The sequence below is a fragment of the Sphingomonas molluscorum genome (genome assembly GCF_039522995.1).
Taxonomy (GTDB): domain Bacteria; phylum Pseudomonadota; class Alphaproteobacteria; order Sphingomonadales; family Sphingomonadaceae; genus Sphingomonas; species Sphingomonas molluscorum.
In genome coordinates this window covers 337,932-389,470 of record NZ_BAAAEL010000010.1, presented here as the reverse complement: position 1 = coordinate 389,470, position 51,539 = coordinate 337,932, and the positions used below count along the sequence as shown (strand labels likewise).

44 protein-coding genes and 3 tRNA genes are annotated in these 51,539 nt (G+C 67.5%); 30 read left to right on the top strand and 17 right to left on the bottom strand.

What is annotated here, in order from left to right; translation table 11 throughout:
- The first annotated feature begins 241 nt into the window (after nt 1–241).
- A complete protein-coding gene (locus tag ABDZ92_RS12195; RefSeq protein ID WP_125959282.1) occupies nt 242–1,717 on the top strand; it encodes a lipopolysaccharide biosynthesis protein in 1,476 nt (491 codons plus the stop codon).
- A 9-nt stretch (nt 1,718–1,726) separates the two neighbouring features.
- Here ABDZ92_RS12195 and ABDZ92_RS12190 read toward each other — a convergent pair whose 3' ends face one another.
- Nucleotides 1,727–2,152, bottom strand: a complete 426-nt coding sequence (locus ABDZ92_RS12190; RefSeq protein ID WP_125959284.1) for a CBS domain-containing protein — start codon at nt 2,150–2,152, stop codon at nt 1,727–1,729.
- Nucleotides 2,153–2,223: 71 nt separating this feature from the next.
- On the opposite strand from ABDZ92_RS12190, the gene ABDZ92_RS12185 reads away from it, so the two are divergent.
- Complete coding sequence (locus ABDZ92_RS12185; RefSeq protein WP_125959488.1) at nt 2,224–2,544, top strand: hypothetical protein; 321 nt, start codon at nt 2,224–2,226, stop codon at nt 2,542–2,544.
- A gap of 61 nt (nt 2,545–2,605) precedes the next feature.
- On the opposite strand, the gene ABDZ92_RS12180 is transcribed toward ABDZ92_RS12185, so the two are convergent.
- From ABDZ92_RS12180 to ABDZ92_RS12150, 7 genes are all read right to left on the bottom strand, one after another.
- Nucleotides 2,606–3,397: a DUF4167 domain-containing protein gene (locus ABDZ92_RS12180; RefSeq protein WP_125959286.1), complete on the bottom strand. Its 792-nt coding sequence runs from the start codon at nt 3,395–3,397 to the stop codon at nt 2,606–2,608.
- Between the two features lie 244 nt (nt 3,398–3,641).
- Complete coding sequence (prmC, locus tag ABDZ92_RS12175; protein WP_125959287.1) at nt 3,642–4,463, bottom strand: peptide chain release factor N(5)-glutamine methyltransferase; 822 nt, start codon at nt 4,461–4,463, stop codon at nt 3,642–3,644.
- A complete protein-coding gene (prfA, locus tag ABDZ92_RS12170; RefSeq protein ID WP_125959289.1) occupies nt 4,460–5,536 on the bottom strand; it encodes a peptide chain release factor 1 in 1,077 nt (358 codons plus the stop codon). The genes prmC and prfA overlap by 4 nt, the downstream gene beginning before the upstream one ends.
- Nucleotides 5,533–6,909, bottom strand: coding sequence for a histidine--tRNA ligase (gene hisS, locus ABDZ92_RS12165; protein ID WP_241211713.1), 1,377 nt, complete (start codon nt 6,907–6,909; stop codon nt 5,533–5,535). Before hisS ends, prfA begins: the two co-directional genes overlap by 4 nt.
- An 80-nt stretch (nt 6,910–6,989) precedes the next feature.
- Nucleotides 6,990–7,063: transfer RNA gene (locus ABDZ92_RS12160), tRNA-Gly, on the bottom strand.
- A 217-nt stretch (nt 7,064–7,280) separates the two neighbouring features.
- Entirely contained in the window at nt 7,281–7,601 is a 321-nt protein-coding gene (locus tag ABDZ92_RS12155; protein ID WP_125959489.1) for a YnfA family protein, read from the bottom strand.
- A gap of 49 nt (nt 7,602–7,650) precedes the next feature.
- Nucleotides 7,651–7,736: transfer RNA gene (locus ABDZ92_RS12150), tRNA-Tyr, on the bottom strand.
- Nucleotides 7,737–7,870: 134 nt separating this feature from the next.
- Here ABDZ92_RS12150 and ABDZ92_RS12145 point away from each other — a divergent pair.
- The 4 genes from ABDZ92_RS12145 to ABDZ92_RS12130 all read left to right on the top strand — a co-directional run bounded on the left by ABDZ92_RS12145 (nt 7,871) and on the right by ABDZ92_RS12130 (nt 13,895).
- A complete protein-coding gene (locus ABDZ92_RS12145) occupies nt 7,871–9,478 on the top strand; it encodes a M20/M25/M40 family metallo-hydrolase (RefSeq protein ID WP_125959291.1) in 1,608 nt (535 codons plus the stop codon).
- A gap of 2 nt (nt 9,479–9,480) precedes the next feature.
- Nucleotides 9,481–10,230: a 23S rRNA (guanosine(2251)-2'-O)-methyltransferase RlmB gene (gene rlmB / locus ABDZ92_RS12140; RefSeq protein ID WP_125959292.1), complete on the top strand. Its 750-nt coding sequence runs from the start codon at nt 9,481–9,483 to the stop codon at nt 10,228–10,230.
- 74 nt (nt 10,231–10,304) lie between these two features.
- Complete coding sequence (ggt, locus tag ABDZ92_RS12135) at nt 10,305–12,056, top strand: gamma-glutamyltransferase (RefSeq protein WP_125959294.1); 1,752 nt, start codon at nt 10,305–10,307, stop codon at nt 12,054–12,056.
- 48 nt (nt 12,057–12,104) lie between these two features.
- Nucleotides 12,105–13,895 (top strand): AMP-dependent synthetase/ligase, encoded by a 1,791-nt coding sequence (locus tag ABDZ92_RS12130; RefSeq protein ID WP_125959295.1) that lies wholly within the window; start codon nt 12,105–12,107, stop codon nt 13,893–13,895.
- A gap of 219 nt (nt 13,896–14,114) precedes the next feature.
- On the opposite strand, the gene ABDZ92_RS12125 is transcribed toward ABDZ92_RS12130, so the two are convergent.
- Complete coding sequence (locus ABDZ92_RS12125) at nt 14,115–17,021, bottom strand: M16 family metallopeptidase (RefSeq protein ID WP_343763058.1); 2,907 nt, start codon at nt 17,019–17,021, stop codon at nt 14,115–14,117.
- Nucleotides 17,022–17,171: 150 nt separating this feature from the next.
- Here ABDZ92_RS12125 and ABDZ92_RS12120 point away from each other — a divergent pair, with 150 nt between their 5' ends.
- The 14 genes from ABDZ92_RS12120 to ABDZ92_RS12055 all read left to right on the top strand — a co-directional run bounded on the left by ABDZ92_RS12120 (nt 17,172) and on the right by ABDZ92_RS12055 (nt 29,444).
- A complete protein-coding gene (locus ABDZ92_RS12120) occupies nt 17,172–17,990 on the top strand; it encodes an aspartyl/asparaginyl beta-hydroxylase domain-containing protein (RefSeq protein ID WP_125959296.1) in 819 nt (272 codons plus the stop codon).
- A gap of 31 nt (nt 17,991–18,021) precedes the next feature.
- Nucleotides 18,022–18,594: a NifU family protein gene (locus ABDZ92_RS12115; protein WP_125959491.1), complete on the top strand. Its 573-nt coding sequence runs from the start codon at nt 18,022–18,024 to the stop codon at nt 18,592–18,594.
- Complete coding sequence (locus ABDZ92_RS12110) at nt 18,594–19,184, top strand: malonic semialdehyde reductase (RefSeq protein WP_206432126.1); 591 nt, start codon at nt 18,594–18,596, stop codon at nt 19,182–19,184. Before ABDZ92_RS12115 ends, ABDZ92_RS12110 begins: the two co-directional genes overlap by 1 nt.
- Nucleotides 19,135–19,809, top strand: a complete 675-nt coding sequence (gene tsaB, locus ABDZ92_RS12105) for a tRNA (adenosine(37)-N6)-threonylcarbamoyltransferase complex dimerization subunit type 1 TsaB (protein ID WP_206432127.1) — start codon at nt 19,135–19,137, stop codon at nt 19,807–19,809. Before ABDZ92_RS12110 ends, tsaB begins: the two co-directional genes overlap by 50 nt.
- Nucleotides 19,806–20,282, top strand: coding sequence for a ribosomal protein S18-alanine N-acetyltransferase (rimI, locus tag ABDZ92_RS12100; RefSeq protein ID WP_125959298.1), 477 nt, complete (start codon nt 19,806–19,808; stop codon nt 20,280–20,282). The genes tsaB and rimI overlap by 4 nt, the downstream gene beginning before the upstream one ends.
- Before the next feature lie 124 nt (nt 20,283–20,406).
- Nucleotides 20,407–20,817: a Ros/MucR family transcriptional regulator gene (locus tag ABDZ92_RS12095; protein WP_125959299.1), complete on the top strand. Its 411-nt coding sequence runs from the start codon at nt 20,407–20,409 to the stop codon at nt 20,815–20,817.
- 120 nt (nt 20,818–20,937) lie between these two features.
- Nucleotides 20,938–21,360: a Fur family transcriptional regulator gene (locus ABDZ92_RS12090; protein WP_125959300.1), complete on the top strand. Its 423-nt coding sequence runs from the start codon at nt 20,938–20,940 to the stop codon at nt 21,358–21,360.
- The gene (locus tag ABDZ92_RS12085; RefSeq protein ID WP_241211715.1) at nt 21,332–22,114 is read left to right on the top strand and encodes a lysophospholipid acyltransferase family protein; all 783 of its coding nucleotides are present in this window, start codon (nt 21,332–21,334) and stop codon (nt 22,112–22,114) included. The genes ABDZ92_RS12090 and ABDZ92_RS12085 overlap by 29 nt, the downstream gene beginning before the upstream one ends.
- Nucleotides 22,115–22,124: 10 nt before the next feature.
- Nucleotides 22,125–23,450: a tRNA (N6-isopentenyl adenosine(37)-C2)-methylthiotransferase MiaB gene (gene miaB, locus ABDZ92_RS12080; RefSeq protein WP_125959301.1), complete on the top strand. Its 1,326-nt coding sequence runs from the start codon at nt 22,125–22,127 to the stop codon at nt 23,448–23,450.
- A gap of 251 nt (nt 23,451–23,701) precedes the next feature.
- Complete coding sequence (locus ABDZ92_RS12075; RefSeq protein ID WP_125959302.1) at nt 23,702–24,703, top strand: PhoH family protein; 1,002 nt, start codon at nt 23,702–23,704, stop codon at nt 24,701–24,703.
- Nucleotides 24,704–24,757: 54 nt separating this feature from the next.
- Nucleotides 24,758–25,270 carry an rRNA maturation RNase YbeY gene (gene ybeY, locus ABDZ92_RS12070; RefSeq protein WP_125959303.1) on the top strand — a complete coding sequence of 171 codons (513 nt, stop codon included), beginning with the start codon at nt 24,758–24,760 and terminating at the stop codon, nt 25,268–25,270.
- Between the two features lie 10 nt (nt 25,271–25,280).
- Complete coding sequence (locus tag ABDZ92_RS12065) at nt 25,281–26,204, top strand: hemolysin family protein (protein ID WP_125959304.1); 924 nt, start codon at nt 25,281–25,283, stop codon at nt 26,202–26,204.
- 202 nt (nt 26,205–26,406) lie between these two features.
- Nucleotides 26,407–27,939 (top strand): catalase, encoded by a 1,533-nt coding sequence (locus ABDZ92_RS12060; RefSeq protein WP_125959305.1) that lies wholly within the window; start codon nt 26,407–26,409, stop codon nt 27,937–27,939.
- Between the two features lie 170 nt (nt 27,940–28,109).
- Nucleotides 28,110–29,444, top strand: coding sequence for a PQQ-dependent sugar dehydrogenase (locus tag ABDZ92_RS12055; RefSeq protein WP_125959306.1), 1,335 nt, complete (start codon nt 28,110–28,112; stop codon nt 29,442–29,444).
- 31 nt (nt 29,445–29,475) lie between these two features.
- Here ABDZ92_RS12055 and ABDZ92_RS12050 read toward each other — a convergent pair whose 3' ends face one another.
- The 3 genes from ABDZ92_RS12050 to ABDZ92_RS12040 all read right to left on the bottom strand — a co-directional run bounded on the left by ABDZ92_RS12050 (nt 29,476) and on the right by ABDZ92_RS12040 (nt 30,732).
- On the bottom strand, nt 29,476–29,931 hold the full coding sequence (locus ABDZ92_RS12050; RefSeq protein ID WP_125959307.1) for a hypothetical protein: 456 nt from the start codon (nt 29,929–29,931) through the stop codon (nt 29,476–29,478).
- Nucleotides 29,932–29,995: 64 nt separating this feature from the next.
- A complete protein-coding gene (locus tag ABDZ92_RS12045; RefSeq protein ID WP_125959308.1) occupies nt 29,996–30,298 on the bottom strand; it encodes a polyhydroxyalkanoic acid system family protein in 303 nt (100 codons plus the stop codon).
- A gap of 11 nt (nt 30,299–30,309) precedes the next feature.
- Entirely contained in the window at nt 30,310–30,732 is a 423-nt protein-coding gene (locus tag ABDZ92_RS12040) for a VOC family protein (RefSeq protein ID WP_125959309.1), read from the bottom strand.
- An 81-nt stretch (nt 30,733–30,813) separates the two neighbouring features.
- Between ABDZ92_RS12040 and lnt the strand changes: the two genes are divergently transcribed.
- From lnt to ABDZ92_RS12020, 4 genes are all read left to right on the top strand, one after another.
- Complete coding sequence (gene lnt, locus ABDZ92_RS12035) at nt 30,814–32,352, top strand: apolipoprotein N-acyltransferase (RefSeq protein WP_125959310.1); 1,539 nt, start codon at nt 30,814–30,816, stop codon at nt 32,350–32,352.
- Nucleotides 32,353–32,423: 71 nt separating this feature from the next.
- A complete protein-coding gene (metK, locus tag ABDZ92_RS12030; RefSeq protein ID WP_125959311.1) occupies nt 32,424–33,608 on the top strand; it encodes a methionine adenosyltransferase in 1,185 nt (394 codons plus the stop codon).
- 98 nt (nt 33,609–33,706) lie between these two features.
- Nucleotides 33,707–34,801: a hypothetical protein gene (locus ABDZ92_RS12025; protein ID WP_125959312.1), complete on the top strand. Its 1,095-nt coding sequence runs from the start codon at nt 33,707–33,709 to the stop codon at nt 34,799–34,801.
- Between the two features lie 234 nt (nt 34,802–35,035).
- Nucleotides 35,036–35,112 (top strand) — tRNA-Arg (locus ABDZ92_RS12020).
- A 582-nt stretch (nt 35,113–35,694) separates the two neighbouring features.
- Here ABDZ92_RS12020 and ABDZ92_RS12015 read toward each other — a convergent pair.
- Entirely contained in the window at nt 35,695–36,711 is a 1,017-nt protein-coding gene (locus ABDZ92_RS12015; RefSeq protein WP_343763043.1) for a toll/interleukin-1 receptor domain-containing protein, read from the bottom strand.
- A 96-nt stretch (nt 36,712–36,807) separates the two neighbouring features.
- Between ABDZ92_RS12015 and ABDZ92_RS12010 the strand changes: the two genes are divergently transcribed.
- The gene (locus ABDZ92_RS12010; RefSeq protein WP_343763041.1) at nt 36,808–42,423 is read left to right on the top strand and encodes a DUF3320 domain-containing protein; all 5,616 of its coding nucleotides are present in this window, start codon (nt 36,808–36,810) and stop codon (nt 42,421–42,423) included.
- A 165-nt stretch (nt 42,424–42,588) separates the two neighbouring features.
- Here ABDZ92_RS12010 and ABDZ92_RS12005 read toward each other — a convergent pair whose 3' ends face one another.
- The 4 genes from ABDZ92_RS12005 to ABDZ92_RS11990 all read right to left on the bottom strand — a co-directional run bounded on the left by ABDZ92_RS12005 (nt 42,589) and on the right by ABDZ92_RS11990 (nt 46,494).
- Nucleotides 42,589–43,053 carry a hypothetical protein gene (locus tag ABDZ92_RS12005; RefSeq protein ID WP_343763038.1) on the bottom strand — a complete coding sequence of 155 codons (465 nt, stop codon included), beginning with the start codon at nt 43,051–43,053 and terminating at the stop codon, nt 42,589–42,591.
- Nucleotides 43,054–43,170: 117 nt separating this feature from the next.
- The gene (locus ABDZ92_RS12000) at nt 43,171–44,064 is read right to left on the bottom strand and encodes a plasmid partitioning protein RepB C-terminal domain-containing protein (RefSeq protein ID WP_343763036.1); all 894 of its coding nucleotides are present in this window, start codon (nt 44,062–44,064) and stop codon (nt 43,171–43,173) included.
- A complete protein-coding gene (locus ABDZ92_RS11995) occupies nt 44,057–44,950 on the bottom strand; it encodes a plasmid partitioning protein RepB C-terminal domain-containing protein (RefSeq protein WP_343763034.1) in 894 nt (297 codons plus the stop codon). The genes ABDZ92_RS12000 and ABDZ92_RS11995 overlap by 8 nt, the downstream gene beginning before the upstream one ends.
- Complete coding sequence (locus ABDZ92_RS11990) at nt 44,947–46,494, bottom strand: recombinase family protein (protein WP_343763032.1); 1,548 nt, start codon at nt 46,492–46,494, stop codon at nt 44,947–44,949. Before ABDZ92_RS11990 ends, ABDZ92_RS11995 begins: the two co-directional genes overlap by 4 nt.
- Before the next feature lie 74 nt (nt 46,495–46,568).
- On the opposite strand from ABDZ92_RS11990, the gene ABDZ92_RS11985 reads away from it, so the two are divergent.
- From ABDZ92_RS11985 to ABDZ92_RS11965, 5 genes are all read left to right on the top strand, one after another.
- Complete coding sequence (locus ABDZ92_RS11985; protein ID WP_343763031.1) at nt 46,569–46,955, top strand: hypothetical protein; 387 nt, start codon at nt 46,569–46,571, stop codon at nt 46,953–46,955.
- 392 nt (nt 46,956–47,347) lie between these two features.
- Nucleotides 47,348–49,591: a S8 family serine peptidase gene (locus tag ABDZ92_RS11980; protein ID WP_343763028.1), complete on the top strand. Its 2,244-nt coding sequence runs from the start codon at nt 47,348–47,350 to the stop codon at nt 49,589–49,591.
- 38 nt (nt 49,592–49,629) lie between these two features.
- Complete coding sequence (locus tag ABDZ92_RS11975; RefSeq protein ID WP_343763026.1) at nt 49,630–50,277, top strand: hypothetical protein; 648 nt, start codon at nt 49,630–49,632, stop codon at nt 50,275–50,277.
- Nucleotides 50,278–50,291: 14 nt separating this feature from the next.
- Nucleotides 50,292–50,741: a hypothetical protein gene (locus ABDZ92_RS11970; protein WP_343763024.1), complete on the top strand. Its 450-nt coding sequence runs from the start codon at nt 50,292–50,294 to the stop codon at nt 50,739–50,741.
- A gap of 1 nt (nt 50,742) precedes the next feature.
- Nucleotides 50,743–51,180 carry a hypothetical protein gene (locus ABDZ92_RS11965; protein WP_343763021.1) on the top strand — a complete coding sequence of 146 codons (438 nt, stop codon included), beginning with the start codon at nt 50,743–50,745 and terminating at the stop codon, nt 51,178–51,180.
- Nucleotides 51,181–51,539 lie beyond the last annotated feature (359 nt).

Below are 51,539 nucleotides of genomic sequence, written 5' to 3'. Positions count from 1 at the left end.
ATGTCAAAGAACAAAACGCCGGCGCTCCAGCAAACCCCTCTTTCAAGAGGCGCTCAGCACCAGGTTTTTTGCGACCTCAGCAAGCGCTCCAGTTCGGTGCGCCGCTGCGGTGAACGGGTCTCTAGAGGCATCACCCAAACCCGTCAAACCCATTTTTCAAAAATGTGACGGAAGAGTTGAAAAGTCCCGGATTTCTGCGGTTTTTGTGGCGCACGGCGCCGGCTCGGCATAGGCCGGAACCATGGATGCGCCCCTTCAGGAGACGAATCGCCCCGCCGAATCGCTGCGGCAACAGGTCCGCTCTGCGATTCTGTGGCGCTCAGGCACGCAGATCGTCGGCCAGCTGATCGCATGGGCGTCCACCTTCCTGGTAATCCGGATCCTGAGCCCGCAGGATTACGGCCTGTTCGCCATGACCCAGGTCGTGCTGGTCGTGCTCAACATGCTGAACGGCTACGGCCTTGCGAGCGCACTGATCCAGAAGCCGGAGGTCGACGATCGCGCGATCCGGCAGCTGTTCGGGATGCTGCTGGTGCTGAACGGGGCACTCGCGATCCTCCAGATCGCGGCGGCACCGCTGGCGGCCACCTATTTCCGGCACCCCCAGGTCGCCGAACTGCTGCGCGTGCAGGCGCTGCTGTATCTCGCCACCCCCTTCATCGCCTTTCCCTATGCGCTGCTGAGCCGCGCGATGGATTTCCGACGCCAGGCGGCGGTGAACCTGCTCTCGGCCGTGCTGGGAGCCCTCGCGGCTCTTGGCGGCGCACTCGGGGGGCTGGGTGTCTGGACCCTGGTGCTGGCGCCGATGGTGCTGTTCGGGACGCGCGCCATCGGCATGATGGTGGCGGCGCGTGCATGGGTACGCCCGAGCTTCGACTTTCGAGGCGCCGGGGGGATCGCCCGCTATGGCGTCCTGATGGCGACGAGCCAGCTGTTCTGGGTCATCCAGAGCCAGGCCGACGTCTTCGTTGCCGGGCGGCACCTGGATGCCCATGCGCTCGGCATCTACACGACGAGCCTGTTCCTGGCGCAGATCCTGGTCGCGAAGTTCGTGCCGCCGATCAACGACGTCGCCTTTTCCGCCTATGCCCGGATCCAGCATGACCGCAGCTCGGTCGCCGCCGCGTTCCTGATGGGCGTTCGCATGGTGCTGCTGGTGGCGATGCCCTTCTACCTCGGCCTCGCGGTGGTGGCCGAGCCGCTGGTGTCGGTGGTTCTAGGCGAGAAGTGGCTGGAGACCGGCCCCGTCGTGGGGCTGCTCGCGCTCGCCATGCCGTTCCTGACCCTGCAGATCCTGTTCGCCCCGGCGTGCGATGCGTGTGGGCGGCCTGGCATCAGCGCGGGCAATGGTGCGATCGGGGCGATCCTGCTGCCGATCGCCTTTCTTGTCGGCGTGCGCCATGGCGTCCTGGGTCTCGCCACCGCCTGGCTCATTACCGCGCCCCTGTACCTCGCGCTTTGTGCGTGGCGGACGCTGCCGGTGATCGGGGTGCGCGCAGGGGCGCTCGCCGTGGCCGTCTGCCAGCCCTTGCTGGGGAGCGTCGGCATGGCGCTCGCCGTGCTGCTGGTCGACCAGCTGTTGCCGCCGCTCGCGCCCTTGCCGCGAGTGGCCATCCTGGTTCCGGCCGGAGCGCTGGTCTACGCGGGCTGGATGCTGACCTTCGGACGCGGGCTGCTGGCCGAGGCGCTGGCGCTGGTCCGGTCGCGACGGGCCTGAGGCCGTCGGTCAGCTGCCGATATAGGCGCGCATCGCCTGCGCCTCGGCCTCGATGCGTTCGATCCGGTGCTTCACTAGGTCGCCGATCGAGACGATGCCGACGAGACGGCCCGATTCGACCACGGGAAGATGGCGGATGCGCCGGTGCGTCATCAACGACAGGGCCGCGAGCACGGGCTCCTGCGGGGAGACGGTGACGGCGGGCGCGGTCATGGCCGCGGTCACCGGACGATCGAGCGTGGCCGCCCCGCCGTGATGCAGGCAGCCGATCACGTCGCGTTCCGAAAAGACGCCCAGGATCGAGTCTCCCTCGATCACCGGCACCGCGCCGATCCGTCGCTCGGCGAGGAGGTGGACGGCGTCGCCCACCGTCCTCCCGGCGTCGATGGAGACCACGTCATGGCCCTTGCCGCTCAGGATCACCGCGATGGTCATCGCACCCTCCTCTGCCGCCGCGTGCATCGACGAGGGTTGAGCATCCCATGTTTCGATGGGATTGCAAGACGATGCTGCACGATGAGCCTGATCCGCTGGACGATCCGACCTATGCGCGCTTCGCCTGGGGCCGGTTCCGGCGGCTGCTGAAGTGGATGGCCGCCGTCGCGGCGCTCGCCGCGGGCGTCGCGGTGGCGTTGCTGTGGCACCTGGTCGGTCCGCTGCCGATCCACATGGCGATCGCGACCGCGCTCGGTGTCGGCTTGTCGGTGTTGATGGCGGCGGTGCTGATGGGGCTGATCTTCCTGAGCTCGGGCACGGGCCACGATGCTGCAGTCGACCGGTTCGCACGCAAGGACCGCCCCGAGGCCGACTCTCCCGACACGGAATAACAAAAGGGCCGGCACCGCTGGTTGCGGTACCGGCCCCTTGTTTTCAGGCGTGCGCTCGACCTCAGGCGGCCGGCGGCATCACCTCGTCGTCGGCGCGGACGCGGCGGCGGCGGCGGGGACGCTCCTCACCCTCGCCTTCCACAGCACCGAGCGCCGGCGGCAGCCGGTCCGCATCGATCCCATGAGCCTCGGCCGCAGCCTCTGCCGGCTGCTCGGCGTCACGACGACGGGCGCGCGGGCGAGCGCGGGGCGTGCGCGCCTCTGCCTCCACCGGCTGCACGTCCGCATCGTTGGCGGCTTCGGCAGGAACCAGCTGCAACTGGTCCACGGGAGCGCCATCCACCTCGGTCTGAGTCACGGGCGGGCGTTCGCCGCGCGGCGCGCGCTCGGTCCGCGGACGTGCGTCCCGCTGAGGGCGATCCTCGCGCTGCGGACGATCCTCACGCTGGGACCGGTCTTCGCGGCGGGGGCGGTCCTCGCGCTGGCCCCGCTCCTCGCGCTGCGGGCGGTCGTTGCCGCCGTTCTCGCCCTCGAACTCGAACTCCTCGCCGTCGTCATCGGAGGCGAAGTCACCGCGCTGGCGCTGGTTCTCTTCGACGCGCGCGCGATTGTCGTTGAGCACGCGGAAATAGTGATCGGCGAACTGGAAGTAATATTCCGAGTTGACCCGATCGCCCTGCATCTGCGCGTCGCGAGCCAGGTTCTTGTACTTTTCCAGCAGCTGCGCGGCATTGCCGCGTGCACGACTGTCGATACGATTGCCGTTATCGGAACGGCCGGGGCTGCCGCCCCCGCCTTGAGGACGCTGCCCACCACGGCCGCGACGGCGGCCGGCTTGCCGGTTGTTTATCAACGTGTGTGTGTCCCGTTCAAAACTGTCCGTCGATCCTGTCGATCCCGGATGCTGCCTGTCGCGGAGACGCGCTCTTGCGCGACCCCGTCTGCCATGGCCACCGGACCGCAGTGGCGCGCATGACGCTGGAGGGGGCAGTGCCCCGAACTCACCTGTGACTGGTCGAAGGTGGCTTGCCCCGCCCCGGTCTTAGCGGCTGCACGGGCGATCTCCAAGGGGAAATATGGGGGTGCCGACGCCGGATTCAACGGGCAACGAGCGCGCGAGGGCGCCCGCCCAGATCCGGTGCGACGCGGGTTGAAAGCCCCTGGGCATGGAGCAGCGCGGACACCGCCTCCGCCTGGGTGAAGCCGATCTCCACCACCGCGATCCCGCCGGGCGCGAGCAGCCGCGCGAGTTGGGGTGCTAGCAGGCGATAGGCGTCCAGTCCGTCCGCCCCGGCGAACAAGGCCCCGGCGGGCTCATGCCCGACCACTTCCTGCGGCAGGCGCTCGTCCGTGCCGATATAGGGGGGGTTGGTGAGAACCAGGTCGAAGCGTGCGTCCAACGCCGCCGCCCAGTTGCCCAGCATGAAGCTCGCCCGCCCGCCCATGCCGAGCCGCTCGGCATTGCGGCGTGCATAGTCCAGGGCGTCGGTTGACCGGTCGACCCCGAGACCCTGCGCATCCGGCCATTGGTCCAGCGCAGCGAGCAGCAGCGTGCCGGGTCCGGTACCCAGGTCGAGCACGGTCGCCGGGGCGCGATCGGCGAAGTGCGCCACCGCCGCCTCGATCAGCGTCTCGCTGTCGGCGCGCGGGACCAACGCGCCCGGCCCCACCTCCAGATCGATCGTCCAGAAGGCGCGGCTGCCGGTCAGATAGGCGACCGGGGTATGCGCCAACCGCGCCTCGACGAGCGCGGAAAAGCCAGCCGGCACCGGATCGGCGAGGCGCCCGAGCAGCAGCGCATTGCGCTCGACTCCCATCGCGTGGGCCATCAGCAGTTCGGCATCGAGCCGCGGCGTGTCCGAGACGGTGGCGATCCGCTGTGCCGCCTCCCGCACCGCCTCGGCGGCGGTGGGCGTCACGCGGCGTCGAGCGTCGCCAGCCGCTCCGCCTCGTCCTCGGCGATCAGCGCGCCGATCAGCTCGTCCATCTCGCCCTCCAGGATTTCGGGCAGGCGGTGGAGCGTCAGGTTGATGCGGTGGTCGGTCACCCGCCCCTGCGGAAAATTGTAGGTGCGGATCCGCTCCGAGCGGTCGCCCGAGCCGACCATCGCCTTGCGCGTACCCGAGCGCTCGGACGCGAGCCGCTCGCGCTCGGCTTCGTACAGGCGGGTGCGCAGGACCTTGAGCGCCTTGGCCTTGTTCTTGTGCTGCGACTTCTCGTCCTGCTGGATCACCACCAGCCCGGTCGGCAGGTGGGTGATGCGGACGGCGGAGTCGGTGGTGTTGACCGACTGGCCGCCCGGACCCGACGAGCGATAGACGTCGATGCGCAGATCCTTGTCGTCGATCTGGACGTCGACTTCCTCGGCCTCGGGCAGCACCGCGACGGTCGCGGCGGAGGTGTGGATGCGCCCGCCGCTCTCGGTCACCGGCACGCGCTGGACGCGGTGGACGCCGCTTTCGAACTTCAGCCGCGCGAACACGCCCTGCCCCGTCACCGAGGCGACGACCTCCTTGAACCCGCCCGCGTCGGACACGCTGGCCGAGATCATCTCCACCCGCCAGCCGCGGCTGTCGGCATAGCGCTGGTACATGCGGAACAGGTCGCCCGCGAACAGCGCCGCCTCGTCGCCGCCGGTGCCGGCGCGGATTTCGAGCATCGCCGGGCGCTCGTCGGCCGCGTCGCGCGGCAGCAGCGCCAGCGCCAGCGCGTGCTCGGCCGCCGCCAGCCGCTCCCGGTTCTCGTGGAGTTCCTCGGCGGCCATGCGACGCAGTTCCTCGTCGCCGTCCTGGCTCATGTCCTCAAGCGATTCGGCCTCGGCCCGCAGCCGCCGGACGGCGCCCGCGGCCTCGGCCACGGGCTCCAGCTCGGCATATTCCTTGGACACCGCCACGAAGCGGTCGCCCGGCAGCTCGCCGGTCGCCATCAACGCCTGGAGTTCGTCGCGCCGCGCCTCGATCTGGGCGATGCGATCGGGAGAGATGGCGGTCATGCGCGTTCTATCAAATAGAACAACGCGCCAGTGGCAGCCGTTTCCTCGCCGGTTGAATAAGGCAGGTTCGTCTCGGCTGCTATGATGTCGAAGCCTCCGGCTCTCAGCGAACCCACGATGTCATCGAACTTGCCTGAAGGTACGCCGAACCTCCCGGTCCAAAAACGAAGGGTCGCAAGCTCCCCTCCTGCAGAGTCCTCAAGGAGAAGCATCGCTGCAGACTTTTTCCGAGCTTTCTCGAACAACTTGTTTCGACTACGACCCAAGTACCCTTCTACGCTGAGCAACGGCCGGTCGAACCTGGCAGAGGCATTCTTCCTCAGTGCGGGTACGATGCGCTGAACCACGAGATCCGTGCGGCTACCTCCCGAAATTACCGCCACATCGTTTACAGTGGTCTCGTCCGGGGAAGGCTCCTCCAGCAACATCGCCAGCCGCTCGATGCCGGCCGCCCAGCCCACGCCCGGCGTCTCGGGACCACCGAGCGAGCCGATCAGCCCGTCGTAGCGGCCGCCGGCGAGCACCGTGCCCTGGGCGCCGAGCCGATCGGTCACGAACTCGAATGCGGTGTGGCGGTAATAGTCGAGCCCGCGCACCAGCCGATCGTTGCGGGTCCACGCCACGCCCGCGGCGTCCAGCCCCGCCGTCACCGCGGCAAAGAAGTCGCGCGCCTCGCTAGTCAGGTAGTCGTCGATCCCCGGCGCGCTGTCTGCGACCGGGCGATCGCGCGGGTCCTTGGAGTCCAGGATGCGCAGCGGATTCTTGTCGAGCCGCGCCAGGCTGTCCTCGCTCAGCACGTCGCGGTGCGCCTCGAAGTGCGCGACCAGCGCGGCGCGCCACGCGTCGCGGGTTTCCGCATCGCCCAGCGTGTTGAGCTGCAACGTCACACCATCGGCGATGCCGAGCTCGTGGAGCAGCTGGTCGGCAAAGGCGAGAAGTTCGACATCGGCGCCGGGCTCGGCCGCGCCGATCACCTCGGCATCGATCTGGTGGAACTGGCGATAGCGCCCCTTCTGCGGCCGCTCGTAGCGGAACACCGGGCCGTGGGTCGCGATCTTGAGCGGGGCGAACTGCTGCCACCCGTCGGTCAGGTAGGCGCGGGCGATGCCGGCGGTGAACTCCGGGCGGAGCGTCAGCGAATCGCCGCCGCGATCCTCGAAGCTGTACATCTCTTTCGAGACGACGTCGGTGGTCTCGCCCAGCGAGCGCGCGAAGACGGCGGTCGATTCGAACACCGGCAGCTCGACGCGACTGAAGCAATAGAGTCGGCGGATGCGCTCGAAGGCGTCGACCACGCGGCCGAAGCGGCGCTGGTCTGCGCCGAAGATGTCCTGGGTGCCGCGGATGGGGCGGGGCGTTTCGATGCGGGCCATGGCGGCGCTCTCTAGGGCTGGTCCGCAGCTCCGGCAATCGCGCGGCGGGAACGCCGTGGCGGGCGGAGGCGGAAAGAAGGTGGAGCGGGTAACGGGAATCGAACCCGTGTATTCAGCTTGGAAGGCTGCTGCACTACCATTGTGCTATACCCGCCCGATGCGCCGGAGGTAGCCGCGCCAAGCGGCGGACGCAAGAGCCCCCTCCCCAACCGTTTGCCTCGAGTAGCCGTCGAGCTTGTCGAGACGGCGTATCGAGAGGTCGGCCGTTGTGGCTCTCTCGATACGGGCTCTCGACAAGCTCGATCCCTACTCGAGACAAACGGTGTGGGGGGAGGCGAGATCGGCTGAAGAGGGAGGTAGGGACCCGCCCCTCACCGCGGCCCAAACAGGATCGCCAGGCACCCCACCAGACACAGCCCCCCGCCGATCAGGTCGAAGCGGTCCGGCCGCAGCCCCTCGACCAGCCACATCCAGCCGAGCGAAGTCGCCACATAGATGCCGCCATAGGCCGCATAGGCGCGCGCCGCCGCGGGCGTGTCGGCAAAGGTGAGGATCCAGGCGAAGCCGGCAAGCGCGACCAGGCCGGGGATCAGCCACAAGGGCGATGCGCCGAGCCGCGCCCATTTCCAGAACGCGAAGCATCCGCCGATCTCAAGCATGGCTGCGGCGATGAAGATCAGGGGGGTCGGCAGCGCAGGTGTCCCTTTTTCCGGGAGAACCGATCCGCCGCGCCGGGGCGGATGGTGGAAGGGGCTGGATTCGAACCAGCGTACACTTGCGTGGGCAGATTTACAGTCTGCTGCCTTTAACCACTCGGCCACCCTTCCACGGGGCCGCTTCGCTGAAGCGAGGTGGCCCATTGCCGTCCCGCCGCCACGCTGTCAACGGCTTGCGCGCCTTTCCTGGCCCGCATAGCGTCCATGACGACGCTTTTTCTCTTCCCTCCCACGAACGGAACCCGATGCGCGCGCTCACTCTTGCCTTGTTTGCCACCGTTGCCGCCACACCCCTTGCCGCCCAGTCGGTCGATCGCGACGCCGTCAACCGGATCATCGAGGAAGGCACCAACCAGTCGGAAGTGATGCCGATCGCGCAGCACCTGACGGACGTGATCGGCCCGCGGCTCACCAACTCGCCCGGCATGCGCCAGGCAGAGGAATGGACCCAGTCGAAGTTCCGCGAATGGGGCCTGAAGAACGTCCACAAGGAAGGATTCGAGTTCGGCCGCGGCTGGTCGATCGTCAGCTCGAGCGTACGCATGGTGACCCCGCGCCCGATCCAGCTGACCGCGATCCCGATCGCCTGGACCCCCGGCACCAACGGCACTGTCACTGCGCCGGTGATCGTGGCGCCGATGTCCAAGGAAGCGGACTTCGCACGCTATCGCGGGCAGCTGGCGGGCAAGATCGTGATGGTGACCCAGCCGGACACCGGCTCGGAGCCGGACCGTCCCGCCTTCCGTCGGCTCAGCCAGCAGGAGCTCGCCGACCAGGACTTCTTCGAAGCACCGGTCAATGATCCGGAGGCGGCGGACCGCCGGCTCAAGCGGCTCGACTTCTCGCTCAAGCTCGACGCGTTCCTGAAGAGCGAGGGCGCGGTGGCGATGGCGACCATGTCCAGCCGCGACGGCATGTTGCTGCACGGCAGCGGCTATCTGTTCGGACGCGATCAGACCCCGGCGACGCCCGGGATCGAGATCGCGGCCGAGGACTATCGCCGCCTCGCCCGCCTCGCCCGCGTCGGCCAGGCACCGACGCTGGAAGTGACCAGCAACGTCCGCTTCGACGACAGCGACGTGCAGGCCTACAACATCCTCGCCGACATCCCTGGCACCGATCCCAAGGCCGGCTATGTGATGGCTGGTGCCCATCTCGACAGCTGGGCCGCAGGCGATGGCGCTTCCGACAACGCCGCGGGCTCTGCCGTGGTGATGGAGGCCGCGCGCATCCTATCGCAGATGGGGGTGCGGCCGAAGCGCACGATCCGCTTCGCGCTGTGGAACGGCGAGGAACAGGGGCTGCTCGGCTCGCTCGCCTATATCGAGCAGCACATCGCCACGCGCGCGCCGGCCGCAACCGGGCCGACGACCGGCCTCGCCCGCTTCTATGGCTGGACCTCGCGCTGGCCGATCACGAAGAAGCCGGGCTACGACCAGCTCGCCGCCTATTTCAACCTCGACAACGGCTCGGGCAAGATCCGCGGCATCTATGCCGAGAACAACCAGGCCGCGGTGCCGATCTTCCGCGAATGGTTCGCGCCGTTCCAGGCGATGGGCGCCGGCACCGTGGCGATGCGCCGCACGTCGAGCACCGATCACTATTTCTTCCAGTCGATCGGGCTGCAGGGCTTTCAGTTCATCCAGGACCCGCTGGACTATGGCAGCCGCATCCACCACACCAATGCCGATACCTTCGACCATATGAAGGGCGAGGACCTGCGTCAGGCATCGATCATCATGGCTTCCTTCCTCCTCAATGCCGCCAACGCGGAAAAGCCGCTGCCGAAGCCGCCGCTGCCCCGCCAGCCGAAGGTCACCGACCCGTACGCCTGGCCGAAGGCGGAGGACTGAGCATGGCACGTCGTGGTCATCGCCCGAGCCAGGGCTCCCCGCAGCGCCCCCGTTTCTGGGGCCGCCATGCGGTACTCGCGGCGCTCGCGAACCCTGAGCGCACAGTGCGCAAGCTGTGGGGCACGCACGAGGCGTTGTCGCAGCTCGACCTTCCGTCGACGCTGACCGTCACCTATGCCGAGGCGGCCGACCTCGGTCGGCTGGTTCCGAATGACGCCCCGCATCAGGGCATGGTGGCAGAGGTCGATCCGCTGGAGGACATCTGGCTGGGCGACCTACTGGAGCGCGGCCGTTCCGACACCCGCCCGCTGCTGGTGCTCGATCAGGTCACCGACCCGCACAATGTCGGCGCGATCCTGCGCTCGGCAGCCGCGTTCGACGCCCTCGGCATCGTGACGCAGGACCGGCATGCGCCGCCGGAGTCCGGCACCGTCGCCCGTACCGCGTCCGGGGCGCTGGAGATCGTCCCCTGGGTGCGCGTGGTGAACCTCGCCCGCGCGCTCGAGGAGATCGCCGAGGCCGGCTATTGGCGCATCGGCCTGACCGGCAACACCGACCTAACGCTCGATCAGGCGATGGGATCGGACAAGGTCGCGCTGGTGCTGGGTGCCGAAGGCGAAGGCATGCGCCAGAACACCGCGGCGCATTGCGACGTGCTCGCGCGGTTGCCGATCAGCGACCAGATCGAAAGCCTGAACGTCTCCAACGCAGCGGCCATCGCGCTCTACGCGGCGGCGACGCGGCGCGGCTGAGGACGGAGGGGGCACGGCTTCGGCCGTGTCCCCTCGCCTTTGCACCCGGGACAATCGCGGCTACTCCTGCAGGCATGAAGCGTTTCCTCAGCTGTGCAGCATTGCTGCTCGCCGTACCCGTCGTTGCGAGTGCCCAGGTCGCCCATCCCGCCAAGCAGGCGGCGCAAGGCATGGTCAGCGCATCGGACCCGCGCGCCGCGGCGGCGGGCGTCGAGATGCTGCGCGCCGGCGGCAGCGCCACCGATGCCGCGATCGCGACCCTGCTCGCGCTCAACGTGGTGGAGCCGCAGAACTCCGGCATTGGCGGCGGCGGCTTCTGGGTCGGGCATGATGCCAGGACCGGCAAGCTCCTGACCATCGACGGGCGCGAGACGGCTCCCGCGGCGGCCGATCCGCACTGGTTCTACGCGCCCGACGGCAATCCGCTGAGCCATTCCGCAGCCGTGCCCGGCGGGCGTAGCGTCGGAGTGCCGGGCAACCTGCGCGAATGGGCGATGGCGCATGCCCGCGCCGGCAAGCTCCCCTGGGCGAAGCTGTTCGAGCCGGCGATCCGGCTCGCCCGCGACGGCTTTCGCATCACCCAGCGGCTCAACACCGGGATTGACCGCTTCGGCAGCCACATCGACGCGTGGGCGCGGACAAAATATCTGACGTCGGACGGCAAGGCGCTGCCGGTAGGCACGCTGCTCAAGAACCCCGAACAGGCGGCCTTGTTCGAGCGCCTGGCGCGGCTGGGCCCGGACAGCTTCTATGTGGGGCCGGACGCGCAGAAGCTCGTCACCACCGTCAACACCGCCGCCCGCAACCCGTCGAAGATGACCGCGGGCGACCTCTCCAGCTACGATGCCAAGGAACGCGCGCCGGTGTGCGGCAGCTACCGCGCCTATCGCATCTGCGGCATGGGCCCGCCCTCGTCCGGCGGCGTCGCGGTGCTGATGATCCTGAAGCAGCTCGAACGCTTCGACATGGCGAAGCTGGGCAAGGACTCGCCGGTCGCCTGGCATCTGATGGCCGAGAGCCAGCGCCTCGCCTATGCCGATCGCGACATGTACCTGGCCGATCCCGACCATGTGACGGTGCCGGTCAAGGGACTGCTCGACCGTACGTACATCGCCGCGCGCTCGGCCCTGATTTCGCCCGACCGCACGATGGGGAGCGTCGCGCCCGGCACGCCCGCCGGTGCTCCTGCCCGCATCCGGGTCCAGCAGAGCGAAGTGCCGGGGACCACCCATGTCTCGGCAACCGATGCGCGCGGCAACGCGGTGTCGGTCACGTCGACGGTGGAGGGCTATTTCGGCTCGGGCCTGTCGGTGAACGGCACCATGCTCAACAACGAGCTGACCGACTTCGACATCGTGCCGGAAAAGAACGGCCACCTGGTCGCCAACAGGGTCGAAGGCGGCAAGCGGCCGCGCAGTTCCATGTCGCCGACCATCGTCTACGGCCCGGACGGCAAGGTCCGGCTGGTGATCGGTGCGGCGGGCGGGTCCACCATCATCGCCCAGGTCGCCAAGGCGGTGATCGCGGTGATCGACTGGCGGATGACGGCGCAGGACGCGATCGGCCTGGGGGTGATCTATGCACCGGGCAGGATTGCGACTCTCGAACAGGGTACCCAACTCGACGCCATGGCGCCTGCACTCGAGGCGCTGGGAGAGCCCGTGAAGATCGCGCCCATGGGCCTGAAGGCGAATGCGGTGGAGCGCGTACACGGTCGCTGGGTCGGTGGCGCCGATCCGCGCAGCGAGGGTGTCGCCATGCGGCAGGACGGCACCGTCGTCGAAATCAAGCGGGTCGGCGGCTTCGGCACCCGTCCCCCGGAGTAACAACAGGCAAGTCCCCGGCGCACGGATGCCGGGGCGGCAGGAGAGGCCATGCGTACCCTCGAGCACTTCCCGAATCTCGTCACGATGTTCTTTGCGCGTGCGCGCGAGAAGGGCGACAAGCCATTCCTGTGGCACAAGGCCGGGGGCGAATGGCAGCCGACCAGCTGGGCGGAAGCCGCGCGCCAGGTCGCCAGCCTCGCCGCAGGCCTGAAGGCGCTCGGCCTCAAGCGCGGCGACCGGGTGATGCTGGTGTCGGAGAACCGCCCCGAATGGTGCATCTCCGACCTCGCCATCATGGCCGCGGGCTGCATCACGGTGCCGACCTATGTCACCAACACCCAGCGCGACCACCAGCACATCATGGAGAATTCGGGCGCCTGCGCCGCGATCGTCTCCACTGCCAAGCTCGCGCGCGAGCTGATCCCGGCCGCCCTTCACGCATCCACCCCGCAGAAGATCATCGGGATCGAGGACGTCCGCCTGGTCCAGCCCGGCAGCATCGAATTCCACAGTTGGCATCAGCTGATCGCCGATCATCCCGCCAGCGCCGAAGCGGCCGCGGGCGAGGCAAGCTTCCAGCGCGAGGACCTCGCCTGCATCATCTATACCAGCGGCACCGGCGGCGCCCCCCGGGGGGTGATGCAGCACCATGGGGCGATCCTGCACAACGTGGCCGGCTGCTCGGCGGTCATCGCCGAGGATTTCGGCTGGGACGACGAGGTGTTCCTGTCGTTCCTGCCGCTGAGCCACGCCTATGAGCACACCGGCGGCCAGCATTTCGCGATCGGGCTGGGCGGGCAGATCTATTATGCCGAGGGCCTCGACAAGCTCGCCGCCAATATCGAGGAGGTGCGCCCGACGATCATGTTCGTCGTGCCGCGGCTGTTCGAAGTGCTGCGCACCCGGATCACCAAGGCAGTAGAGAAACAGGGCGGCATGGCCGCCTATCTGCTCGGCAAGGCGATCGAACTCGGCAACAAGGAGAGCGAGGGTCGCCTACGCCTGACCGACCGACCGGCGCAGCTGGCGGTGCGGACCTTGTTCCGCCCCAAGATCGCTAAGCGCTTCGGCGGCCGGATGAAGGCGATGGTCTCGGGCGGCGCGCCGCTCAATCCGGAGGTGGGGCTGTTCTTCCAGGCGCTGGGGGTCACCTTCCTCCAGGGCTATGGCCAGACCGAGGCTGCGCCGGTGATCTCGTGCAATCGCCCGTCGGCGGGCGTGCGGATGGACAGCGTCGGCCCGCCGCTCGCCAACACCGAAGTGCGCATCGCCGACGACGGCGAAATCTTGGTCCGCGGCGAACTGGTGATGCACGGCTATTGGCGCAACGAGGTCGAGACGGCGCGCGTCCTGAAAGACGGCTGGCTGCACACCGGCGACATCGGCCTGATCGACGAGGCGGGACGGATCAAGATCACCGACCGCAAGAAGGACATCATCGTCAACGACAAGGGCGAGAACGTCGCCCCCCAGAAGGTGGAGGGGATGCTCACCCTCCAGCCCGAGATCTCCCAGGCGATGATCGCGGGCGATCGCCGCCCCTATATGGTCGCGGTGATCGTGCCCGATCCGGAGTGGACCCAGGAATGGTGCGCGGCCAACCGCGCGGTCTGCGACTTCAAGCGGCTGGCGGAGGACAGCGGCTATCGCGCAGCGTTGAGCGCCGCCGTGGACCGGGTGAACCAGGACCTGACCGTGACCGAACGCATCCGCCGCTTCATCCTGGCGGACCGGCCGTTCACCATCGAGAACGAGCAGCTCACCCCCAGCCTGAAGATCCGCCGCCACATCCTGCGCCAGGTCTATGGCGAGCGGCTGGACGCGCTCTACAAGGGGTAAGCCGGCGCCTGCAAAGGCGACGCAGAACGATCGGCGTCGCGTCTGACAACCCTGGGCTCCTGCCTGCGCAGGAGCACGGAAGTGGGTGAGGCACTGCCGGGTCGCTGCGTCAGCTGGAGGCACCCGGGGTCATCCCCGTACCGCGCTCCTGCGCAGGCAGGAGCCCAGGGCCACAAGCGCGTCGCTCGTTAACCTTGGCCCTCGCTGCGCCGGACCTACTCAGTTCGCCTTCTTCTCCGGCACGACCACCAGCGACCAGTCCTTCTCCGGGCGGAGATACTTCACCGCCAGCGCCTGGATGTCGGCAGAGGTCGTCGTGCCGATGTCCGAGGCGATGGTGTTGATCGCGTCGATCCGCTTGGGATCGAGCGTGCCGCCCGCGGTCTGCTGCATCCAGAACATGTTGCCGCTCGACACGCGCGCAATGAACTGCAGCACCGGCGCCTGTGCGCGCCGCAGTTCGTCCTCGGTGATCGGGTTCGCCACCAGGTCTGCCGCGATGCCGCGCGCCAGCTGGAAGAAGAAGTCCGTCTTGTCGGGCGGCACCGCGCCGATCGCCAGGATCTTGCCGCCGCTCGGCAGGCCCACGGGCCAGTCGGTGGAAACGTTGGGCGTATAGCTCACCCCCGCTTCCGAACGCAGCTTGTCGAGCAGCCGATCCCGGAAAATGGCGGCGAGCAGTTCCAGCTTGCGGCTTTCCGTCAGCCCCGCACTGCCACCGCCCGTCGGCCAGGCGATCACCGCCGCCGCCTGGTTGGGCTGGCCGGTATGGGTGCGCACGACGGGCGTCGCCACATGGTCCGGGAACCGCACGTCGACATTGCCGACCGGCGCCGCCGGCCGCGGCTTCAGCGCGCCGAAGGTGCTGGCCACCGCCGCGATGGCGGCATCGGCCGTGGTATCGCCATAAACCTGCACCTCGATCGGGCCACTGGCGAGCAGCGGCTCCCAGAACGCACGGAACCGAGCGGCATCCAGCCCCTCGATGTCCTTGCGATCGGGCGAGGCCCAGCGCGTGTCGCCGGCGTGGAGCAGGCCTTCGAGGTCACGCTGGAGCACGCCCACCGGCGAGGAGGACTGGCTGTCATAGCTGGCGAGCATCACCGCACGGGCGCGGGCCACCGGCTTGGGATCCCAGCCGGGGCCAGCGAGCTTGGTCGCGATCAGCCGGAGCTGGTCGTTGAGATCGGCCGCCGTGGTGATGCCGCCCAGCACGAAGGCATCTTCCTGCATGCCGAAGGACAGGCCGATCTGGCGGTCGCCGGTCAGCTGGTCGAGCTCTTCCTGCCCGAACTTGCCGACGCCGCTCGCCACCAGCGCCAGGTCACCGGCAAAGGCGGGCGTCTGCCTGTTCGACGGAAGCGCGCTCAGCCCGCGACCGAAGCGGACCTGGACATAGACCTTGCCGGTTTCCGAATTGTTCGGGAACATCAGCAGGTTGACGCCATTGGCGAAGCTCACCTTCTCGATCTGCGGATCGGTGAGCACCACGCTGCGGCCGGTGACCTTGCCGGGCGCGCCGAGCTTGGGAAGCTCGTCGAACTTCACGGTGCGCTGGGGCCCGCGCTTCTCGGCGGCTGCCGTCACATCCGCCTGGATCGCCGCTGCCAGCTTGTTGGCTGCGGACGGGTCCGGCGTCGGCGTGTTGACGAGCGCGCGGGTCTCGACGCCCTCGAAGACCTTGCGGGTCGCCGCCTGCACCTTGGCGGGGGTGAAGAACTTGCCGGCCACGGCACCGTCGAAGATGCGCAGCGACATCTCGGGTCCCGCGACCGTCTCGCGGATGTCGACCGCCTCCACCAGATTGTCGGCAAGCTTGGCGCCCGCATCGACGCGCGACGTCGCGACGGCATTTTCCATCGCCGCGCGGATCTCTCCCACCTCGCGGTCGATTTCCTGCTGCGAAGGCGGGTTGCGCAGGGCACTGGCGACGGTGGCGCGTACGTCACGCACGGCTGCCTCCCAGTCGTTCCCCACCGGCATGATCGAGATCGCGGTGATGTTGGCCGAACGCGACACGTCTTCCAGGTCGGCACCCGCGCTGATGTAGCTGGCGCCCGCCCGCGCCCGGCTTTCCAGGCGGCGGTTGATGATCCGAATGGCGATCTGGTCGACCATGCGCTCCTGATTGAAGACGATGGTGTCGTTGCCAACCGTCCAGGGCCGCACCGTCGCCATCTGCACCAGGGTCGGCAGCGCCGGTTCGTTCACGACGGCGCTCAGCGGCCCACCGGCCTTGGGCTTGCCGAGATCCGGATTCTGGGGGGCCGGCCCCTTGCCCTTCCAGCCGGAGAAATGCTTCACCACCGCTGCCTCGAGCAGCTTGGGATCGGCGTCGCCGGCGATCACCACCACGGCCCGGTCGGGGCGGTACCAGCGATCATGAAAGGCGCTCACCATGTCGGCCGTCGCCGCCTGCAGCGTCTCGACGTTGCCGATGGGCGAACGATCGGCGAGCGGCTGGCCGGCAAAGAACAGCGCGCGCGTCGCGTCGCCCAGCCGCAGCTGCGGCCCCGGCTGCTCGCGCTGCTCGGCGAGCACCACCGGGCGCTCGGCATTGAGCGAGGCCGGGGTGATCGTGGGCTCGGCCATCATGCCGGCCAGGATCTTCATGCTCTCGTCCAGGCCGGCCTGGGTGGCCCCCGGCAGGTCGAGCTTATAGACCGTCTGGGTGAAGCTGGTCGCGGCATTGGTGTCCGAGCCGAACGTCACGCCCAGCCGCTGCCACACGCGCTTCGACTCGCCATCGGGCACATGCATCGAGCCGCGGAACGAGAGATGCTCCAAGAGGTGCGCGAACCCGCGCTCCTGCTCCGTTTCCATCAGCGAGCCCGCGTCGATCGCGACGCGGATGGCGATCTGCCCCGGCGGCACGCCGTTGTGGCGGACGGCGTAGCGCAGCCCGTTCGGCAACACCCCATAGGTCCAGGACCGGTCGGGCGGGATGTCGCTGCCCTTGAACAGCCAGGGGGTGTCCGGCCCCTGCGCCACCGGCTGCAACGGCGGCAGCTGCCGGCTCTGCTGCTGCGGTGCGGGCGGGGGCGCCGTCTGGGCGACGAGCGGCGTGGTGGCGATCAGGGCCAGAAGCGGCAGCGCGATCCGGCGTACGCGTACAGGGAATGCCATGCGCCAAGCGTAGCGGGCTTTTCCCGGCACCGCCAGCGCGGCCGACCAAGTGTTCGGAATCGCCGGGAAACTGGCGGACACGATCTTCCACGCGACCGCCACCTTTTCGCCTTTTCTGCAGCGCAGCGTTGCAGGCCGAAGGGAGGGGCAATGCACCGCGCAACACGACCGGCAGACGACGAGGCACGCGATGCGCCGGCGACCGGCCAGGCACAGCATTCGCTCGTCCTGCGCGCGGGCAAGCGGCTGCGGCACGTCTTCGACCGGCTGATCCGCGCGTCCTCCCTGGTCTCCACCGCGCCGGTGCTGGACGTACGCGCCTTTCCCTGGACCCGGGAGCTTCGCGGCCAGTGGCAGGCGATCCGCGACGAGGCGGAGCGCGTGGCGCTGCCCGAGGGCGCCGCTCCCCCGCTGGCCGCCATTTCGCCCGATCCCTGCACCCTCGCTGCCGTCGATCGGTGGCGGTCGTTCGTGCTGTGCGGCTATGGCTATGACATGGACGCGAACCTCGCGCGCTGCCCGGTCACCGCCCGTGCGCTGCAAGGCATCCCCGGCCTCACCAATGCGATGTTCTCGATCCTGGCGCCGGGCAGCCACATTCCCGCGCACCGCGGCGTCACCAAGGGGCTGATCACCTGCCACCTGGCGCTGGTGGTCCCGCGCGACGGCGACGTGCGCATGCGTCTCGACAATCGCGTGCTGCGGTGGGCCGAGGGCGAGACGCTGGTGTTCGACGACACCTATGAGCATGAGGTGTGGAACGACACCGGCAGCACCCGCGTGGTCCTGCTGATCCAGTTCAAGCGGCCGCTGCGCCAGCCTGGCCGCTGGGTCGCGGACCTGCTGCTCGATCTGGTCCGTCGCTCCGCCTTCGTCCAAGAGGCGCGGCGCAACCTGCTCGCCTGGCACCGCGCCCCGCACGCGGGCGCGTCGCCCGCCCCGAACGGATCGTTTCCGGCGTCCGCTTGATCCTGCCCCCCCGGCACGCCAAATGACGGTCATGTTGATCGAGACCGAACCGACGCCCAATCCCGCAACCCTGAAGTTCCTTCCGGGTCGGGTCGTGATGGAAACCGGCACCCGCGACTTCGCGACGCCCGAGGAAGCGGAAGTGTCGCCGCTTGCCGAAGCGATCTTTGCGCTAGGCGACGTGACCGGCGTGTTCTTCGGGCGCGACTTCGTCTCCGTCACCGCCGCACCGGGCGTCGAGTGGCCGAGCCTGAAGCCGGACGTGGTCGCGATCCTGCTCGACCATTTCTCGGCCGCGATGCCGCTGTTCCGGCAGGGCAGCGCCGGTTTCTCGGTGCCGCCGGCCGAAAGCGACATCGTCGACAATCCTGAGGACGCCGACATCGTCGCGCAGATCCGCGAACTGATCGAGACGCGGGTGCGGCCGGCGGTGGCCAACGACGGCGGTGACATCGTCTATCGCGGCTTCGACAAGGGCAAGGTCTACCTGCAGATGCAGGGCGCTTGCTCCGGCTGCCCCTCCTCGAGCGCGACGCTCAAGAACGGCATCGAGCAGCTTTTGAAGTATTACGTCCCCGAAGTGACCGAAGTGCGGGCCGTCTGATGGCGATGCTGGACGACGCCGCGCTCGACACGATTTTTCGCACCGCCCGCAGCCACACCCATTTCACCGACCAGCCGGTCACGCAGGCGGAACTGGAGGCGATCTGGGACCTGATGAAGATGGGGCCGACCTCGGCCAACCAGCTGCCCGCGCGGCTGGTGTGGTGCGTGTCGCCCGAGGCGCGCGAGCGGCTCGCTGTCTGCTGCAGTGACAGCAACGCGGACAAGGTGCGCCAGGCACCCGTCGCGGTGATTGTCGGGATGGACACCGAGTTCCACGAGCATCTGCCTGAGCTGTTCCCGCATACGAATGCCAAGGCGTGGTTCGACGGCAATGCGGAGCTGCGCCAGGTGTCGGCCATGCGGAACTCGACGCTGCAGGGTGCCTATCTGATCGTCGCCGCGCGCGCGCTCGGCCTGGACGTGGGCCCCATGTCGGGCTTCGACAATGGCGCGGTGGACAAGGCGTTCTTCAGCGGAACGCCGGCCGTCCGTTCGAACTTCATTGCAGTGCTCGGCCATGGCGACCCGTCGCGGCTGCATGAGCGCCTGCCGCGACCGGCGTTCGACCGGTTCAACACGATCGCCTGATCCCTTGCGCACGCTGGTAATCGAGACCGCGACCGCCGCCTGCTCGGTGGCGGTGATGGAAGACGATCGCATCCTGGACTTTCGGCACGAGGTGGTCGGCCGCGGCCATGCCGAACGGCTGGTGCCGATGATCGCCGAACTTCCCGACGCGGGCCGGGCCGAACGCATCTTGGTGGATTGCGGCCCTGGCAGCTTTACCGGCGTTCGGGTCGGGCTAGCCGCGGCACGGGGCCTGGCGATTGGGTGGGGCGCGCAGGTTTTCGGCTTCTCTTCGCTGGCACTCGTCGCGGCAGGTGCGTTCGACCGGCGGCTTTCGACCGACACCCTCGCGGGGGTACTGGAGGGCGGCCATGGCGAGGTGTTCGTGCAGGAATTCACCGCCGATCCGCTGACCGAAGCCGCGCCGTTCGCGTCGCTGCGTCCGGAGGCTGCGCTGGAGCGGCTGGCCGGACGGCTGGCCGTGGGTAACGGCGTGCATCGACTCCAGGCGCTCGACGCCGGGATCGCCGCCGCGGAAGCGCTGCCCGATGCGCGCGATGCGCGTCTTCTACCGGCGGCGCTCGCCAGCCTGGCGCCCCGCCCCCTCTACGGCCGCGCGCCGGACGCGAAGCTGCCGCAGCCGTGAGCCGGACGCCGGGCCCCGTCACCCTGCGCGTCGGGTCGGTCGCCGATCTCGATGCGGTCTCGATCGTGATGCGCGAGGCGTTCGACGCCCGCTTCGGGGAGGCATGGACGCCTGCCCAGTGCCTGGGCATGTTGTCGCTGCCGGGCGTCTGGCTGACCCTGGCGGAGCAGGACGAGGGCCTCGCCGGCTTCGCGCTTTCCCGGGCGGTGATGGACGAGGGCGAACTCCTGCTGATCGCGACCCGCCCGGCAGTGCAGGGGCGCGGCGTGGGCGGCATGCTGCTGCGCTCCGTGATCGACGAAGCGCGACGCCGGACGCTCTCGCGCTTGCATCTTGAGGTCCGCGCGGGCAATGCCGCCGTAGAGCTCTACAAGCGCGAAGGTTTCGCCAAAGTAGGCGAGCGGCCGCGATACTATCGGGGCCGGGCCGGAGAGGCTTTTGATGCGCACAGCTATGCGCGCACCATTCCCTGAACTGTAACGAAACAATTCGTTGCAAAAATTTCATCCTCACCGCTGTTGCGATTCAGTCGCACGGGGTGAATAGGTCCGAACGGGGACGGCGGTGTTTTGCCGTTCTTGTTGAAAGGGTAGTAGAATGGAAGTCCAGCAGCCGCCGGCCGACGCGCTGATCGCGTACACGGCCGATATCGTGGCAGCCCATGTCAGCAACAACAGCGTGTCGCTCGCCGACCTGCCGTCGCTGATCCAGAATGTTCACGGCGCGCTCACCACCCTGGGTGGCGCGAACACCGCACCCGAGGCGAAGCAGGAGCCGGCGGTGCCGATCCGCGCATCGGTGAAGCCGGACTTCATCGTCTGCCTCGAAGACGGCAAGAAGCTCAAGATGCTCAAGCGTCACCTGATGACGCACTATCAGATGACGCCCGACCAGTATCGCGCCAAGTGGGGTCTTCCGGCCGACTATCCGATGGTCGCCCCCAACTATGCCGAGCAGCGCCGCAGCCTCGCCAAGGCGATCGGTCTCGGCACCAATCGCAAGCGCTGATCCCCCCTCCACCGGTTTTGTGCCGTCCGTTCGCCGTGAGGGCGAAGGGGCGGCCAAGCCCGCTTCCCGAAGCGGCCACCATCCGCTAAATGTCGGGCCGCACTGAAAAACGGAGAAGGAATGCCGCGCAGGATCGACCTCGAGGCGCTGTGTCAGGAAAAGGGGCTGCGCATCACCGAGCAGCGCCGCGTGATCGCGCGCGTGCTGTCGGAAGCGGAAGACCATCCGGACGTCGAGAAGGTCTATGAGCGGGCCTCTGCCATCGACCCCGGCATCTCGATCGCTACCGTCTATCGCACGGTACGGCTGTTCGAAGAGGCAGGGATTCTCGACCGCCACGACTTCGGCGACGGACGCGCTCGCTATGAGCCCTCCCCCGAATCCCACCATGATCACCTGATCGACGTCGAGACCGGCAAGGTCATCGAATTCGTCGATCCCGAACTCGAACTCCTCCAGAAGCAGATCGCCGAACGGCTGGGCTTCCGCCTCGTCGATCACCGCATGGAGCTCTATGGCGTCAGCCTCGACCGCAAGGGCTGATCCGGTGCCCGGCCTGGCCGGGCACGTCCGCTTCGCCGGGCGCCTGGCGGCGATCCTCGGCTGCCTGCTCGGCGCGCTGGCGCTGCATGGACTGTGGCGGCTGTTCCGCCGCCCCTCCCCTTGGCCGCCCCGTTTCCTCGGCGCCGTCGCCTGGCTTGCGGGGGCGCGCGTACGCGTCCTCGGGCGTCCGCTGAAACAGAACGTCCTGTTGCTCGCGAACCACCAGAGCTGGCTCGACATCCTCGCCATCGCCGGCGCGTCCGGCAGCACCTTTGTCGCCAAGGGCGAGCTCCAGTCGGCGCCGCTGGTCGGCTGGCTGTGCCGCCTCAACGACACGCTCTTCGTGGAGCGGGGCGACCGCCTGGGAGTCGCCGCGCAGGTGGCCTCCCTCCGCCGTGCCCTCGGCGGTCGCCCAGTCACCATCTTCCCCGAAGGCACCACCGGGGACGGCACGGCGATGCTGCCCTTCAAGGCATCGCTGCTGGCGGTCGCCGACCCGCCGCCGCCAGAGCTTCGCATCCAGCCGGTCGTCCTCGACTATGGAATCGCGACTCCCGAAGTGGGCTGGATCGGCGGCGAATCCGGCATCCACAACGCGGTCCGGCTGGTCTCGCGCGCCGGCACCATCCCGGTGACGATCCGCTTCCTCGAACCGTTTGACCCGGTGGGACTCGGCCGCAAGGGGATCGCAGCCGAGGCGCGGCGGCGGATGGAGGCGGCGCAAGCTGGCAGCGCAGGCCAAAGCGGCGTATAGGCCCGCCCCCATGAGCACGCCCCCAAAAAGCTTTCACGTCAAATCCTTCGGCTGCCAGATGAACGTCTACGACGGCGAGCGCATGGCCGAATTGATGACCGCGCAAGGCATGACCGCGGCGACGGACGCGGCGGCCGCCGACCTGGTCGTGCTCAACACCTGCCACATTCGCGAGCGGGCGACCGAGAAGGTCTATTCGGACATCGGCCGGCTGCGCCGTGAGGACGGATCCCGCCCGATGATCGCGGTCGCGGGCTGCGTCGCGCAGGCCGAGGGCGCCGAGATCGCCCGCCGGGCAAAGGTGGACGTGGTGGTGGGCCCGCAGGCCTATCACAACCTGCCCTCCCTGGTTGCCGAGGCAGCCAGCGGCCGGCTGGCGATCGACACGGACATGCCGCCCGAGTCCAAGTTCGGCGCGCTCGCGCCGCGCCGACGTTCCGGGCCCACGGCCTTCCTGACCGTGCAGGAGGGTTGCGACAAGTTCTGCACCTACTGCGTCGTGCCCTACACGCGCGGTGCCGAAGTCAGCCGTCCCTGGGGCGCCTTGCTGGACGAGGCACGCGCGCTGGTGGATGCGGGCGCGCGGGAGATCACGCTGCTGGGGCAGAACGTGAATGCCTGGACGGGCGAGGACGAGACCGGCCGGATGCAGGGCCTGGACGGCCTCATCCGCGCGCTCGATCGCCTGCCCGGCCTGGCGCGGATCCGTTACACGACCAGCCATCCCAACGACATGACCCAGGGGCTGATCGACGCGCATGGCGACGTAGAGAAGCTGATGCCCTATCTCCACCTGCCGGTGCAGTCGGGCAGCGACCGCGTGCTGAAGGCGATGAACCGCAGCCACACGCGCGACAGCTATCTGCGGCTGCTCGATCGGGTGCGTGCGGTACGCCCCGACATCGCGCTGTCGGGTGATTTCATCGTGGGCTTCCCCGGCGAGACCGACGCGGAATTCGCCGACACGCTGCGGCTGGTCGATGCGGTCGGCTATGCGCAGGCGTTCAGCTTCAAATACAGCCCGCGGCCCGGCACCCCCGCGGCAGACTATGCGGGCACCGTGCCCGCCGAGGTGATGGACGACCGGCTGCAGCAGTTGCAGGCAGCGCTGCTGCGCGACCAGCAGGCGTTCAACGCGGCGGCAGTCGGGCGTGCCACCCAGGTTCTGATCGAGCGCCGGGGCAAGCTGCCGGGCCAGATGCTCGGCAAGTCGCCCTGGCTCCAGTCCGTCCACCTGATCACCGACGCACGCATCGGCGACCTGGTGGAGGTCGATCTGGTCGCCGCAGGCCCGGTGTCGCTGTCCGGCAGGGAGCGGGTGGCAGCCGCCGCCTAACAGCGAAGGGCGGCAGCCCTCCGCGATTTTGGCGCAGCGCCGGTCTTGGCACTGTGTGCGGCGTCCCCATATTCCCCCTGTCCGCCGAGGCCGGGCTCTGCCACAATCTTTGGGGCATGCAGCTTGGCACCCCGACCGTTCCGCTTCGACGCAACCAACCACCGGCCGCGCACGTTCGTGGCGGCTGACGCTCGCATGTTCGTTCCGGGGGCAGTGCCCGCCCCCTGCCGCATCCGCCACGAAAGGATCGCATGAGTCGCAAGCCCGTTCCCGCCCGCTCCGGCGAACGCAGCCGGGTCGAGGTCAGCTTCGACAAGCCCCAGCTGTTGCCCCGCCTGTTCGGTGAGTTCGACAGCAACCTGCTCGCGCTCGAAGAGCGGCTGGGCGTCTACATCACCGCACGCGGCGATCGCGTCGGGATCGAGGGATCGGCCGAGTCGGTCGCCCGCGCTCGCGAGGTCCTTCAGGAGCTGCACCACCGCATCCTGCGCGGTGAGGACGTGGACACGGGCCTGATCGACGCGGTGATCGCGATGGCCGACCAGCCGACGCTCGACGGGATCGTGCGTGCGGACGGCGGTGGCGCAGGATCGTCGATCATGATCCGGACACGCAAGAAGACGATCGTGCCCCGCACCGCGGCGCAGGCGTCCTACATGCGCCAGCTCGTCGGCCACGACATCATCTTCGCGCTCGGGCCGGCAGGTACCGGCAAGACCTATCTTGCGGTCGCCCAGGCGGTTGCGCAGCTGATCACCGGTTCGGTCCAGCGGCTCATCCTGTCGCGCCCCGCGGTGGAAGCCGGCGAGAAGCTCGGCTTCCTGCCCGGCGACATGAAGGAGAAGGTCGATCCCTATCTTCGCCCGCTGTACGACGCGCTGCACGACTGCCTGCCCGCCGAGCAGGTCGAGCGGCGGATCGCGAGCGGAGAGATCGAGATCGCGCCGATCGCCTTCATGCGCGGCCGTACGCTTGCGGACGCGTTCGTGATCCTGGACGAGGCGCAGAACACCACGCCGGCGCAGATGAAGATGTTCCTGACCCGCTTCGGCCAGAATAGCCGGATGGTGGTGTGCGGCGACCCGAACCAAACCGATCTTCCCGGCGGCGTGGCCGCATCGGGCCTGGCGGATGCGACCGCGCGACTGGACGGGGTCGAGGGAATCGCCTTCGCTCGCTTCGGTGCGGCCGACGTGGTCCGCCATCCGATCGTCGGGCGGATCGTCGAAGCCTATGAGGGGAAGGACGCTTGACGGGAGCTTGCCTCAGGCTACCCGTCCGCCCTTGCGACAACGAGAAGACGACCGATGCTTGACATAGCCGTACAGCGCGAGGGCGAGTGGCCCACCGACCTGGACTGGGACGCACTCGCCACGCGGGCGGCCGAGGCGGCGTTCGCGGGCACGCCCTACGCCGGCTGGTCGAGCGACCCGGCGGTGATCGAGGTGGCGATCCGGCTCACGTCCGACGAGGAGGTCCACGGCCTCAACCACCAGTATCGCGGCAAGGACAAGCCGACGAACGTGCTGTCCTTCCCGATGGTGCAGCCGGACCTGCTCGACACGGTTACCCAGAACTCGGACGATGGGGAGGTGCTGCTGGGCGACATCGTGCTCGCCCATGGCGTGTGCGTGGCGGAAGCCGCGGAGCGTGGGATTCCGGTCGCGGACCACGCAACCCACTTGATTGTCCATGGTTGCCTGCACCTGCTAGGCTACGACCATCAGGACGACGCCGAGGCGGAGGCGATGGAAGAGATCGAGCGCACCACGCTTCGCCAGCTCGGCCTGCATGACCCCTATAACATTCGCGAGGATTGACGAGACTTCCATGCCAGAAGGTTCCAGTAGCGCCGCCCCGGGGGGCGACAGTAGCCAGGCCGCCGGAGAGGGCGGCGTATGGCGGGGCATCCGCGCCCTGCTGTTCGGCGAGGAACACAACGAGACGCTGCGCGGGCGGATCGAGGAAGTCATCACGGAGCATGAGGAGGAAGAGGCCCGGCCGGTCGCCGGCGACCTTTCCCCCATCGAGCGGCAGATGGTCCGCAACATCCTCCACTTCGGCGAGCGCGACGCAGGCGACATGGGCGTGCCGCGCGCGGACATCGTCGCGGTCGAAGAATCCACGCCCTTTGCCGAACTGGTGCAGATCTTCGCAGAGGCCGGGCACAGCCGCCTTCCCGTCTATCGCGAGCGGCTCGACCATGTGATCGGCATGATCCATGTGAAGGACGTGTTCGCGATCCTGGCGCGCGAAGGCGCCCCGCCGGAAAGCATCACCGCATTGATGCGCCAGCCGCTCTACGTGCCCCAATCGATGGGGACACTCGACCTGCTCGCCCAGATGCGTTCGAGCCGGACCCACCTGGCGGTGGTGCTGGACGAATATTCCGGAACCGACGGGCTCATCACGATCGAGGACCTGATCGAGGAGATCGTCGGCGAGATCGAGGACGAGCACGATGAGGCCCCGGCGGCGCTGCTGGTGCCGATCGACGGCGGCGGCTGGGACGCGGACGCGCGCGCCGAACTGGAGGATGCCGCCGAGTTGATCGATCCGCGGCTGGGCGAGGTGGAGGAGGACGTCGAGACGCTCGGCGGACTCGCCTTCGTGCTGGCCGGGCACGTGCCCAAGCCCGGCGAGTGCCTGAAGCACGCCAGCGGCTGGACGCTGGAAATCGTCGACGGCGACGATCGACGCGTCACGCGCCTGCGCCTCCACCCCCCGGTCGCCGAAGCGCCGGTCGAGGAATAGCTCCGCCGTCTGCTGGCTGGCAGGCGAACGCGGCACCCTGGCCTCGCCGGGGTGCCGACCCGACTACACCCCGCGCAAAACTCCGCCTGCCGCGGCTATTCCCACCAGCATCGATGTTTTCGATCACGGTGGGCACTTCTATGCGTTTGAGTCATTCCATCGGCTGCGGCACCAACGTGCCCGGACGATCAGGAGACATGCCATGGCAGATGCCGAAAAGAAGCGACCGACGCTCACCACTTCCGCGGGTGCCCCGGTCGGCGACAACCAGCATTCTCTCACCGTGGGCCGCTTTGGCCCGTTGCTGCTGCAGGATTATCAGCTGATCGAGAAGCTGACCCACCAGAACCGCGAGCGCATCCCCGAGCGGGTGGTGCATGCCAAGGGCTGGGGCGCGTTCGGCACCTTCACCGTGACCCACGACATCAGCAAGTACACCAACGCCAAGATCTTTTCGGAAGTCGGCAAGCAGACCGAGATGCTGCTGCGCTTCTCGACCGTTGCCGGCGAGCAGGGTGCAGCCGATGCCGAGCGCGACGTGCGCGGCTTCAGCTTCAAATTCTACACCGAGGAAGGCAACTGGGACCTCGTCGGCAACAACACGCCGGTGTTCTTCGTGCGCGACCCGCGCAAGTTCCCGGACTTCATCCGCACGCAGAAGCGCCACCCGCGCACCAACATGCGCAGCCCGACCGCGATGTGGGACTTCTGGAGCCTCGAGCCCCAGTCGATGCACCAGCTGCTGATCCTGATGTCGGATCGCGGCCTGCCGCAGGGCCCGCAGTACATGAACGGCTATGGCAGCCACACCTATTCCTTCTGGAACGACGCGGGTGAGCGCTACTGGGTGAAGTTCCACTTCAAGACCCAGCAGGGCCACAAGTTCTACACCAACGCCGAGGCGGCCGAGGTCATCGCCAAGAGCCGCGAGAGCTTCCAGGAGGAAATCTACGGCACGATCCACCGCGGCGAGTTCCCGAAGTGGACGCTGTTCGTCCAGATCATGCCCGAGGAAGACGTGGGCAAGCACTGGTATAACCCGTTCGACCTGACCAAGGTCTGGCCGCACGGCGACTATCCGCTGATCGAGGTCGGCGAGGTCGAGCTGAACCGGAACCCGGACAACTACTTCGCGCAGATCGAGCAGGCGGCATTCAGCCCGTCGAACGTCGTGCGCGGGATCAGCTTCTCGCCGGACAAGATGCTGCAGGCACGCATCTTCTCCTATGCCGACGCGCATCGTCACCGCCTGGGCACGCATTACGAGGCGCTGCCAGTCAACCGGCCGCACTGCCCGGTGCACACCTATCACAAGGACGGGCTGCTGCGGTTCATGGAGGACGTGAACCAGGACTATCCGGACGCCTATTACGAGCCCAACTCGTTCGGCGGGCCGGTCGAGGACCCGCGCTACAAGGAGCCGCCGCTGAAGGTGGAAGGCACCGCCTGGCACTGGGACCACAGCGAGGGCAACGACGATTTCCGCCAGCCGCGCGACCTGTGGAACCTATTCGACGAGGACCAGAAGGCCCGCACCGCCAGCAACATCGCCGAGGCGATGCACGGCATTCCGCAGTTCATCATCGATCGCCAGATGGGCCATTTCGAGGCCGTCGATCCGAACCTCGCCGAGCGGGTGCGCGAGCGCCTCGCCACGATGAGCAAGTCGGAGGAGGACCGCGAAACCCAGAAGGACATGGACCGCATGGCCCTGTCCGACGCGGGACCGCGCTAACTCATACCGGATCGCGGGGCGGCTCTCCCCCCATTCCTGCCGCCCCGCCTGCGCTGTCGCACCGATCCCGTGCGACAGCGTGAGGCGCCGCCGCCGACGGAACTCTCCCATCCGTCAGCGGCGGCGCTTTTCATGTTGCGTGCAGGTCCGCAGCCCCTAATCCTCCGGCCATGCGCAAACACCTGCTCCGCCTTGCCGCCATTCTCCTTGTCCTGCTGCTCGCGCTGGGGTGGTGGCTGTTCAGCCCCGATCGCGCGGAGCTGCCCGAGGACGCGGTGACCGGCGCCCAGCCGCAGCTGAGCCGCGCACGCGAACAGACCATCCCCACCGTCCGCATCGCCAAGCCGATCGGCTGGAGCGGCGACGCCATGCCGACCCCCGCGCAGGGGCTGCGCGTCCAGCCGTTCGCACGCGGGCTCGATCATCCGCGGTGGCTCTATCGCCTGGCGAACGGCGACGTGCTGGTGGCCGAAAGCAACTCGCCTCCGCGCGAAGGCGGCGGGCTCAAGGGCTGGGTGATGAAGCTCTTCATGGGCCGGGCAGGCGCAGGCGTTCCCTCTGCCAACCGGATCACGCTGCTACGCGACGCGGACGGGGACGGCGTCGCCGAGCAGCGCTCGGCGCTGCTGACCGGGCTCAACTCGCCGTTCGGCATGGCGGTGGTGGGCGACTGGCTCTACGTCGCCAACACCGATGCGCTGGTGCGCTTCCCGTTCCGCGTGGGGCAAACGCGCATCACCGCGAACGCGGAGAAGGTCGTGGACCTGCCGGGCGGCGGCAATCACTGGACGCGCAACGTCGTGGCGAACCCCGAGGGCAAGACGCTGTTCGTGACGGTCGGCTCGGCCTCCAACATCGCCGAGAACGGGCTGGAGATTGAGAAGAACCGCGCAGCGATCCTGGAGGTCGACCCGCTGGTGAAGAAGTTCCGCATCTATGCCAGCGGGCTGCGGAACCCGAACGGCATGGCGTTCGAGCCCAACAGCCGGGCGCTGTGGACCGTCGTCAACGAGCGCGACATGATCGGCTCGGACATGCCGCCCGACTATATGACGCGGGTGGAGTTCGGCGGCTTCTACGGCTGGCCCTGGCATTATTGGGGCGGCTATGTCGACGACCGCGTCCAGCCGCAGCGGCCCGACCTGCGGGAATATACCGCGCGGCCCGACTATGCGCTGGGCGCCCATACTGCCTCGCTCGGCCTCGCCTTCGCCGGCGATGCGAAGCTGGGGTCGCGCTTCGCAAGCGGCGCGTTCATCGGCCAGCACGGATCCTGGAACCGCGTACCGCCATCGGGCTACAAGGTCGTGTTCGTACCGTTCGCCGCCAACGGCTTCCCGGTGAAGGGCGCCAAGCCGGTCGATGTCCTGACCGGCTTCCTGGACCAGGACGGCAAGGCGCGCGGCCGTCCCGTGGGGGTGATCACCGATCGCAGCGGCGGACTGCTCGTCGCCGATGACGTCGGGAATGTGATCTGGCGGGTGAGCGCCGCCCCGGGGCGCTGAACCCCGCGGGCCGAGCGCCCGTGCCGGCAGCCTAGCGGCCGGCGCGCTTCACCTCGGGCAGGGTCAGCAGCTGCTCGCGGGTCAGCGCAGGGGCGCGCAGATGCCACTGGTCGCCCACCGCGACCGGCTCGATTCCCTTGAGCGGCAACAACACCTCGCGATCGTCCGGCTGCGCTTCGATCTCCACCACCAGGCCGTTGACGCTGCCCTGCGCGTCGGTGGTCACCCGGTCCACCTCGCCGAGCTTGGCATTGCCGGCGCCGAGCAGGTCGGCATCCTCCAGCTGCTCCTTGGTCATGCCAAAGGCGGTCCCGGGGCCGCTTGCGGTCGGGATCGTCGGGGCACTGCCGGTCGGCGGCGCCTCGACCACGCCATTGTCGGCGATCTGGGTCCCGACCGGGAGCGCGACCTGGTTCTCGGTCGAATCCCTGTCCGAACAGCCTGCCAGCGCCGATGCCGCAGCCAGCACGAAAAGCGGTGCCTTCATGAGCCTCTCCTAACCCTTGCTCAACCGAAACGAGCCCGTGCCGGTTCCGTGCACCGCCCGATCGCTATTTGAGCAGAGCAGGCCCGTCCTTCTGAAGCTTGGCGCGGATCTTGTCGGCGAACAGGCGCAGGAAAGGCGGCAGGTCGAGTTCGGCGCGGACCCGATCCTCGAACAGCTCGAGCCGACTTGCCACGCGCTGTCCCATCGCCTGCACCGTGAAGGAAAGGGCGTCACCCTCCCAATGCTGTTCTGTCACCGTGCCGCCCGGGAACATGCCGGCGAGCTTGCCGATCCCTGCTTCGATGCGGGTACGCGCCCCCTCCCGGCCGAGCTTGTGGGGAATGTCGACGGTAACGGGTTCAGCCACGCGTAAATCCTTTAACTTGCGAACAGCATTGAATCATTGGCGAACGCCTTGAACTCCAAAGCGTTTCCGGACGGGTCGCGGAAGAACATCGTTGCCTGCTCGCCCGGCTGCCCCTTGAAGCGGACGTGCGGCGCGATGCCGAACGCGATACCGGCCGCCTCCACCCGGGCGGCCAGCGCCTCCCAATCGGCCATGCGCAGCACGACGCCGAAGTGCGGCACCGGCACCTGATGACCGTCGACCGCATTGCTGGTCGCCTGCGGCCGGGCATCGGGGTCGAGGTGCGCGACGATCTGGTGCCCGCCAAGATCGAAGTCGATCCAGTGGTCGCTGCTGCGCCCCTCGCCGCAGCCCAGCACGTCCCGATAGAAGGTGCGTGCCGCCGCCAGGTCGTGGACCGGGAAGGCGAGGTGGAAGGGGCGAAGCTCGGCCATGGCGCGAGCCTAGCGGATCGAGTGCGGGCGTACACGCGCGAACTGCTTGCCCGCACCGTCAAAGCGAACGATATCCGCGCCGTGCGTTTCCCCCCTGCCCTGCTCGTCCTCCTCGCCGGTGCCGTCTCCGCACTCGGCTTCGCGCCCCTCCAATGGTGGCCGCTGACGCTCGCCGCCTTCGCGCTGTGGCTGCACTGCGTCCATGCCGCGCCCAGCTTGAAGTCGGCGCTGTGGCGTTCCTGGCTGTTCGGCGTGGCGCATTTCACCATCGGCAACAACTGGATCCAGCACGCCTTCGACTATCAGGATCGGATGCCGCCCGCGCTCGGCTATTTCGCGGTCGTCGGGCTTGCGCTCTATCTCGCGGTGTATCCGATGCTCGCCGGCGGCCTCGTCTGGCGGCTGGGACGCCGGGAGGCACGGACGGACGTCGGGTTCGCGCTGATCGCGGGCGCCGCCTGGATCGCGACCGAGTGGCTGCGCGCGGTGATGTTCACCGGCTATGCCTGGAACCCGGTCGGCGTCGTCTGGCTGCCGGTACCGGGCCTTGCGCATCTGGCAGCCTGGGTAGGGACCTATGCCTTGTCCGGGTTGACCGTGATGGCAGCCGGCGCGTTGCTGCTGGCATGGCACCGCCGCTGGCAGTTCCCGGCCGGGATCGCCGTTGCGGGACTTGCGCTCGCGGTCGGGTGGCCGCTGCTCCATGCCGCCAACCCGACCCTTCCGGACGATGCACCGCGCGTGCGCGTCGTCCAGCCAAACATCGGGCAGGAGCATGTCGCCGACGACGGCTATGCTGCCGAGGTGTTCGATCGCTTGCTGCGGCTGAGCGGACGCCCCGGGCCCGCCCCGCGGCTGATCGTCTGGCCGGAAGGGACGCTCAACTATTATGTCGAGGATGGATATCCGCCTTATTGGTACGACGCCAATCCGGCGCTCGTCCGCGCGCAGATCGCCCGCCTGCTCGGGCCGCGCGACGCCGCCCTGGTCGGCGGTACCGCGCTGTTCTTCGACCGGCGGGGACAGGTCGGCTCGGCAGGCAACTCGGTCTTCTCGGTGCTGCCCGACGGTCACCTCGGCGGCCGCTACGACAAGGCGCATCTGGTGCCCTATGGCGAATATCTGCCGATGCGGCCCCTTCTCCAGCCGCTGGGGCTGTCCCGCCTGGTGATGGGCGACATCGACTTTGCGCCGGGTCCCGGACCGCGGTCCGTGGCTGTGCCGGGCTTCGGCTCCGTCGGCATGCAGATCTGCTACGAGATCATCTTTTCCGGCCAGGTGGTGGACCGCGGCCATCGGCCGCGGCTGCTGTTCAACCCGTCCAACGACGCCTGGTTCGGCGCCTGGGGGCCGCCCCAGCATCTGGCGCAGGCGCGCATGCGTGCGATCGAGGAGGGGCTGCCCATCCTGCGCTCCACGCCGACCGGCATCTCGGCGATCATCGACGCCGACGGGCGGCTGCTGGCAACGATCCCGCAGGGTCGCGCCGGCGCGATCGAACTGCCGTTGCCGGCCGCGCACCCGCCAACGCTGTTCGCCCGCTTCGGCAACGGCATCGCCGCGATAGTGGCCCTTTTCCTTGCCCTCGCGGCCGTTGCCATCCGTCGGCGCAACCGCTAGGGCGCGGTATATAAGGAAAGCTTTATATCGGCATGGCAACGGCCGCGCTTTCCCATAGAAAAGGGAAATCCATGCGTTCCAACTATCTCTTCACCTCCGAATCCGTCTCCGAAGGCCATCCCGACAAGGTCGCGGACCAGATCTCCGACGCCGTCGTCGACCTGTTCCTGTCGCGCGACCCCGTCGCCCGCGTCGCCTGCGAGACCATGGTCACGACTCAGCGGATCGTGCTGGCCGGCGAGGTGCGCTGCAGCCAGGACGTGTTCCCGACCCTCGACGAGATCGAGAAGGTCGCGCGGGATACCGTGAAGAAGATCGGCTACGAACAGCACGGCTTCCACTGGCAGACCGCCGAGTTCGCCTGCCACCTCCACGGCCAGTCCGCGCACATCGCGCAGGGCGTGGACGAGAGCGGCAACAAGGACGAGGGTGCCGGCGACCAGGGCATCATGTTCGGCTTCGCCTGCGACGAGACGCCCGATCTGATGCCGGCGACGCTCTATTACTCGCACCGCATCCTGGAGAAGCTGGCGCAGGATCGCCACGCCAATGTCGTCGACTTCCTGGAGCCGGACGCCAAGAGCCAGGTGACGCTCAAGTATGAGAACGGCCGCCCGACCGGTGCGACCGCGCTCGTCGTGTCGACCCAGCACAGCAAGGCGCTGTCCAGCGATGCCGGCCAGAAGCAGCTGCGCGACTATGTGATGACGGTGTTCGAGGACGTCCTGCCGCAGGGCTGGATGCCGGCCGACCAGTCGCAGATCTACGTGAACCCGACCGGCTTGTTCGAGATCGGCGGCCCCGATGGGGACGCAGGGCTCACCGGCCGCAAGATCATCGTCGACACCTATGGCGGTGCGGCCCCGCATGGCGGCGGCGCCTTCTCGGGCAAGGATCCGACCAAGGTGGACCGTTCGGCGGCCTATATCAGCCGCTACCTCGCCAAGAACATCGTCGCGGCAGGCCTCGCCAAGCGCTGCACGATCCAGCTGTCCTATGCGATCGGCGTCGCCGAGCCGCTGTCGCTCTATGTCGACACGCACGGCACCGGCACCGTCGAGGAATCGAAGATCGAGGCGGTTCTGCCCAAGCTGGTGCGCCTGACCCCCAAGGGCATCCGCACCCACCTGGGCATGAACAAGGCGATCTACCTGCCGACCGCCGCCTATGGCCACTTCGGCCGCAAGGCAGAGGGTGACCTCTTCACCTGGGAAAAGACCGACCTGGTCGACGCGCTCAAGGCCGAGCTGGCCTGAGCTACCGGAAGGCGGGGCGGCGCAGGGCTGCCCCGTCTTCGCGCTTGTCCCTCCCCTCGACCGGTGGCAGCTTCTCCGGCACCAGGGGGAGAGGGACGATGAAGCGCGTTTTGGCGGCCATGCTGGCATTCGCCGCGGCTGCAATGATATCGGGCACGCCTGCCGCAGCCCAGCAGGCGAAGGAGCTGGGGGTGCCGGCCGGCAAGCCCTATGCGCATGCGCCAAGCGGGCTTCAACTCCCTGCCACACTGGCGGGCGCGCCCCGCATCAAGGCGATCACGATCGGCGAAGATCTGCTCGACGTCTCGGCCAATTACGAGAGCTCCAACCGCGCCGAGTTGCTGAGCCTCTATGTCTACCGCCAAGCCAGCGGCGCGCTGCCGGTGTGGTTCGATCGCGCCCGCTGGGCAATCGAGAATCGGTCGGACGTCTACGGCAAGCCCGTCACAGCGGTGGGCGCGCCTAGCTTCGTGCCCCCGGGCCAGCAGACGGCAAGCGGCCTGATCGCCACCTACACGCTCAACAAGGGTCCGTATCGGAGCACCGGCGTCGCCATCCTCCCGTTCGGCGCTTGGCTGGTGAAACTGCGCTACTCATCCAAGACTATGGAGGCCGCGAGCCTCGCCACGGCAATGCGCACGGCGCTTGCCGAGCTCGAATGGCCAGGCACCGTTCCCGCGGCACCCCCTGCCGTTCCGATTACCGACTGTTCCACGCCGCTGGCAGCGTCCGGCAAGTCCCGGCCCGTGCCTGCCGATTTCAAGGCGATGTTGATGACGGCCCTCGTCGGCGCAGCCGCGAGGACCTCCTCGATGGAGGATGCCCCCTCCACCCGCTCCGTTTCCTGGTGCCGAGACACGACCGCCCTGAAGGAAGGCACCGTCTATCGGCCGGATGCTGCGACCGACCGCTATCTGATCGCCCTGTCGGATGCCGGGCGCGGCGTGCTTGTCGATCCGAGCCCAGCCAACAGCCTGCCCTTGGAGGGCAAGCCCGCGGCACCTAGCTGGAACGTTGCCTTCGTCGATCTCGGCACCACCGCCTATTTCCAGGCACAGGATCGGCTTCCTTCCCCATCGCACGTGTTGAAGCAGGTCGTCAGGGGCTCGGTCAGCTCGCGAGTGGTTACTCACGGCAAAAAGCGGGACATCGACATCAGTCGCGGAGCCCTAGGCAGTCCCTCCGCGAAATAGGCCGCGCCCCGGGGCCGCCGGGAACAGCCTTTCCTCTCGGCAAAGGCGGCAATCATCGCCCGGCAGTGCCACTGTGGGGAGAATTGCGGCTTTGGGCTCCGGCTTCCGCGAGACACGGGAGCTTCCGAGAAGCTCGTTCCCCCATTCCGCTGCATCTCCGCTGGCAAAATGTGGCCGCCATGCCTCGAAAGACTTGCGCCCGAGTCCGGGGGCGGATAGGGGACCGCCTCCCAAGCGCCCGTAGCTCAGCTGGATAGAGCATCAGACTACGAATCTGAGGGTCGGACGTTCGAATCGTTCCGGGCGCACCAATGGTTTCAATGACTTACCCCCTTCGCCTCGCAAGAGGCGGAGGGGGTAGTCGTTTGAGGCGAATGCCGAGCAACCACCGAGCAATCCCGCAGACGAGTGATTCTCCGCTGCGGATCGGGCTGCTCGAAAGTCGCAGGGCTGCGACCTCAACCCATTAGAACCCACATTCGGGCGGACGTCCACTCCCCTAATCGGAGCCAATGTTTCTCTAGACCGGCCTGTTGCAACGCGTGTGGCGGACACGGGAGTTGCACTTGCCGATGCGGTTGATTGCCCCACCTAAGCCCTGTCGCCCTGATCGGAGGCCTTCCATCACTATCTGGCGCCTAAGGGCCTCCCCGGCGTTGCTGCGATAGTCGATCAGTCGCTTTGCAGCCGAGGCGACACATCGCGCAGCGCTGTGTTGAGCGACAGCAGATCGCGGGTGATCGGCTCGCGCAGGCTCGACAGCCGAAGGATCGGACCCGACCGCCAACTTCCGTGTGGGGCGCCTCCCCGGTGACGGGCTCGATTGTGTCGAACTCGGCAGGGGGACCGGGACCATCGCCGCCAACTTCATCAGAGCGCTCTCTACCAAGATCCTATCGGATTCGGCTGCGCACGTGATCGAGGAAGCTCTGCCAGAGATATGCGGCAGCGGCAGCGGCATCCATCGCATCGCTGGCCAAACTCGTCGACCGCGCGTTGGCAGCAGTGAACGCGAGCCCGGTCTTGGTCTCCGTCAGGGACAGCCACTCGTTCATGGAGTTTCGCGTGCTGGCGGCGCCGTCATAGCTGAGGCAGAGGGCGTCCCGGAAGAAGTCGCCGCCGTGCCAGATCCCGACTTGGCCCACCCGCTTACCCTCAAGGTAGACGCTGGCCGCGAACGACCGGCTGTCGATGCGCTCGAAGTCCGTCTCGATGCGGGCGTCGGAAGACTTCAGTTCGGCGAGCTGCGCTTCGAAGAGCGCGGCGGTGGTTGAAAACCCCGAGCGAATGAAGCGATCCCGATCAAGATCGGTGGGCTTCGTCTGGAGCGGCAGCAGTCCGCCCGCGGTGCGGGACGGCGTCGTCGGCGGGCTGAAGGTCGCAGTCCCTTCCGCTTGCGGGGCAGAAGGCCGTTCGGTCCGACGTGCTGCCGAAGGGTCCCGGAGCATGTCCCGGATCGCACCCGCCGCGTTGTCGAAGGCCGCATCCCGGTCGAGCCAGCTCGTCACCGGGAGGCCGTCCTTGGGCAGGGCGACGAAGTCCGACAGCGTCTGCCCCTCTCCCACGGGCACGCCCTTCCACTGACACGGGCGCAAGATGACCGCGACTACGCACGCGGTTCCGGCTCGCTGCCGCGCGAAGGCGCGCATCATCTCCTGCTCGTAGCAGTATTCCGAGTGGATGAAGTCCGACGAGACGAGCAGGAGCACGAGGTCGGATGCCCCGAGCGCGGCCTGCACGGCAGGATCGAGGTGCTCCCCGGGACGAAGCATCGCGTCCTGCCAGACGTCGATCAGGCCTTCGCGCCGAAGCGGCGCGAGATGCCGAACGAACTGATCCTTCAGCTCCGTGTCGGCGTGCGTGTATGAGATGAAACCCGTGGTCATGTGCTTGGCGTAACCTCGAGCCATGTCGAAATCCATCGCACATCGGGTTCGTTTTTTTGCGTCCGATCGTCTGGACTTGCTTCCAACTGCTCAGCAGGATGACGAAAGGGGGAGAGATCGATGGCCACCAATTCGATTCCGCAAGCCGACGTCGAGACCACGTCGGTGTTCCAGAGCGATCTGCCGATTGCGGAGAAGCTCGATCGTGCGCGGATGGAGCTTCTCGACCTGTCCGCCCGCAACCGGTTGCTCAACATGCCGCGCTCGTCGAAGAGTGCACGATCAATCGAGGTTGTCGACGAGCGGAGTTCCGAGGTGTTCCGCCTCCTGGTCCGCGAGGGGAAGGTGTTCACCTTCGTCGCTGGCAAGGCTGCCCGACAGGGCGATGAGATCGAGATCTCCGAGGTCGAGATGGACGAGATCGTCGATCTCGCCCAGCCGGAGGACGACGTTGCGGACGATCGCGGCGTGTTCAGCCGGCATGCCGACACCCGGCTCCAGACCCGGTTGACACCGAAAGGGCTGCAGAAGCGCCTGCTCGAACTCTATTTCGACGCACGCACGCTGGAGGAGGAGCAGGGCGTCAACATCCTGTACCTGACCTTGGGGTCGCTGAGATGGATTGATCCCTCGAACGCGGCGAACGTCCGGTTCGCACCGCTGCTGCTAATACCCGTCTCGCTTGAACGCGGAAACGCCGGCGAGAAGTTCAAGCTGCGCGCACGACCCGAGGATTTCGCCTCCAACCTCTCGCTCGAGGCCTACCTCGACCGCGTTCACGGCATCCGTCTGCCGGCATTCGAGCCGAGTGAGGGCTTGGATCCCATCGGCTACATGGACGAGGTCGCCGATGCGATAGAAGCGAAATCCGATTGGACGGTGCATCACGACGACATCGCGCTCGGGTTCTTCTCCTTCGCTAAGTTCCTGATGTACCGTGATCTGGACCCGGCGAATTGGCCGCAGGAGATGCGTATCAGCGAACGTCCGCTGATACGCGGACTTCTCGCAGACGGGTTCGACGGCGCCGAGGGGATGATCCCCGAGGATGCCAGGATCGATCCCTTCATTCCGCCGGCCGACATGCTGCACATCGTCGACAGCGACAGCAGCCAGGCGCTCGCCGTGCACGAGGTCCGTCGCGGACGCGACATGGTGATCCAGGGCCCTCCCGGGACCGGCAAGAGCCAGACGATCGCAAACATCGTCGCTGCCGCCGTCGCCGACGGCAGGACGGTTCTCTTCGTTGCCGAGAAGATGGCGGCGCTCGAGGTCGTCAAGCGGCGGCTCGACGCCACGGGCGTGGGAGACGCATGTCTCGAACTGCACAGCAACAAGGCGAACAAGCGCGCTCTGCTCGACGAATTGCGCCGGACGTGGGAACTCGGTGCGCCTAAAGGCGGCGACGCCGGGACCCTGCACGCGCGGTTGATCGAGGCGCGTGACCGCCTGAACGATCACGCCGCGCGGATGCACCGACCGCACCCCGACAGCGGCCTTACGCCGTATCAGGTCATCGGGCAGCTGGTGAGGCTCCGTCTGGATGGCGAACAGCCGAACGACGTCGCGCTGGAAGCGCCCGCATCATGGTCCATGGATGCGTATGCGGAGCGGCACGGCGTCCTCTCGGAGCTCGTCGAAAGGGTAGAGGCGATCGGGCGCCCGGACGATCACGTCTGGCGGGGCGTTGGGCTGGCGGGCGTCACTCCGATGGAGACCGAGCGCTTCCTCGCACGGTTCGCGGCGTCGGCGCCGCGGCTGGATCGCCTGGAGGCCGATGCGACGGCGCTCGCCACCATGATGGAGCAGGAGCCGCCGACCGGTTCTGCCGCCATCGGCGACCTGATCCGGCTGGCTGCCCGCCTGGAGGGAGCACCTACGCTCGCGCCCGATGCTCTCGGATCGACGGCGTGGGACGAGCGCTTTGCCGAGATCGTCTCGCTTCTCCAAGAAGGTGGGCGGCATGCGCTGCTGAGGGAGAAGCTGGCGCCGCACTTCGTCGAGGCGGCATGGAAGACCGACGTCGAGGACCACCGCGATACGCTGGCGCGGCTACCCGCCTCCTTCTCGCCCGACGCCTTCCGGCGTCTTTCCGAGCTGTCGGACAGGCTACCCCGCCTGCGGGACGAGGCCGAGGGGCTCGCGCGGTCCATGGGGCGCGAGTCGCCGGGCACCTTCGTGGATGTCCGGCGCCTCCTGGCCGTCGGCGAGCGGGTGGTGGCGGCTCCCGACGCCAGCCCGGAAGCCTTCGCGGCCGATCTATGGGATGGCGGGGTGGAGCGGGCCGCCGATCTGACGCAGGCCGTCGAGCGTCTCGAAGGCGCTCGTGCGGTGATCGGGACGGGATTGTCCGACGCGGCCTGGTCGATGGATCTCGCGGCCACGCGTGCGACGCTCGCTTCTCACGGCACCGGCGTGTTCAGGTTCCTGAGCGGGGAGTGGCGCAAGGCGAACCGCCTCGTACGGACCGTCCTTTCCGACCCGAGCCAGCCGCTCGATTTGACGCTCGCCCAGCTCGACGCCCTCGCTCAGGGACAGGGCGCCAAGCGCGTCATCGAGAACGACGAAGCCTTTGGACGTAGCGCGTTCGGTGGCGACTGGCGTGGCGACCGCAGTTCGTCGACATCGCTCACCGCACTAGTCGAATGGATGCGGTCGCTGAAGGGGTTGGGTGCCGAACCGCGCATCGTAGCCGCCAACCGTCCGGACCGCGACGTGATCTCGGCCCGAATGATCCGCGTGGAGGCGCTGCTGAACGAGGTTTCGCCGATCGTCGAGCTCCTATGGGACGAGCTTCCGTGCCGCGACCTGCTGTTCGGGGATGCACCCACGGCGATGCGCGCCGACACGTCGCCTCTGATAGATGTGATCGCGGGGTTTCACCATGCCGATCGCGCGACGGCCGCCATCGCTGCCGAGGTCCCGGCGGATCTGTCGATCCGCCTGGCGGCGTTGCGCGACCTCGCGGAGGGCCAGCGACTGGCGACGGTGCTGTCGGTAGGCGCACCCTTGGGGGCCGAGGCCTTCGGCGGAGAGTGGCGTGGCGAGGCGTCGGACTGGGCGGCGCTTCGCACCGTTTCGACATGGATCGACGACAATCGCGACATTCGTCTGCTTGCCTCGCGGGTAGCGGACCGCACGACGTTGGCACGGGATGCTGGGGTCCTCGCACGAGACGACGCGGCCTTCGCGACCGATCTCGAACGCCTCTTGGGCGAACTTCGAATGGACGTGTTCGTCGGACTCGGGATGCCGGATGCGCGTGCCGCTTCCTTTACGTTGCTGCGTGAGCGCATCGGCGAGTGGTCGAGGGGCGGCGAGCAGTTGTCGAATTGGGTCGCATACCGCGATCGTGCCGATCGAGCCCGCACGCTGGGCTGCGGCGACGTCGTCGCCCGGCTGGAGGACGGCCGGCTCGGGACGGCTGCAGTCATCCCTGCGTTCGAGATGGCCTACTTCGAGGCCGTGCATGCGGATCTGGTCCGACGGGACCCGGAACTCGGTCGTTTCGATGGTACGCTCCACGGCCGGCTCGCGCGCGAATTCGCCGACCTCGACCGGCAGCGCATCGCGTCCGCCAGCGTCGAGGTGGTGCGCGCGCACCACGGTCGCGTCCCGTCACGTGATGGCGGTGCCGTGGGGCCGCTCGGCACGTTGCGTGCCGAGATGCAGAAGAAGCGCGGGCACATGCCGATCCGCAGACTGATGGAGAAGGCGGGACCCGCGGTGCAGGCCCTCAAGCCCGTCTTCATGATGAGCCCGCTGTCGGTGGCGCAGTTCCTGACGCCCGGCGCCTTCGAATTCGATCTGCTTGTCATGGACGAGGCGAGCCAGATCCAGCCGGTCGATGCGCTTGGCGCCGTCGCGCGCGCCAAGCAGGTGGTCGTGGTCGGCGATCCGAAGCAGCTGCCGCCTACCGCCTTCTTCTCGAAGATGACCGGGAACGGCGACGAGACGGACGACGACGATGGCGGCCGGGTTGGCGACATCGAGAGCATCCTCGGCCTGTTCACGGCCCGTGGCCTGCCGATGCGGATGCTGCGCTGGCATTACCGAAGCCGCCACCAGTCGCTGATCGCGGTCAGCAACCGGCAGTTCTACGAGAGCAAGCTCTTCATCGTCCCAAGCCCCTATACCGCCGAGGCGGGCATGGGCCTGCGCTTCCACCACATCCCGCAGGGTCTGTTCGACGCAGGTGGCACCCGCACGAACCAGGTCGAGGCGAGGATCGTGGCCCAGGCCATCGTCGCGCATGCCCGCCAGCATCCGGAGCTGTCGCTCGGAGTCGCTGCATTCTCGGCGGCGCAGCGGCGCGCCATCCTGGATCAGCTGGAGGTGCTGCGCCGGGCGTTGCCGCCCGAAACCGAAGCGTTCTTCCAGGCGCATCACGCCGAGCCGTTCTTCGTCAAGAACCTGGAAAACGTGCAGGGCGACGAGCGGGACGTCATCCTCATCTCGGTGGGCTACGGGCCGACTACGCCGGGCGGACGGGTGCCGATGCGCTTTGGGCCGCTGGGATCGGAGGGCGGCGAACGCCGCCTGAACGTCCTGATCAGCCGCGCCAAGCAGCGGTGCGAGGTCTTCGCTTCGATGACCGACGAGGACATCGATCCGGACTTCGCTCAGACCCGCAAGGGCGTCTTCGCCTTCCGCCTCTTCCTGCACTTCGCCCGCACCGGCCGGATGACCATGGCCGAGAGCACGGGTCGCGACCACGACAGCGTGTTCGAAGAGCAGGTCGCAAAGGCGCTGCAGTCGCGTGGCTACCAGGTTCACAGGCAGGTGGGCCTCGCCGGATTCTTCATCGACCTCGCCGTCGCGGACGCAGAACGGCCGGGCAGGTATCTACTCGGCATCGAATGCGACGGCGCGTCCTATCACGACGCCCGTTCTGCACGCGACCGCGATCGGCTCCGGCAGTCCGTGCTGGAGAGCCATGGCTGGACCATACATCGCGTCTGGAGCACCGATTGGTTCCAGCGGCCGAACGAGCAGCTCGACCTGATCGTCGCCCGGATCGAAGCGGCCAAGGCGGAGCAGGATGCAGAGGCGAGCAAGCGCGACTTCCGGGCGGTGCCGCTGGAGATCCTCAGCGTCGAACGTGAGGATGGGACGGAGATCGGACTCGCCCGCGCGGACGAACCCGCGGGTTTCGCGCACTCGAACTTGTACGTGGAAGCGGTGCTGAGCAGACCTCCCCATGCCGTGATGGAACTGCACGAAGCGCCGACCGGTACGTTGGCAGCGCTGGCCGAGGAGGCGGTGCGCATCGAAGGGCCCGTCCACATCGACGAGGTCGTGGAGCGCATCCGTTCGGCATGGGGCCTGAAGCGTGCGGGTGGCCGCATCCAGCAGGCGATCGCGGCTGCTGTAGAAGCGGCGGTCGGAGCAGGTCGTGTGGAGCGTACAGGCTCGTTCCTATCGTTCACCGGCGGCGCTATGATCGTCCGTGACAGGAGCGCGGCGGTCTCGTCGACGCTGCGTCGTGCCGATCGACTTCCGCCGGCGGAGATCGCGGTTGCGATCGTCGAAGTCGTGCGGGTCAATCTGGGCGCGACCCGCGATCAGATCCTGCAAGCGGTATCGAGGGCGTTCGGCATCAAGGCCACCAGTGCAGCGGTTCGCGAAGTTATCGAAGGCGAGATTGACCGTGCCTCGTCGAGTGGTGAGCTTGTCATGCAGGGTGGGATGTTCGTCGTGGGACAGCAGGCGAACACACCTTCGTCAGCAAGCTGATCAAGGCGGCCTCCACGATCGTGGGGTCGGTGAACACCTGCATTGGACCGTGAGTGCGAGTGCGTCGCTCCGTTTCCAGATTAGTAGTGGGCCGTCCCGCGGGCGGAGGATACCGGCCGACAAGGCGGGAAGGTGAGCAGCGGCCCAGCGTCAGGCACGATCGCACTATCCGGCCGGACCGATCAGGGAGTCGCGGAGCTGCACCATCTCTTCAAAGTAGCGGTCTCCTCCGGCGAAGTGCTCGGCGAAGGTGTCCCGAGGTTTGGGCGCGGGCTGCACCGGAGCGGGTTCGGGCGGGGTCCAGCCGGGCGGCGGGGGCGGTGGCGGCGGCGGTCCGAAGCACTCATACACTGTATGCCGATCTCTCGCGGCACGATCGGCGACGGCCTTCTCGTAGTCTTGCTTCAGCGGCGTGCCGTGCAGAGACCGGACGAAGGCGTGGTCTCGATCGGCGCGGGCGGTGACATAGGCCTGCACTTCATCAGGTGCGCAGTGCGGGACGACGAACAACTGGTATTCGTCTACCGCCTTGCGGAAGGCTGCACGTCCTTCCGACGATAAGGGCTGCCGCGCCGCTGCTTGCTGCGAAAGAAGCAGACATACTAACGCTGCCGTGACGCGAACTCTCATTCTGACCTCGTCCTTCGAAGGGACCACTTCGGCGCGGTGCGGCAAATGCGGTAATCGGCCCCACCGACTCGTGCCAAATTCGATGCGGCTGTCCGGACGCGATGCTGCCGTGGAAGACTACGACGCGTCCAGCGATGTCGCCGCTACGATCGTACGAAATTCGCCGACGATCTCGGGATGTCGCGATTCTAAGTAGGCAGCGACATTGCCGTTGTCGATCAGCCGTCCGAGGTAGCGTGAGGCAAGGACGAGCTGCAGCACGTCGTCACCGAACGTCGCTTCGATACCGCGATAGTCCTGGCTCAGCTTCTCGAGTTCACGTTCCATTCTGGCCATCTGCTCGGTCGTGACGCCGGCTATGACCTTGGGCCGGTCGGGCTTGACCAGATCGTTCTGCCGGGTCGCTGCGAGGATGGCCTTGGCGTAGCTGAGGGTGAAGTTGTTCATCGATGCCATCAGTTCGGCGGTCTCCACCTGCCGATACTCCTTCATCCGGCGCAAGGTATCGAAGATCTGTGGATTGACCGATCGGTCCTTAAGTATCTCGACCGCGTCGGCAGCTATTCCATCCAGCAGGTTGCGCCGGCGGATGACCACCTTTTCGTCGAGACCGAGTGCCGCGGCGATCATGGCCGCTGGCACGCCGCGGTCGATGGCTCGGGCGATCATGTAATGCTCCTGCACGGTCGCAAGCCGGTTGACGCGCTTGTTGTAGGTGAAGGCTTCGTCGTCGTCCGAGACGATGCAGGATGCAGTTTCCTCGCCACGGCTCTGGAGGGCATGTAGTCTGAGGTGACCGTCGAGCAGCATGTGTCGACCGTCCTTGTCCGCCTTGGTCACGACGAGGGGTTCGATCACGCCGATCTCGCCGATGGAGGTGGCGATACGACCGTAGCGACGTGTATCGGTCATGCGCTTCGTGATCGGCCTGAGTGGCAGGATCGCAGCGATCGGAAGCAGAAGGACTTCACGTTCGAACGAGATGCGGACGTCGATCGCTGCATCACGCATCGGGCATTCCGAGCCGTTCGGCAATCGGTTGCGGCAGGCTTGCCAGTCGCTCCGCTCGAAGGAGGGTGACGAAGTGTTCCTCCGCCAGCAGCTTCGACATGGCACCCACGATGAAGGTCAGGCGATCCTGTGTTAGCCGGGCCTTCCGCACGAGCAGCTTCTGCCGTTCGACCTCCTTCTGATAGGCGCGGATCAGCCCGGAAGCGGTCGGCCTGTGACCTCGCTTCTCGCCCTGTCGAATGGACTTGATGCCCTTTCCCATCATGTTGCGCTCGTCGACGATCCGCCGAATGGCGACGATCTGGTCGCCGGGAAGCTCGCCGCTCTCATAGGCTTCGGTCAGCGCCTTCTGCACATCCCCGTCCTTCGCGCGGGCGATCTCCGTAGCGATGGTATGAGGGATGACGCCGCGTTCCACCGCGTTGAGCAATCTCTCCTCGCCCTTCTCGAGAAGGAAGTTGATCGCCCAGACGTATTCCGGACTGAAGCCGATCTTCTCCGCGATCTCGGTGTTGGTGTAGCCCCGCTGACGTAGTGCGCCGACTTCTCGGATGAGCTCCAAGGGCGTCTGGTTTCGACGCGCCATGTTCTCCACCAGGCTCATCACGAAGCATTCCTCACGTGTCGCGTCGATCACCATGGCAGGAATGTGGGTTTCGCCGAGCCGGAGGAAGGCCTCCATCCGTCCCTGGCCGCATACCAGTTCGTAGCCATCGCCACCTGGTGCACGCCGGACGGTGATCGGGCGCTTGAGCCCGACCGATCGGATGCTTTCGACCATCTCTTCGAATATCCGCTTGTTGCGGCTCCGGGGGTTTAGAACCTCGATTGAGGCGATGGCGATCGTGACGATCTCAGGCGGCGTGGCGTCCGGCTTTTCGGTCACAGCGCATGCTCCAGCGAATGACGGCGCAGCAGATGGTATAGGGGATCAAGGTCGTCGGTCCGGTAGGCGTCGAGATCCAGGCCGTTGTCCTCCCCCATCCCAACTTTGCCTCGGGCACCGACGTCGATCCATGGCAGGAGGTAGTGGTCACGGACCGTGGCGTTGTCGGGCTCGAGCCGGACGACGACGGTGATGTCCGGACATAGGCTCGCATCGAGACGCACGCGCCATCGCAGACTGCCGGCGGGTGTCGCTTGGCAACGGCAGATGACGATGGCCAGCGTCACCTCGCGGTTGACGACCAGCAGGTCGGTGGTCTCGTCCACCACGACCTCACCGCCAATGGCCTCTATCCCGGCGATGGTTTTGGCCACGACATCCGGGTGCATCAACCGCAGCTGGCGGTTCGTCTCGACGTAGCGATAGTCGCGGGCCGGCTGATAGCCGATCAGTTGATAGGCGCGCAGCAGGCTACCGAATCGGCTGCGGTAGGCCGCCGACGACGGCATGTCCTCGACCTCGTCGATGATCATCCCCGACAGGGTACCTTGCGACCCGAGCAGCTCGGCCAGCATGCGGAGGAGATCTTCGTCGCTGAGCCGGCGCGCGCGTTCCGTGAGGATGACCTGGGCGGCGTCGAACAATGCCGGATCGACGATCGCCTCGAATGCGCCGTCGTTCCGCACCCACATGTCGGGCGTATTCACGATGCGCTTCTTCTTCAGCTTGAAGCTGACGCGGTTGTAGACGTTGTTGCCAATGTACTTCTCGTTGCAGAGGATCTGTCGGATGACTGCGCGGGACCACGACTTGCCCGCGTCGGTGATCTTGCCTTCGCCGTTCAGTATGGTGGCGATTTCGCGCTCGGAACGGCGATCGACGACGAACAGCCGATAGATGCGGCGGACGGTTTCCACTTCCTCGTCCGGTCCCGGAACGAGAATGACGCGATCGGTCTGAAGGCTTTTGTGTTCGCCCCGGGCGAGCGGCGCCTTCGGCTCGTTGGCCTCGTTGACGAGGAAGCGGCGAAGGCCGTAGCCGGCAGGTCCGCCTTGCCGATAGCCCAGCGTTATCAGACGGCACTGACCCGTGAACACCTTGCTGGAGAGTTCGCGGCTGTATTCGCCCGCCATCACCCGCTTAATGCTCTTCATGACGCTGGACGGAAGGCTGCCGTCATTGTCGAACTGCTCGGCGCAGTAATGGACGTTGATGCCATGGTCGCGGCAGATGAATTCGTAGTAGGCGCTCTCGTCGGCATCCTGGAAGCGGCCCCAACGGCTGATGTCGTAGACCAGCACGGCTTCGTAATCTGCGCTGCCGGCCTGAACGTCGGCGATCAGGCGGCGAAGCGAGTCGCGTCCGGCGATGTTCAGCCCGCTGCGGCCCTCGTCGGCGTACGTTCGGACAATCTCGAAGTTGCGCCGTGCAGCGTAGGCGGCGATGATCTCCGCCTGGTTCTCCGTCGAATAGCGCTGGTGATCGGTCGACATCCGCACATACTGTGCGGCGCGTACCGGTCTTGATGCTCCCGCCTGCACCATCTTCCCCGACACCCATCGCCAGAGCTTAATAGAACTCGTTCAAGTCGCTCTGCGTCTACCGATGGGAGGACGGAATGTCGTTTTCGAGGAATGATCGAAAAGTTCGCGTCGAACGTGGAAAGGAGTTTCCTATCCATCCCAGTGCGGACACCGAAGCGACCTTCGCCGCCGTGATCGCCGACGCGTTGCGGCGGGATTTCGGCCATACTCCAACCTATGTGAAGCACATCGCCAGACTGACCGGCGCGAACATGCGGACGGTGCAGAACTGGTTACAGGCGAGAAACGGGCCGAGCGGTGCGGGGCTGATCGTGCTGATGCGGCATTCGGACGAGGTGACGGCGGCCGTGCTCACGCTTGCGGACCGGGAGGGGCTCCGGGAGGGCGCTGTCGCCGGGATGAAGGTGGCGGAGTTGCGAAAGGCGATCCTGGAGGTGCTATCGCACCTGCCAGAACATTGATCCGTTCTTACGCCGCTTCGCCTTTGGTAAGTTGTGCATGACCACGCACAGCGGTCCAATACAGCAGGGACCTGCCTGACGATCGAAAAGTAGCGGCCTGCACATCTTCATGGATTGATCGTGTTAACACTCTCGGCGTAGAGCGGGACCGTTCGCCAGCAGGCGGACCGAGGCGTGACAACCTTGTCGGTAAGTAGCCGTAAGCCCGGCCCGAATTCGTTCGGCCGGGAAGCGGGCGTGCATGTCCAGGGCGCAAGCCTAAAGACGCTCGCGCCTGTCTTACCGCAGGTTGTCACCTCCCGGCTCTCGGGCCGGCACCGCCTCGTTTCATCAAGGGGCGGTGCCGCCGGCTGGATGAGCCGAACGGCACCGACGCGAATGGGGACTCGCGCGTGGGTGCAATCGTTTCGGACCGCGTCAGGCGGCTGACCATCATCAGGAACTCGACGGCCGTGTCCGCGGTCATGCTGCTCGCCGCATGCGGCGGTGGTGGCGGCGTCAACTCGGGCGGCAGCACGCCGCCTCCGACCGCGCCGACACCAACGCCGCCCGCCACACCTGCGCCAACTCCTACGTCGTCCGCGTACACGGCCGAGTACAAGGCGTCCGGCGCAGTCGTGGCGGCGAAGGCGGCCTATGCCTACGATCGCGGCATCACCGGCAAGGGCGTCACCATCGCCGTCCTCGACACCGGCATTGACACCTCGGGGCGCGAGTTCGCTGGACGCATCTCGCCGGACAGTACCGCTTTTGACCAGAAGATCGCCCGCTGCGGCACCTGCGCGCCCGAGACGATCCGTTTCGGACTCCAGGACGTGGTCGGCCACGGCACCAAGGTTGCCGGCATCGCCGCCGCTGCCCGCGACGGCAGCGGCATGCAGGGTGTCGCGCCCGAGGCGACCATTTTGGCGCTGAAGATCAGCGGCCCGGACATGTCCAACGTTTCGCCGACGTCCGGACCGGTGCCGGAGGGCAGCGGACCCAATCCAGCGCTGATCGCGCCCGCCATCCGCTACGCTGTCGAGAAGGGTGCCTTCGTCATCAACCTGAGCGCGAACGGCACGTCCACTGGGCAGCTCGCGGCCGACCAGCGCGGCGCGATGGATGCCGTGCGGCAGGCCGACCGCTTGTTCGTCGTGTCGGTCACCAACGACGATGGGCAGGACAGCTTCACCGGCCAGATCGCCGAGAACCTGGTGGGCAGCGACCGCACGAACAAGGACTGGTTCCTGTTCGCTATCGGTGTCGACCAGAACGGCAATCCGCGGACCGCCAACGGCGACGCCGGACCGCTCGCCGACCGGATGCTCGCGGCGGCAGGCAACGGCGTGCAGACCTTGGACAAGGACGGCAACGTCGTCGTCGAAACCGGCAACAGCTTCGCGGCGCCCGCAGTTGCGGGAGCCGCTGCGCTGCTGAAGCAGTATTGGCCGCAGCTGGGCGGACAGGCGATTGGCCGCATCCTGCTCGAGACCGCAGCCGACGCGGGTGCGCCCGGCGTCGATGCGGTTTTCGGGGCCGGCATCCTCAACGTCGAAAAGGCGATGCAGGCGCAGGCTCCGGCGACGTCGTTCGCGGCGGCGCAGGCGGTGCTCGCGCGCTACTCGTCGCTCACCATGTCGGCGCCCTTCGGCGGCGGCGGCGCTCTCGGTGCGAAGGCGGCCAGAATGACAGTGTACGACCGCTATGGGCGAGACTTTTCGATGGCTGGCGCATCGGGCATCCGCAGCGGTGGCTCCGGCTTATTGGCGGGTGGCATGCTCCAGCCGATCGATGCTCCCTGGCTGCAGGTCAGCCCGACCGAGGCCCGCCTCGGTTTCTCCTTGTCTGTGCCGGAATACTGGCGCTTCGCCGCCACGAACCGGCCGGCAATGGTTTCCTTCTCTCCGGCATCCGGCCAATCGGTGACCTTCGGCGCCAACGTGGCGGTCGGCCGGAACGGCGGAATCGCAGGCACGCCGCTGCGTGGCATCGCAAGTGCCCCAGTGGGGACCTCGTCGTCCTGGACCGACGGGCGATGGTCCGCCGCATTCTCTTCGGGTGCGTCCCGCGACGACCGCACCACGCTGCGAACCTTCGCCGTCTCCACGCCGTTGGGCATCGGGGTCGAGGTCTCGAACCTGGCGGAGCGCGGCCAGGCGCTGGGTCTTCGCGGCGGCGCGGAGTTCGGTCTGCACGGTGCACGCACCACCATGGCCTCGCTCACGGCACGGCGCATGATCGTCGGCGTGCTCGTCTCTGCCCGCGCAACCGCCTCTACGACCCGCGTCGACGGCGGCTCGGAGATGCTGCGCTTTTCGGAACCGGTGTCAGGTAGTGCCTTCGCCCTCGAGGGAGCCCGGAACCTGTTCGGCGGGCTGGCGACACTCGGAGTCTCGTCGCCGCTGCGTGTCGAGCGCGCCCGCGCGACCCTGCTCGCGCCGGTCGCCTTCGACCTGATGACGAACGTGCTGACCACGGCGACGACCGCGATCGATCTGGCGCCGAGCGCACGCGAGCTCGACCTTGAGCTGGGCTGGTCCGCAAACCTGTCGCCGACCGCATCGCTGCGCCTCGGCGTGGCCCATGCCTTCGATGCCGGACACGTGGCCGGGGCGACGGATACCGCCGGCTTCGTCACCTTCTCGCTCCGCTGAGCGCCACCGGCCACCATTCGAACAGGGAAGAACCGACCATGAAGATCATCGCACCGCTGCTCGCCACCGTCCTGCTCTGCGGCGCGCCGGCCCATGCTCAGCGCGGTCCGACGCCGCGCGGTCCCATGCAGATGGACGTCGCCGGCGTCCGGCTGGGCATGTCGCTCCCACAGGCACAGGCGGCGGCAACCGCTGCGTCCTATGCTTGTCGACCCTACGGAAAGGAGCTGACCTTCGACGAGCAGGTCGACAAGGAAGCCAAGCGGCGAGCGGGTCAGTCCGATCCCTTCCGCCAAGGTACGGGCACGATGCAGCTGGAGTGCAAGGGCCCGGACGGAGAGGATCTGCGGATCGATTTCGCCCAAATGCACACCGGTCCGGTCGTCGACGAATATCGGCTCCAGATTCCCGGCGCCAGGATCGATCTTCCAGCAGTACGACGGCAGCTTGCGGCGAAATACGGCAGACCCACTGTTGGCAACGACACTCTCGGCTCCTGGTGCGGTGCGGGCTACCGCTGCGGGGAAGGCGTCGTGTTCAGCGAGGGGCCGATCGTGGTGATCAACGCGATGACCAGCGTCGACATCATGGCCACTCGGGGCAAGCGGGCGCGCACTGCGGACGAGGCTGCCGTGGCGGCTGCTGCCGACGCGGCCGCTCCGAAGAAGACCCGCGCAGCCTTCTGAGGCGGAGGCATAGGATGCCCTTCATCATCGGTATGCTCCTAGGCGACGTGCTCGGCAGGATCGGCTTCTTCCGTGCGGCGGGCGCCGCGATCCTGCTAACGGCCGCTGGCTTTGTCGCATATCGTCTGGTGGCGGCCAACCTGGGTTCGGACATGGCCTGGGTTGCCGGCGCTGCCGCGCCACTGGCCCTGTTCGGCTGGGCCATCTGGCACCCCGCCTCGTCTCGGTTCCGACTCTGGATCGTCGATGGCGTGTTTCTAGCAGCGCGGCTGGCCATGTGGTGGGCCGTCATCGCCGCCGCGATCGGGCTCGCGACGTCCGAGTTCCACCTCGGCACCTGGCTGACGCGAGAGGCGCTGTTCCTGCCCGTCGCCGGCGTGTTCTGGGCGGTGCAGTGGGTGCTGAGCGTGCAGGTCGCCCGCTCGCACCGGATCATGGGCGACCGCAGCGTGGTGGAGGCCTGACATGCTCCGTTCCAATCGGTTTGGTCGACTGGCGTGCTGCGTCGCCGTCACGATGGTGGCACCTCAGGCGCATGCCCGCAGCCCGGATACGCTGCTGCAGCCGACCACGATCAAGGACTGGCGTGCAGCCGGCATGGACGGGACCGGCTGCTTCTGGTCGCCCCGGCGGAATGGGCCCATCCTCTTCGCTGCGGCGGGGCGGACGGCCGTGACGAAGGTCGCCGGGCGCGTCGTCGTTCTCGCTCCCGCGCCGGAAGCGCGCGAGCTGTTCCCCTTCACCCACGATGCATGGACGTCCGACCGGCTGACCATCCGGGTGATGGACAGCGCCGTCGTGCGCGCAATGGGTGAGGAGACGGTCACGACCGACGCGATGCTGATTGTGACGACCGGGGCCAAGGTCAGGCGGATGCGGGGTTCGTTGATCTGCGGATCATGACGGCCTGAGAACACCGCGCGTGCTTGGTGGCACGCGAGTAGCCCCTCGGCGTCTGCCCTGCCGCAAACAGCCTTGGATCTCTTTAGGTCGTGGATTACGGTCGGCGGCTTACCGGAGGCGGGTGGCGTAACCGGCCGCTCGTTCACGAGACCGAGCGGTCACGCCACCGGCCGGTATTGGTGACAGACGGGCGCACACATGTTCTGGGAGCGAGACGCCGAAAGGCGTAAGTGACGAGGCGCTTCTCCGTATCCATGGATCTGCCGCTTCCGATCATGAGGGCGTGGAAGTTCGCCGTCAGCGTCGCTAGCGTAACGTCAGCCAAGCGATCGAGCAGCAACGCCCGGCGTAATGGAAGG

Excerpts from the sequence above, each read along its gene's own strand:
- ABDZ92_RS12195 (WP_125959282.1), top strand. The coding sequence starts at position 242 with ATGGATGCGCCCCTTCAGGAGACGAATCGCCCCGCCGAATCGCTGCGG.
- ABDZ92_RS12190 (WP_125959284.1), bottom strand. The coding sequence starts at position 2,152 with ATGACCATCGCGGTGATCCTGAGCGGCAAGGGCCATGACGTGGTCTCC.
- ABDZ92_RS12185 (WP_125959488.1), top strand. The coding sequence starts at position 2,224 with ATGCTGCACGATGAGCCTGATCCGCTGGACGATCCGACCTATGCGCGC.
- prfA (WP_125959289.1), bottom strand. The coding sequence starts at position 5,536 with ATGACCGCCATCTCTCCCGATCGCATCGCCCAGATCGAGGCGCGGCGC.
- hisS (WP_241211713.1), bottom strand. The coding sequence starts at position 6,909 with ATGGCCCGCATCGAAACGCCCCGCCCCATCCGCGGCACCCAGGACATC.
- ABDZ92_RS12145 (WP_125959291.1), top strand. The coding sequence starts at position 7,871 with ATGCGCGCGCTCACTCTTGCCTTGTTTGCCACCGTTGCCGCCACACCC.
- rlmB (WP_125959292.1), top strand. The coding sequence starts at position 9,481 with ATGGCACGTCGTGGTCATCGCCCGAGCCAGGGCTCCCCGCAGCGCCCC.
- ggt (WP_125959294.1), top strand. The coding sequence starts at position 10,305 with ATGAAGCGTTTCCTCAGCTGTGCAGCATTGCTGCTCGCCGTACCCGTC.
- ABDZ92_RS12130 (WP_125959295.1), top strand. The coding sequence starts at position 12,105 with ATGCGTACCCTCGAGCACTTCCCGAATCTCGTCACGATGTTCTTTGCG.
- ABDZ92_RS12125 (WP_343763058.1), bottom strand. The coding sequence starts at position 17,021 with ATGGCATTCCCTGTACGCGTACGCCGGATCGCGCTGCCGCTTCTGGCC.
- ABDZ92_RS12120 (WP_125959296.1), top strand. The coding sequence starts at position 17,172 with ATGCACCGCGCAACACGACCGGCAGACGACGAGGCACGCGATGCGCCG.
- ABDZ92_RS12115 (WP_125959491.1), top strand. The coding sequence starts at position 18,022 with ATGTTGATCGAGACCGAACCGACGCCCAATCCCGCAACCCTGAAGTTC.
- ABDZ92_RS12110 (WP_206432126.1), top strand. The coding sequence starts at position 18,594 with ATGGCGATGCTGGACGACGCCGCGCTCGACACGATTTTTCGCACCGCC.
- tsaB (WP_206432127.1), top strand. The coding sequence starts at position 19,135 with ATGAGCGCCTGCCGCGACCGGCGTTCGACCGGTTCAACACGATCGCCT.
- ABDZ92_RS12095 (WP_125959299.1), top strand. The coding sequence starts at position 20,407 with ATGGAAGTCCAGCAGCCGCCGGCCGACGCGCTGATCGCGTACACGGCC.
- ABDZ92_RS12090 (WP_125959300.1), top strand. The coding sequence starts at position 20,938 with ATGCCGCGCAGGATCGACCTCGAGGCGCTGTGTCAGGAAAAGGGGCTG.
- ABDZ92_RS12085 (WP_241211715.1), top strand. The coding sequence starts at position 21,332 with ATGGCGTCAGCCTCGACCGCAAGGGCTGATCCGGTGCCCGGCCTGGCC.
- miaB (WP_125959301.1), top strand. The coding sequence starts at position 22,125 with ATGAGCACGCCCCCAAAAAGCTTTCACGTCAAATCCTTCGGCTGCCAG.
- ABDZ92_RS12075 (WP_125959302.1), top strand. The coding sequence starts at position 23,702 with ATGAGTCGCAAGCCCGTTCCCGCCCGCTCCGGCGAACGCAGCCGGGTC.
- ybeY (WP_125959303.1), top strand. The coding sequence starts at position 24,758 with ATGCTTGACATAGCCGTACAGCGCGAGGGCGAGTGGCCCACCGACCTG.
- ABDZ92_RS12065 (WP_125959304.1), top strand. The coding sequence starts at position 25,281 with ATGCCAGAAGGTTCCAGTAGCGCCGCCCCGGGGGGCGACAGTAGCCAG.
- ABDZ92_RS12060 (WP_125959305.1), top strand. The coding sequence starts at position 26,407 with ATGGCAGATGCCGAAAAGAAGCGACCGACGCTCACCACTTCCGCGGGT.
- ABDZ92_RS12055 (WP_125959306.1), top strand. The coding sequence starts at position 28,110 with ATGCGCAAACACCTGCTCCGCCTTGCCGCCATTCTCCTTGTCCTGCTG.
- ABDZ92_RS12050 (WP_125959307.1), bottom strand. The coding sequence starts at position 29,931 with ATGAAGGCACCGCTTTTCGTGCTGGCTGCGGCATCGGCGCTGGCAGGC.
- ABDZ92_RS12040 (WP_125959309.1), bottom strand. The coding sequence starts at position 30,732 with ATGGCCGAGCTTCGCCCCTTCCACCTCGCCTTCCCGGTCCACGACCTG.
- metK (WP_125959311.1), top strand. The coding sequence starts at position 32,424 with ATGCGTTCCAACTATCTCTTCACCTCCGAATCCGTCTCCGAAGGCCAT.
- ABDZ92_RS12025 (WP_125959312.1), top strand. The coding sequence starts at position 33,707 with ATGAAGCGCGTTTTGGCGGCCATGCTGGCATTCGCCGCGGCTGCAATG.
- ABDZ92_RS12015 (WP_343763043.1), bottom strand. The coding sequence starts at position 36,711 with ATGGCTCGAGGTTACGCCAAGCACATGACCACGGGTTTCATCTCATAC.
- ABDZ92_RS12010 (WP_343763041.1), top strand. The coding sequence starts at position 36,808 with ATGGCCACCAATTCGATTCCGCAAGCCGACGTCGAGACCACGTCGGTG.
- ABDZ92_RS12005 (WP_343763038.1), bottom strand. The coding sequence starts at position 43,053 with ATGAGAGTTCGCGTCACGGCAGCGTTAGTATGTCTGCTTCTTTCGCAG.
- ABDZ92_RS12000 (WP_343763036.1), bottom strand. The coding sequence starts at position 44,064 with ATGCGTGATGCAGCGATCGACGTCCGCATCTCGTTCGAACGTGAAGTC.
- ABDZ92_RS11990 (WP_343763032.1), bottom strand. The coding sequence starts at position 46,494 with ATGGTGCAGGCGGGAGCATCAAGACCGGTACGCGCCGCACAGTATGTG.
- ABDZ92_RS11985 (WP_343763031.1), top strand. The coding sequence starts at position 46,569 with ATGTCGTTTTCGAGGAATGATCGAAAAGTTCGCGTCGAACGTGGAAAG.
- ABDZ92_RS11975 (WP_343763026.1), top strand. The coding sequence starts at position 49,630 with ATGAAGATCATCGCACCGCTGCTCGCCACCGTCCTGCTCTGCGGCGCG.
- ABDZ92_RS11970 (WP_343763024.1), top strand. The coding sequence starts at position 50,292 with ATGCCCTTCATCATCGGTATGCTCCTAGGCGACGTGCTCGGCAGGATC.
- ABDZ92_RS11965 (WP_343763021.1), top strand. The coding sequence starts at position 50,743 with ATGCTCCGTTCCAATCGGTTTGGTCGACTGGCGTGCTGCGTCGCCGTC.